The organism is Bradyrhizobium sp. BEA-2-5 (genome assembly GCF_032918025.1).
In the GTDB taxonomy this organism is placed as follows: domain Bacteria; phylum Pseudomonadota; class Alphaproteobacteria; order Rhizobiales; family Xanthobacteraceae; genus Bradyrhizobium; species Bradyrhizobium pachyrhizi.
This window is the reverse complement of record NZ_CP136629.1, coordinates 8154717-8212387: the sequence shown is the minus strand read 5'-3', so window position 1 is coordinate 8212387 and position 57671 is coordinate 8154717. Positions and strand designations below refer to the sequence as shown.

Below are 57671 nucleotides of genomic sequence, written 5' to 3'. Positions count from 1 at the left end.
CGGCCCGGTCGCCGGCGCCGGCGTCATCGGCACGCTTAGCGCCGCTCTGCCGTGGGTGATGGCGCCCGTCGTCGCCGATGTCCTCGTCTTCGTGCTCGCCATTGTCTTCATCAAATTCCGCCCGCAGGGTCTCATCGCTGGAAAAGGGGTTTAATCACATGTTCGATCGTACCAATCTCACGCGCCGCCGCTTCATGAGCAATTTCGCGTTCGCGACCGGCGCGCTCGCGACCGGGGTCGGTAGCTGGGTGGTCAGGCCCGACTGGGCCAATGCGGCGGAAGGCCCGATCAAGGTCGGCATCGCCACCGACCTCACCGGCCCCATCGCCTATGCCGGCAATGCCGACGCCAACGTCGCCAAGATGGTGATCAAGGAGATCAACGCGGCCGGCGGCCTGCTCGGCCGTCCGCTCGAGCTCTACATCGAGGACACCGCGTCCAACGAATCCGTCGCCGTCGGCAACGTGCGAAAGCTGATCCAGCGCGACAAGGTCGACATGGTGCTCGGCGGCATCACCTCGTCGATGCGCAACGCGATCAAGGATCCGATCGTCGCCCGCGGCAAGACGCTCTACATCTATCCGCAGCTCTACGAAGGCAAGGAGTGCACGCCCTACCTGTTCTGCACCGGCCCGACGCCGGCGCAACAGTGCGACGAGTTCATCCCCTGGCTGATCAAGAACGGCGGCAAAAAGTTCGCGCTGCCCAGCGCCAACTATGTCTGGCCGCACACGCTCAACGTCTACGCCCGCAAGGTGATCGAAGCCAACGGCGGCGAGGTCGTGTTCGAGGAATATTACCCGCTCGACCAGGTCGACTTCTCCTCGACGGTCAACCGCATCATCTCCAACAAGGTCGATGTCGTCTTCAACACCGTCATTCCGCCGGGCGTCGGGCCGTTCTTCAAGCAGCTCTATGAAGCGGGCTTCCTCAAGAACGGCGGGCGGCTCGCCTGCGTCTACTATGACGAGAACACGCTCAACATCAACCAGGCCGCGGAGATCGAGGGCCTCGCAAGCTGCCTCGATTATTTCAAGGTGCTGACCAAGGAGAACCCGTTCGACGCCAAGATCCAGGCCGCGTACGAGAAGGATTTCCCCGGCAACTTCCTGTTCGCCGCCGGCAGCGCCGCCACCGGCACCTATCGCGGCCTGAAGCTGTGGGAAGCCGCGGTCAAGGAAGCCGGCAAGATCGATCGCGAGTCGGTTGCCGCCGCGCTCGACCACGCCAAGATCGCCGAAGGTCCGGGCGGGCCCGCCGAGATGGTGCCGGGCAAGCGGCACTGCAAGATGAAGATGTACACCGCGGTCGCCAAGGGTGGGAACTACGAGATCGTCGCCCGCAGCAACGGCCTCGTCGATCCCAAGGAATGCTGAGCGATCAATGGTTGGAGCAAGAGAGGCTGTCGCACGCGTCGGTGAGGAACCAGATGTCGTGACGGGCGAGGGTGCACCGGCCGCAAGCGCGCCGGCGGGACGAGCGTCGGCAGGATGGAAGGTCCTGCCGATCGTGGAGGGGCTGGTGCTGTTGATCGCACTGGTCCTGCCATGGGTGCTGCAGGACTATCTCACGGTGTTCGCGACGCGGGTGCTCATCCTGGCGCTGTTCGCGCTGTCGTTCGACCTGGTCTGGGGCTATGCCGGCATCATGAGCTTCGGCCAGGCCCTGTTCTTCGGCTCGGCCGGCTACGGCGTCGCGCTGCTCGCGCGCGACCTCAACGTCACGTCGATTCTCCTGATCCTGCCTGCCGGCACGTTGATCGGGCTCACCGCGTCGCTCCTGCTCGGCGGCTTCCTGCTGCTGGGACGGCATCCCTCGAGCGTGATCTTCGTGTCGCTCGGCACGCTCACCGGCTCCTATGCCGCCGATCGCCTGGCGCGCGGCTGGTACTATCTCGGCGGCCAGAACGGCATCCCGTCGATCCCGCCGCTCACCCTCGGCGGCTACGAGTTCGTGGAGGGCCCGATCCACTATTACATGGTGCTCGGCATCCTCGTGGTCGTCTATCTGCTCTGCCGCTTCCTGGTACGTTCGCAGTTCGGCCTGGCGCTCGCGGGCCTGCGCGAAAACGAGCAGCGCATCGCTTTCTTCGGCTACAAGGTGCAGCACCTGAAAGCCATCATCTTCACCATCGGCGGCGCCATTGCGGGCCTCGCCGGCAGCCTCTACGCCTTCCACGAGGGCTTCGTCTGGCCCAACATGCTGGGCGTCGTGTTCTCGACCCAGGTCGTGCTCTACGTGCTGTTCGGCGGCTCCGGCACGCTGATCGGCGCCGTGATCGGCACCGTGATCATCGAGGGCGTCAGCTTCTGGCTGTCGGACAATTACCGCGACGTCTGGCCGATCATCCTGGGCCTCTTGCTGCTGCTCGTGATCCTGTTCCGGCCGCTCGGCCTGATCAGCTTCGTGCTCGGCGAGCGCGAGCGGGTCGGCAGCTTCGGTTCGAAGCCAAAGGAGAAGCGCAATGCCGCTCCTTGAGGCCGCCGGCATCAAGAAGGTCTTCGGCAAGCTCACCGCACTCGACGGTGCGGCGCTCACCGTCGGCGAGAACGAGTTCCACGGCCTGATCGGCCCGAACGGCTCGGGCAAGAGCACGCTGATGAAGTGCATCGCCGGCGCCGAAGTGCCGACGCAGGGCAAGGTCTCCTTCGTCAACACCGATATCACCGCGTTCACGCCGACCGAGCGCGCGCGCGCCGGCATGAGCCTGAAGTTCCAGATCACCTCGGTGCTGCCGACGCTGACGCTCTACGACAACATCCTGCTCGCGCTGCAGGCGCACTGCTCGCTGCTCGACCTCGTGTTCTCGCGCACGCGCAACAAGCTGCACGACCAGGTCATGACCATGCTGACGCAGTTCCGCCTCGCCGACCGTGCCTTCGATGCGGCCGCTGCGCTGTCGCACGGCCAGCAGCAATGGCTGGAGATCGCGATGGCGCTCGCCGGCAAGCCGAAACTGTTGCTGCTCGACGAGCCCACCGGCGGCATGAGCCTGGAGGAGCGCCGCGTCACCGGCGAATTGCTGCAGCCGATCAAGCAGCATTGCTCCCTCGTTATCGTCGAGCACGACCTCGATTTCATCCGCGACATCTGCGATCGCCTCACCGTGCTCGACCAGGGCAAGGTGCTGGCCTCGGGAACAGTGTCCGAGATCCAGGCCAACAAGGCCGTCCAGGAGATCTATCTGCGCCGTGCCTGAACAAACCTTCCTCGATATCAAGCATCTCGACGCCGGCTATGGCCGCAGCCAGGTCCTGTTCGACGTCAGCCTCGGCATTCCCTGGCGCGGCGGCGTCGCCGTGCTCGGCCGCAACGGCGCCGGCAAGACCACGCTGATGAAGACCATCGTCGGCGAACTGCCGGCGTGGAAGGGGGAGGTTCTTCGACGGCCGCGACATCAGCCGCCGCGCCACCCAGGAGCGCGTCCGCGCCGGCATCGGCTATGTCCCGCAGGAGCATTCGGTGTTCGCGCGCCTGTCGGTGCGCGACAATCTCGCGGTCGGCTCGCTCGCGAGCAAGAAGGCCGACGCCGTCGATCACGTGCTGACCATCTTCCCCAAGCTCGGCCAGCGGCTCGACCAGCCCGCCGGCACCCTCTCCGGCGGCGAGCGCAAGATGCTCGCCATCGGCCGCGCCATGCTGGGCGATCCCAAGCTATTGCTGCTGGACGAGCCGACCGAAGGCGTCTGGATCGGCGTGATCGAGGAGATCACCGAGCGCCTGATCGATCTCGCCAAGGAGATCGCCGTCATCATCGTCGAGCAGCACCTCGACCTGGCGCTGCGCGTCGCCGACTACGCCTACGTCCTCGACCGCGGCAGGGTTGCGCTGCAAGGCGGCGCGAGTGAGGTGCGGAGCGATCCGGAACTGCTGCGCTATCTGGCGCCGTAGCGCTGCGGAACTTCAATGCGGCAGGCGGTCGGCCTTCCGCCCGATCACGCCGTCTCCCGGCGTCCGCGTCCGCCGCACCGATCGCATCTCGCGACGTACATACCAGGCGGCGACCGAGCAGATCAACCAGGCCAGCGCTGCGGCGATGAAGGCGGCCGGGACGCTGCGGTCCACCGTCAGCGCGAAGACGATGGCAAATGCCAGCATGCCGAACGCGCCGAGCGCCGCGCCTGCGGCATCCAGCGCCGCGGCCTGCTGCCCGCGCCACGTGCCGTCGAGGCCGGCGTTCCGCTTGCGGCGGATTTCATGCTTCTCGATCAGGGTCGCGCTGGCGCAAAGGATGACGGGGAGTGCAAGAAAGGCGCCGCCGACATAGGCGCCGCAAGTGCTGCTGATCAGGCCGGTCAGGACGGTGGCGCCGCCGCCGAGCACGAAGCGGATCAGATATTCGGTCCAGCGGCTTTCCCTGAGCGCGGACAGTGAGACGCGGACCGGTGTCACGCCTGTCCTCCGGCAACGCCCAGCAAGCCGAACACGATCGCCAGCCAGACGATCAGCGCCAGCAACGTGGCGGGGGCGGCGCGCAGCTTCGCGCGAATCAGCAGTTGGCAGACCGCGAAGCTATAGATGGCCAGCGCAACGGCGCCGGCCATCATCGCGCGGCTCTGCAGGCCGGCGTAGTCGGCGCCGTGCTGGTACACGGCGATGCCGAGGGTCGCGAGCGCGACCGACGGCGCCGCGCCGAATAGGCCGGCGAAGCTCTTCGGGCGCAGCAGGTCGCCCAGCATCGCGAAGGCCGACACCACGGCCCCGCCCAGCAGAAATCGGATGACATATTCGGTCATCGCGCCTTGCCCCGCGGCGGATCGTCACCGGGATAACCGGTCCACAATCGCAGCAGCCGCTCGAGAATCGCTCCGAGGCCGAATCCCGCGATCACGTCGCTCGTCCAGTGTGCGAGCACCACAACGCGCGTCAGCGAAAGGCCGACCGCGACTGTCTGGATTGCGCACCGCGCGCCGGCGGGCAATGTCGCGGCCGCCGACGCCAGCGCGCCCATATGCAGCGCGTGCCCTGATGGAAAGGCGTCGTCGCGCTTGCCCGAGATCGGGATGCCGTTGGCATGGCCGGCCACGGTCAGGCGATCCGGGCGGGTCTGATTGAACAGCAATTTCAGGCCATGTGGCAGCAGCGATGCTGCGACCGTCACCAGCAGCGCGTGATTGCCGGCGCGCTCGAGCGAGGCGCCGCGCCCGCGTGAGGTAAGCCAGCCGGCGGCGGCGAGCACAAGCAGGACCTTTTCGTCAGCGCCCCAGGTCAGTGTGCGGGCGATCTCTTCCGGCGCAGGAGCGGTGTTGCGGGCGATCGCACGCGCGATGATGGCGTCCGCCGCGGTCGGGCGAATGGTGATCGGGAAGGGGGCGCCTCGATGGCGGCGTGCTCGAACTCTGGCTGTCGTATCCATGGTCAGGTTCCCATCCAACGCGCCAGCCGCGGCATGGGTCCTAACGGGGCATGCAAGGAACCAAATGCAGATCGATGGTCTTGAACTTCTGCCCGTCTCGACCCGATCCGAAGGTTTCACCCCAAGGCTTCGCGCCAAGGCTTCGCGCGCCAACCGGGATGCACGGCGGGCGATGGATTGTAGTCAGGGAGAGGTGTCGATGACGGAGCCGGACGTTCGCAAGGGGATGCCGCCGGTCAAGCTTTCGCGCGAGGAGTTCGAACGGCGCTACCGCAAGCGGTTTGCCGATCCGGTCTTTCAATCCATGCAGACGGAGCTCGCGACGATCATCGCCGGCGCCTGGGACGCCTATCGTCATTCGCGCAAGGCGCCGGTCACCCGCAAGGCCGGCCCCGGCTTTGCCGATCCCGAATATGATCTCGCGGTCGATTGGCTGTCCGCGCGCGATGCCATCGATGAAGCGCAGCGCAGGCACGACGATCCCAACGAAACGCCGCATATCCTGCTGATCAACGGCTCGGCGCGCAGCGAACACACCTGTCCCGGCGAGATGTCCAAGAGCTGGCGCATGGTCGAGATCGCCGAGCGCGCCTTCCGCGAGATGGGCCTCGCGGTCGATGTGCTCGATCTGTCGCGGCTGACGTCCGAGTTCGGCAGGGAGATTCATCCCTGCAAGGCCTGCGTCGGCACCGCCATGCCGCTCTGCCACTGGCCGTGCAGCTGCTATCCGAACCATTCACTGGGCCAGACCGGCGACTGGATGAACGAGATCTATCCGCTCTGGGTTGCCGCCCACGGCATCCTGATCGTGACGCCGGTGCACTGGTATCACGTGCCAGCCGGGCTCAAGGCGATGATGGACCGCATGGTCTGCGCCGACGGCGGCAATCCCGATCCGACCTCGACCCACGGCAAGAACGCCACCGAAGCCAAGGCGATGGAGCTGAAGGGCTGGCCCTATCCCAGGCATCTGCGCGGCCGGCATTTCGGCATCGTGGTCCACGGCGACAGCGTCGGCGCGGAAACCTGCCGCCGCTTCCTTGCGGACTGGCTCACCGACATGCAGCTGATCTCGGCGGGGCGCTTCGCCGAGCTCGACGGCTATGTCGGCTACATGGAGCCATACGCCACCTCGCATCGCGATCTCGACGAGGACAAGGCCTTCCAGGAACAGGTGCGCAATGTCGCGCTGGCGCTCGGCGCCGCCGTCGACCTCGCGCGCACCGGGCATCTGGAAGATCCCGGCAAGGGGCTTGAGGACCCGCAGCCGAAGTAGGGTGGAATCCGGGTTCCCAAAGGAACGAAGCGCCCCGGCTGCCCGTTAGGCCGCGGGAGGAAGTCACAATGCGCAATATTTCGATTGCAGCTCTTGTTGCGGCTGCCGTGATGAGCAGCGGTGCCGCGTTGGCGCAGCATTCCGGTACGCCATCGGAACAGAGCGCGTGCACGCGCGATGCACAGCGCTTCTGCCGGAAGGACCTCGGCAATGACGGTGCCGTGCAGAACTGTCTTCAGATGAAGCGAGCCAGCCTGAGCCGGAGCTGCAAGAAGGTTTTCGAAAGCCACGGAATGTAACGGTCGCCTGCGAACGGGCATCCGTGATGGAGCGTGGCGGTTAGCTCGGGCAAATCATGTCGCGAGAACGTTGTGGTGTGACTCACAGACCGCGCCACACATTCAGTGTCGTCCTGGCGAAAGCCAGGACCCATTACCCCAAATGAGAGTTATCGCGCGACGCTGGGGCCACGATCCCATTCACGATCAAGTTCTGTGGTTATGGGTCCCCTGAGTTCGCAAACGAAGTGCAACACTTCCTTGAGGAGGTGTTGCCATGGGGCGGACTTACAAGCAGCTCTCTCTGGACGACCGATGCGAGATTGCCTGCCTATCGGCCAATGGCAGCTCGGTCCGGCAAATCGCGGCAGCTCTGGATCGCTCGCCATCAACGGTCTCTCGGGAACTGAGGCGCAATCGGGGGAGCCAGGTCGGCTACAAGCCAAACTATGCCCAGCACCAGATGCGAGCGCGGCGCTGGACGGGCGGACGCCTCGAACGGGAGCCCGGCCTGCGCCGCGCGGTGTTGGAACGCCTTCGCCGGGGCTGGTCGCCCGAGCAGGTCGCCGGCCGGCTGGCCCGCGAGTCCGGGCGCAAGGTGATCTCGCACGAGACCATCTACCGCTTCATCTATGCCCAACTCAGGCGCACCACGGATTTCAACTGGCGGCGCTATCTGCCGCGCGCCAAGAGCAAGCGCGGCCGCCGCGGCAAGAGGGGCGGCAGCCCCGCAAGCTTCATCGAAGGCCGTGTTTCCTTGGCAAATCGGCCGATCGAAGTGGCCGACCGCAGCGTGCCCGGACACTGGGAGGCCGACCTGATGATGTTCTCGAAATACGGTCAGGCCGTGCTGACCGTGCACGAGCGCACCTCGCGTCTGCTGCTCGGCATCCGCCTTGCCAGCAAGGTCGCGCGCGGTGTCGCCCGCCATCTCGTGGGCTTCTTCGCGACCCTGCCACAGGAGCTGCGCCAGACCGTGACCTTCGACAACGGCACCGAGTTCGCCGGTCACCTGGCGCTGCACCGCCTCTCGATCGAGACCTTCTTCTGCGATCCCCACGCCCCCTGGCAGAAGGGCGGCATCGAGAACGCTATCGGCAGGATGCGCCGCTTTATTCCCCGCAAGACCGATCTCGTAACCCTCTCGACCGCCAGATTCCGCCAGTTCATCGCCGCCTACAACAACACCCCGCGCAAATGCCTTGACTACCGCACGCCTGCCGAGGCCTTTGCTCAAGTGTTGCACTTCGAATGTGAATCTACCTCCTGGCTTTCGCCAGGACGACGACAATATTTGCGACGGCGGCGCAATAGACTCACTGTCGTCCCTGCGAAAGCAGGGACCCATAACCACAAATGCTGATTGTTGTGCGACGTCGGAACGACGAATCCGGTTCACACCACAAGCGCGGCGTATGGGCCCCTGCTTTCGCAGGGACGACACCGTGTGCTTCTTGAAATGTCTATCGCAAACGACCGGCGGCGCGTGCGTGCCGCGCTTGCTACTTCACCGCCGAGAAGCGGGTGTCGAACGAATTGGTCTGCACGACGGGCGCGGAGCCGGCGAGTTGGGTCGACGACGACGGGGCCGGTGCGGCGGCCGCTGCGGTGGTCACTGCCGGCTTCGGTGCCGGCTTGGCGGCCTGCTTCGGCTCAGCCTTGGGGGCGACGCGAACCACCGACTGCGGCTTGGCCTCGGCGACCTTCGGCTTGGCCGGGGCAGCAGCGGCCGGAGCCGGCGCGGTCGTCTTGCTGGCGTCGGCGGTGCCGCCGATGCCGACCTTGCGGGCAAAGCTGGAGAAGAAGCCTTCGGACTTGTCAGAGGTGGACTTGTCGGAGGTGGATTTGTCAGAGGCGGATTTGTCGGACGCGTTCGCCGAGGCAACGCGGGTGCTGGCCGACGATGCGGTGGACGACGTCGTCGCCACGACCGGCTCGTCCTGCTGGACCGCAAGATTGGGCTTCGGCGGATTGACCGTACCGGGGATCGTGCCGGGCGCGCGCGCCAGCGACATCGACGCCAGCGCCTGGCTGTCGCCGCCTTCGGAGAGGCCGGTGTTTCCTTCCGGAATCTTCGAGGCGAAGATCGCGTTCATGCCGCCGTCGATGCCGGTGTTGAGGCGCGCAACGGGCGTACCCTTGGATACCAGCTTGGCGGTCTCGGCGGCTTCCTTCTGCTCCTTCTCGTGCACGGCGCTCGCGATCTCCTCGGGGATCACATAGGCCGGGCATTTTGCCGAGGCGTCGAACACCAGGTCGCGCTTGGCGTCCGCCGGCTTCGCCGCGTCGAACACGTATTTCCTTTCGCAGAAATCGACCCTCGGCTCCTGCCGCGTCACCTCGAAATGATCATAGCCTTCCTTGATCATCTTCCAGAACGGCATGTTCGGATTGTTCCGGTGCCTGGCCATGTTCACCGGCGTCATCTTGAACGGATAGGCCTGCAGCTGGAACGCCTTCTGGCCGCCGAAGAAGGATTCGCGCCCCAACGAATAGATCTCCGCGATCTGCTCGTCCGTCATCGCGTAGCAGCCGCGCGACGAGCAGTCGCCATGCACCATCAGCTGCGAGCCGGTGCGCCCCAAGGCCTTGTCGAACGCGTTCGGATAGCCCGTGTTGAAGGAGAGGTAATAGGCCGACTGCGGATTCATCTGGCTCGGATTGATCGAGTAGAATCCCTCCGGCGCCTGGCGGTCGCCTTCGCGCACCTTGGGGCCGAGGTCGCCGGACCAGCGGCAGATCGGATAGGTCTTGAGCAGCGCGAACTTGCCTGAGCGGGTCTGCTTCCAGATCTCGAGCTCGGCCTCCTGCTTGAACAGGCGGACCAGGATCGGCGATTGCAGGTCCATGTCCTTCTCGGCCATCGCGGCGATCAGCTTCGGCGGCACCGGCTGGTTGGCCTTGGCGTTGGTCGCGAGCGAGACCTGGTCGCTGTCACAACCGGCGAGCATGACGCCTGCGGCGAGCACCGCCGAGGTCAGAAGCGCGCGTACGAGCGTGCGATGAGTCAAGTCCGAGCTCCACACCCACCGGGCGATTTTCGCGACCCCAACACGGCGAATATGCCCTGAAGCCATTGTGTAAAATATTAGCCTTCGACGACCCCTGCTCGCAACCTGAACCGGGGCGGACAGCCCTCACGGTAGCAGGCATGGTTCAAGGAATGTTAAAGACCCGGCTCGGGGCCCAATTACGGCAAAATTGCCCGGTTTGGACGAAAAATCGGGCGGTTTGGGCGCCTCAGCCGAGCTTGCGGCCGATATCGAGGAATTTCTGGCGCCGCTGTTTGCGAATCGCGTCCGGATCAAGATTTCGTAGGTCGTTGAGCGCCTGGGCGATGGCCTCGCCCGTCGTGGCGATCATGGCCGCGGGGTCGCGATGGGCGCCGCCGACCGGCTCCTTCAGGATCTGGTCGATCACGCCGAAGCGGAGCATATCCTGGGCGGTGATCTTCATGTTGTTGGCGGCTTCCTGCGCCTTGGTGCCGTCGCGCCAGAGGATGGAGGACGCCGCCTCCGGCGAGATCACGCTGTAGATCGCGTGCTCCAGCATCAGGACCTTGTTGGCGGTGGTGATGGCGATGGCGCCGCCCGACATGCCCTCGCCGGTGATGATGGCGACGTTCGGCACGGTCAGCGCCAGGCAGGCGTCGGTCGAGCGCGCGATCGCCTCGGCCTGGCCGCGCTCCTCGGCGCCGATGCCGGGATAGGCGCCCGCGGAATCGGCGAGCGACAGCACCGGCAAGCCGAACCGCTCGGCCATCTCCATCAGCCGCACGCATTTGCGATAGCCTTCCGGCCGCGCCATGCCGAAATTGTGCCTGATACGGCTCTCGGTGGAATCGCCCTTTTCCTGGCCCATCACGCAGATCGGCTCGCCGCGGAAGCGGCCGAAGCCGGCGACCAGCGCCTCGTCCTCGCCGAACTTGCGGTCGCCGGCGAGCGGGGTGAATTCGGTGATCAGGCCCTTGATGAAGTCGTTGAAATGCGGCCGCTGCGGATGCCGCGCGACCAGCGTCTTCTGCCACGGCGTCAGGTTCTGATAGAGGTCGGCCAGCGCCTGCGCCGCCTTGTCCTCGATCCGCCCGATCTCGTCGCTGATGTCGGTGCCGGACGCTGCGAGCGCCCGCAATTCATCGACCTTGGAGTCGAGCTCGGCGACGGGCTTTTCGAAGTCGAGATAGCTGCGCATCTGGTCTTGCATCAACTCAATATAGGGAGGAACGGTGCGAGGGGCGAAGCGGTTTCGGCGTCGGAAAGAGAAGCTTTGTAACTTCAAACGGTTAACGCGCATCTGGGTGGAATGCACGCTTCGGGATCGCAAGCAGGTGACGCTCTTTCTGCGGAGACGAAGCGGAAGTCAAGGCGGATTGCTCGTAGCCCGGATCGAGCGAAGCGCAATCCGGGGAGCGATATCGGCGGAAATACCATTCCCGGATTTTGCTGCGCTCCATCCGGGCTACGGATCCCTAGCACTTCTCGGCCAGCGGGTGCAGGTCGCGCACCAGGCTCTTCAGCCGCTCCTCGACCACATGGGTGTAGATCTGCGTCGTGGAGATGTCGGTATGGCCGAGCAGGGTCTGCACGATGCGCAGATCGGCGCCGTTGTGCAGGAGGTGGCTGGCGAAGGCGTGGCGCAGCACGTGCGGGGAGACCAGCCGGGCCTGCAGCCCGGAGGCGACCGCGAGCTCCTTGAGGTCGCGGGCGAAATGCTGCCGCGTCAGATGTCCGCTCTCGCCGAAGGAGGGGAATAGCCATTTCGAGGGTGCGGCTTTCTTTGCCTTCGGCTGCATCACCTCCGTCGCGGCAAGGTAATCCGCCATCGCCTGCCGCGAGGCCTCGTTGAGCGGCACCAGCCGTTCCTTGTTGCCCTTGCCGCGCACCACGATCATGCGGGCGTCGCGCTTGGCCGCCGAGCGCGGCAGCGCCACCAGTTCGGAGACGCGCAGGCCCGTGGCGTAGAGCACCTCGAGCAGGCAATAGAGCCTGAGAGCGCGCTGCCGCTTCGCCGGCGAGACGTCGGTCTGGGTCAGCTCCTTGGCCCGGGTCAGCATGCGGTCGACATCCGCGATCGACAGCACCTTCGGCAGGCCGCGGCCGCGCTTGGGGCCGGACAGGATCGCGGCCGGATCGTCGCCGCGGATGCGCTCATTGAGGAGGAAGCGGTAGAGATGCCGCATTGCCGACAGGCGGCGGGCGACGCTGGTGGACTTGAAGCCGCGGATGTCGAGATCGGCGAGATAGTCGCGCAGCGTCTCGGTGTCGGCGCTGGTGAAATCGGCGCCGGCATGGGCGAGGTAGTCGGAGAAGTCGGTGAGGTCGCGGCGATAGGCGTCGAGCGTATTGGGCCCCGCGCCCTGTTCCGCCGCGAGCATGTCGAGGAACAACGCGGTCAGTTTGGCGTCGGAGGGCTTGGTGAGGGTCTTGGCGGGATTTTTGGCAGCAGCGGGCATGCCGGAATCCTAGCGCCTATTTCTTGAGAAATTTATCCGGCGGGATCGTTACCGTCATTTCCCGCGGCTTGGGATTGACGAAGTTGGCCAGAGCGAAGACCACGCCATAGACGATGCCGGCGATCACGGCGACGACCGTCAGGAAGCGGAACAGGCTGGGCATCGAGGCGACTCGGGCGGCAAATTAACCAATGAAATCATCCAACATGTTCGCCGCGCGGTTGCAAGAGTCGCTGGTAAGGGTGTCGCCGGGGGTAGTATAGGTGGCTCGAATTCTGAACAATTCGTCCCAATATCCGAGCTTTTTGATGTCCGACGCAGCCGTACCGGCGCCCACCCATCCGACCCTGGAGGCCGACATCGCGGCTGCGCTGGGGACGCGGTCGATCGTGCTGGTCGGCATGATGGGGGTGGGCAAGTCCACCATCGGCCGGCGGTTGGCGGCGCGACTCAAGCTGCCGTTCACCGATGCCGACACCGAGATCGAGGCGGCGGCGGACATGACGATCCCGGAGATATTCGAGAGCAAGGGCGAGCCGTATTTCCGCGACGGTGAGGCGCGGGTGATCGCCCGCATCCTCGGCAATGGCCCGGTCGTGCTGGCGACCGGCGGCGGCGCCTTCATGCGCGAGGAGACCCGCAACCGGATCCGCGACCGCGCGATCTCCATCTGGCTCAAGGCCGACAGTGATATCATCATGCGCCGGGTGCGCCGCCGCGCCGATCGTCCGCTGTTGCACACCCCCGACCCGGAGGCGACCGTCAACCGCCTGCTCAGCGAGCGCGAGCCGGTCTACCGCACCGCCGATTTGACGATTGCCTCGCGCGACGTGCCGCACGACCGGATCGTCGAGGAGTGCATCGAGGCCCTACATGCGCATCTGTGCGGTGCGCGTCCGGCCGACGAGCCACCATCTGATGGATTGAACGCGACCTCATGACTGCGCCCTTGAAACATTCTGCCTCCGTTACCGTCGACGTCGCGCTCGGCGACCGCGCCTACGACATCGTCATCGGCCGCGGCGTGCTGTCTTCGCTTGGAGAACGGGTCGCAGCCCTGCGGCCGGGCGTGCGCACGGCCATCGTGACCGACCGCACCGTCGCGAAATACTGGCTCGAGCCCACCGAGGCGTCGCTCGCAGCCGCCGGCGTGCCGACGTCGCGGATCGTGGTCGAGGAGGGCGAGGGCTCGAAGAGCTATGCCACGCTGACCGAGGTCAGCGAAGCCCTGATCGCCGCCAGGATCGAGCGCAACGATCTCGTCATCGCGCTCGGCGGCGGCGTCGTCGGCGATCTCGCCGGCTTTGCCGCGGCGATCCTGCGCCGCGGCGTCGATTTCGTGCAGGTGCCGACCTCGCTCCTGGCGCAGGTCGATTCATCCGTCGGCGGCAAGACCGGCATCAACTCGCCGCAGGGCAAGAACCTGTTAGGGGCCTTCCACCAGCCGGTGCTGGTCATCGCCGACACCGCCGTGCTCGACACGCTGTCGCCGCGCCAGTTCCGCGCCGGCTATGCCGAGGTCGCCAAATACGGCGTGCTCGGCGACGAGGCCTTCTTCACCTGGTTGGAAAAGAACCATTCCGACATCTTCAAGGGCGGCTCGGCGCGCGAGCACGCGATCGCGACCTCGTGCCGCGCCAAGGCGGGCGTCGTCTCGCGCGACGAGCGCGAGACCGGCGAGCGCGCGCTGCTCAATCTCGGCCACACCTTCGGTCATGCGCTGGAAGCGGCGACCGGCTTCTCCGACCGTCTGTTCCACGGCGAGGGCGTCGCGATCGGCATGACGCTGGCGGCGCAGTTCTCGGCCGGGCTCGGCATGATTTCGTCCGACGATGCGGGGCGCATCGCGCGTCATCTGTCCGCGGTCGGATTGCCGACCCGCCTGCAGGACATCGCCGGTTTTGCGCAGGAAGGACTTGCCGATGCCGATGCGCTGATGGCGCTGATGGCGCAGGACAAGAAGGTCAAGCGCGGCAAGCTCACTTTCATCCTGCTGGAGGCCGTGGGACGCGCGGTGATCGCCAAGGACGTCGAGCCGCAGCCGGTGCGCGACTTCCTGCAAGCCAAGCTGAAGGCCTAGACCGGGATGCCTCTCCTTCGGATCGTCATCCCGCTCTGTCTTTTTGATTTGAGCATGATCTTTCCGGAAAACCGCTGCACACTTTTCCGGATCATGCTCTAGCCACGGATCAGTTCAGTGGGATGGTTCACCTTCTCGATCGTGCTGCTCTGCCTGTTCATCTCGGCGTTTTTCGCAGCGAGTGAGACAGCGCTGACCGGCGCCTCGCGCGCCAGCATGCTGCGGCTGTCGAAGCAGGGCAACACCGATGCAGGCGTGGTCTCCAAGCTGGTCAACATGCGCGAGCGCATGATCGGCGCGCTGCTGCTCGGCAACAACATCGCCAATATCGGCGCCTCGGCGCTGGCGACCGGCGTGTTCACCGCCTGGTTCGGCGACGTCGGCGTGCTCTATGCCACCGCGGTCATGACCGTGATGGTCGTGGTGTTCGCCGAGGTGCTGCCCAAGACCATCGCGATCAACGCACCCGACCGCATCTCGCTTTTGGTCGCGCGGCCGATGCGGCTGACGATCCTCGTGCTGGGGCCGCTGCTCACCGTGATCGAGACCATCGTGCTGGCGCTGATGAAGCTGCTCGGCATCAAGGTCGGGGCGCACCAGGCGGTGCTGTCGCCGACCGAACGTCTGCGCGGCGCGGTCGATCTGTTGCATCACGAGGGCAAGGTCGAGAAGCAGGACCGCGACATGCTCGGCGGCTTGCTGGATCTCAGCGAGCTGCAGGTCTCCGACGTCATGGTCCATCGCACCGAGATGACCATGGTCAACGCCGACCTGCCGCCCGAGGAACTGGTGCGCGAGGTGCTGGCGAGCGAATACACCCGCATCCCGCTGTGGCGGGAGAAGCCGGAGAACATCGTCGGCGTGCTCCACGCCAAGGACCTGCTGCGCGCGATGCGCGCCAACGAGGGCGACATGTCCGCGATCGATGCCTCGGCGATCGCGCTGCCGCCCTGGTTCGTGCCGGAAATGCGGCCGATATCCCAGCAGCTCAAGGCGTTCCGCCGTCGCAAGACCCATTTCGCGCTCGTCGTCGACGAGTATGGCGAGGTCGAAGGCCTCGTGACGCTGGAAGACATTCTGGAGGAGATCGTCGGCGATATCTCCGACGAGCACGACGTGGTGGTCACCGGCGTGCGCCGTCAGCCCGACGGCTCCGTCGTGGTCGACGGCTCCGTGCCGATCCGCGATCTCAACCGCGCGCTGGACTGGCACCTGCCCGATGAAGAGGCAACGACGGTCGCCGGCCTCGTCATTCACGAAGCGCGCTCGATCCCCGACCGCGGCCAGAGTTTTACCTTCCACGGCTTCCGCTTCCGCGTCCTCCGCCGCGAGCGCAACCGCATCACCGCGCTCCGCATCGTCGCCGTCCCGCGCGAGACCGAGCTGGAGGAGAAGAAGCCGAAGCGGGCGGGGACGGCATTCTAACGCTCTGCGGCAAGCGCAAATCCACCACCGTCACCCTGAGGTGCGAGCGGAGCGAGCCTCGAAGGGTCGACGGCCACCGGCCGGGCCGTGCATCCTTCGAGACGCGCTGCGCGCTCCTCGGAATGACGGATCAGGTGACGTAGGCCTACTCGATATCGATCGAGATACCCGACAGCTTCCAGGCGCCGTCGGAGGGGATGAAGCCGAGCTGATACTTCACCTGCTTGGGCGTGGTGTCGAAATGCCCCTTCAGCCGCAGCACGCCCTTGTCGTCGATCTTGGCGTCCTCGTCGAGAACGATCGGCTTGGCAACCACGGCGTCGAACACCGCATGCTTGTCGACCAGATCCTTGAAGATGGTCTTGAGCTTGTCGGGCGGAAACTGGTCGCGGAACGGCTTTGAGATCTTGGCGTGGAACACGGTGAAATTGTTCGCGGCCACCGCATCGTTGAGCGAGACCAGGATGCTCTTGATCAGCACCTCCTGGACGAACGGGCTCGGCATGTCCAGCGCCAAGGCCGGCCGCATCGCGCAGATCAGGAGCAGGCCGGCGGCGGTGACGATCGACCGGAAACGTGGCCAGCAAGGGATCATCAATGGCCCCATATCATGCGTGGCGGTGCAATCCGTAGTTTCACCTGCTCACGCAGGGAGCAGGAGCAGGTCCATCCTGTTCTCATAACGGAAAACCGCCGCTTCGTCTTGAGGCAAGCGCGAACTAGCGCGGCTTTTCCCCGGGGCCGTGGGCGTGGATCGCCAGCGCGTGCACCGAGCCGGCGAGTTCCTGCGCCAGCGCCGAATTTATCATGCGATGGCGGTCGACCCGGCTCTTCCCTTTGAAGGCGGCAGACACGATATAGACGCGAAAGTGCGTCTCACCGCCCGGCTGATGGCCGGCGTGGCCCTCATGCAAGTGTGACTCGTCGACGACCCGCAGGCTTTCCGGCGTGAAAGCTTCCTGCAACTTGTTGCTGATAGTGTCTTTGGTGCTCATGGCGGCGGAGTTAGGTTCGCGACAGCTTTTCGTCAATGGTGCAAGCGGGAAACGAGGTCCGCGCAATGTCAAGACTTGAAGGTTTTTGCATTGCGTAGTCAAAGTCAGCCATGCCGATCGATTCATCAAAGTTCTTCGACTCCATCCGCGTCAAGCCGACCAAGGTCAGTGCGAAGCGCCAGGCGCAGGCCGGCGAGCAGGCTGTGACCTGCGAGTGGGCGGGTTGCCAGAACAAGGGCGCGCATCGCGCCCCGAAAGGCCGCGAGAATTAGCGCGAATACTGGCACTTCTGCCTGGACCACGTGCGCGAGTACAACCAGAACTACAATTTCTTTTCCGGCATGAACGCCGACGCCGTCGCGCGCTACCAGAAGGATGCGCTGACCGGCCACCGTCCGACCTGGAAGATGGGCGCCAATAACGGCAAGAAGGGCGAGAGCGGTCTCGATGCCGCCTCCGATCCGTTCCACGTGTTCTCCGAGCTCAACGGCCGCGGCCGCTGGCGCCCCGGACCGGGCGGCGCGGAGCCCAAGGCCGAAACGCGCAAGGTGATGAACGCCGAGCGCAAGGCGCTCCAGGTCATGGGCCTCGGCCCCGGTGCGACGCTCGCCGACGTCAAGGCCAAGTACAAGGCGCTGGTGAAGCAGCACCACCCCGACGCCAATGGCGGCGACCGCTCCACCGAGGACCGCCTGATCGAGATCATCAAGGCGTATAATTATCTGAAGACGGTCGTGCGGGAGGCCTGAGCTCTCTAGTCCTCGTCGCCCTTGCGAAAGCAGGGGCCCATAACCACCGGCCGTTATCGTTTGTACAAAATGTCTGCCCGACTGCCCCATAGATGGGCCGCGGCGTATGGGTCCCTGCTCCCGTGCGCAATTGCGCACTAAAGCGCGATGACATTTGGATGAATCGTCATCGCGCTTTAGGTTGTTGTTTACGCATGATCTTTCCGGAAAACCGCTTCGCACTTTTCCGGATCATGCTTTAGGCAGGGACGACGGCAGAGTGTGTGGCTCCGCCGTCGTCCAACGATGCAATTCTGTAGCCCGGATAGAGCGCAGCGCAATCCGGGGCTCTTCCCATCCGCGGCTACACCGTTCCCGGATTTCGCTGCGCTCCATCCGGGCTACGGTTTCATTCACCCCTTCGGCATCGCCCCGACATAGGACGAGCTCGGCCGGATCAAGCGCCCGGTGCGCCGCTGCTCAAGCGCGTGCGCGGTCCAGCCGGCAGCGCGTGCGGTGGCGAAGATCGGCGTGAAGGCCTGGCGCGGAATCGCGAGCGCGTCGAGCAGGATCGCAGTGAAGAACTCCACATTCGTCTCCAGCGGCCGCTCCGGATTCTTCTTGCGCAGCGCGGCGCGGATATAGGCCTCGACCTCGCCGGCGAAGGGCAGGTCGGCGCCGTTGGAAGCCAGCGCCTCGATCGCGGTCTTCAGGACGTCGGCGCGCGGGTCGCGCACGCGATAGACGCGGTGGCCGAAGCCCATCATCCGGTCGCCGCGCGCCAGCGCCGCGTCGACCCACGGCTTGATCCGTTCACGCGAGCCGATCGCATCCAGCATTTCCAGCACCGGCTCCGGTGCGCCGCCATGCAGGGGGCCGGTGAGCGCGCAATAGCCCGCGGTCACGGCGGCGAACAGATCGGCTTGCGTCGAGGCCACCACGCGCGTCGTGAAGGTCGAGGCATTCATGCCGTGGTCGCAGACGGTGACGAGATACGCATCGAGCGCGGTGACCTCGCGCGGCTCGACCTTGCGGCCCAGCAGCATCCGCAGCGTGTCGGCGGCGTGGCCGGCATTCGGGTCCGGCGCGATCGGATCGCTGCCCCTGGCTCGGCGGACCAGTGCGCCTGCGATCACCGGGAATGCGCCGACGATGGTCGCCTCATGCTCCAGCCGGTTCTCGCCGCGGAGGCCCGCGATCGCGGCCCGGAAGCCGTCGACGATCGACATGCCGCGTGTCGCAGGCAGCAGGTCCGGCAGGCGGGCGAACGCGCGTTCGCGGGCGGCGCCGAGGCTGGCGCGGACATTGGCTTCACTCAGCGACTTGCTGGCGCCGTTCCAGAGTCGGGCGGTGACGCCTTCGAAATTCAATTTGGCGGCGAGGTTGCCGACATGCTCGCCGGCGATGATCAGCTCGCCGCGCTCGCCGTCGACATGGCTCAGCACGGTTTCAGCCGCGGGGACGCCGTCCAGCCCGATTTGGCTCTTGGTCAGATGAATGTTCATGGCCTGTCTCCTTTCACGCGAGAAAGGTCAGGCCTCTCGACAGATTGATCAATCTTGATTACGTAAATCAATATGAAAAATTCCGATGGGCTGTACCTTTCTGCCCGGGAGGCCGCCGCCGAGCTCGCGATCTCCCCGGCCACCCTCTACGCTTATGTCAGCCGTGGCCTGATCCGCTCCGAGCCGACGCCGGACTCGCGCAAGAACCGCTACCGCGCTGAGGATGTCCGGGCGCTGAAGGAGCGCCGCGTACCGTCGCCGGAGCCGCGCGGGCTGCGCAGCTTCGATGCCGACCTGCCGGTGATGGACACGGAGATCTCGACCATCACCGAGGAGGGCGCGATCTATCGCGGCGTCAATTGCGTCGATCTTTCCGAAAGCGACACGCTGGAGCACACGGCGACGCTGCTCTGGGACGTCTCCGGCGTCGATCCGTTCGCTCCGGACAATTGTCCGCACCTCTCGGACGAAATGCGCGCCATCGCCGAAGCCGCGCGCCGCGCCCAGCCGATCGATCGGACGGTGGCCGTGCTGGCGCTGGCTGCCAGTGCCGATCCCCGCGCCTTCACCCGAGCGCCCGATGGCCGCGCGCTGGTCGGCGCGCGCATCGTGCGCCTGCTGGTCGCGACCATGCTCAATGCCGAGCCGTCGGCCGAGCCGCTGCACGAGCAGGTGGCGCGGGTTTGGACGCCTGACAACAAGCACGCGCCCGACCTGATCCGCCGCGCGTTGGTGCTGCTCGCCGATCATGAACTGAACGCGTCGACCTTCACCGCACGCTGCGCGGCATCGACCGGGCTCAATCTGTACGACGCCGTGATCGCGGGTCTCGTTGCGCTGAAGGGACCGATGCATGGCGGTGCCGGCGTGCTCGCCTCGCGCCTCGTCAAGACGATGCTCGACAATGACGTTGCGCCAGTGGTGCGCGAGCGCGTCGCGCTCGGCGAGCGTTTCGCCGGCTTCGGCCATGGCGTCTACAAGCGCGGCGATCCGCGGGCGATCTCGCTGCTCGAGGCGCTGACGCGCGCCGGCGCGCCGCGCAAATTCACCCGCGAGGTGCCGGAGCGCATCGCGGAAGCCACCGGCGAGTTCGTCAACATCGACTATGCGCTCGCAGTCCTCGTGCACGCGCTGCGCCTGCCCGCGGGCAGCGAGCTCGCCCTGTTCGCCATGGCGCGCAGCGTCGGCTGGATCGCGCACGCCAGCGAGCAATTGCAGTTCGGCAAGCTGATCAGGCCGCGGGCGCGGTATGTCGGGCCGGCGCCGGGGCGGGCGGGAACGACCAACAGCCTCTAGCTATTTGGCCGGCTTGGCCGGTTCGATCAGGCTGCCGCCGTGCCGGCGGCGGATGGTCCAGACGGCCAGCGCCAGGATTACGGCGCCGCCCGCGACCGCAAACATCCAGAGATGCTTGCCGACATGGCCATGATGCGGCAGGCCGGCATAGTCGTGCAGCGCGGTGACGGCGAGAACGCCCGGCAGCACATGTGCGGGCGCCCAGGCCAGGATGGCCGGGATGTTCACCGCGTAGAATTTGGCCGGCGCCATGCCGAGCGCGCCGGCGGTCACGGGGACGAAGGCCCGAACCGGCGGCACGAAGCGGGCGAAGAACACCGCGAGCACGCCCCAGCGATTGAAGAACGCCTCACTCTGCGCCACTACGCGGGGGTAGTTGGAAAGCGGCCAGGCCGACAGGATCTCGCGCTGGCTGCGGTGGCCGATCAGGTAGGCGGTGCCGTCGCCGAGCATCGCGCCGGCGGCGGCCGCGGCGAGCACCGGCAGCAGCTTCAGTTCCCCGCCCGGCACCAGCGCGCTTAGCGCCAGGATGATGGTCGAACCCGGCACCAGGGAGCCGATCACCGGAACCGCTTCCAGCAGGGCGGCCAGAAACAGCGTCAGATAGGCGAGCCAGGCATGGGCCGAAACGAACGCGATGAACGGGTCAAGGAATGAAGTCACAAAATTCCCATGCGGCGGTGATATGGATTGGAGAGCTAACAACTCCCTGCCGGGGTGGAAAGTGCCTCGCGGGCAGGCAGGGCGTCCGCACGCTGCGGCGAAAGTGCGGCGTGATTCGCAGGGCAGCCTTTCAAAAACCGGCGTCCGGACCTATCTTCATGATAGGACAACGGAACTTTGATTGGCCCGCGGGCTTCTGCCGGCCGTTGCTCTCTGCTAGGCTTGTGCCTAGCACCCCATCCGCAGCCAAACCATCAATCTGGTTTCGGGAATGCCCGGGACCTCGGAGGATGAATGACGACCGCCGTCCAGACCAAAACACAAGAACCCGTCGTCGGCTTGCCCGACATGAAAGTGTCGGTTCGCCAGGTGTTCGGGATCGATAGCGATCTCGAAGTGCCGGCCTATTCCGAAGTCGATCCTCACGTGCCCGAAGTCGACGCCGATTACCGCTTCGACCGTGCCACCACGCTCGCCATTCTCGCGGGCTTTGCCAAGAATCGCCGTGTCATGGTGACCGGCTATCACGGCACCGGCAAATCCACCCATATCGAGCAGGTCGCCGCCCGCCTGAACTGGCCCTGCGTGCGCGTCAACCTCGACAGCCACATCAGCCGTATCGATCTCGTCGGCAAGGATTCGATCGTGGTCCGCGACGGCAAGCAGGTCACCGAATTCCGCGACGGCATCCTGCCCTGGGCACTGCAGCACAACGTCGCGCTGGTGTTCGACGAATACGACGCCGGCCGCCCGGACGTGATGTTCGTGATCCAGCGCGTGCTGGAAGTCTCGGGACGCCTGACGCTGCTCGACCAGAACAAGGTGATCAAGCCGCACCCGGCGTTCCGGCTTTTCGCCACAGCGAATACGGTGGGCCTCGGCGACACCTCGGGCCTCTATCACGGCACCCAGCAGATCAATCAGGGCCAGATGGACCGCTGGTCGATCGTCACCACGCTGAACTATCTCAGCCATGACGAGGAAGTGGAGATCGTGCTGGCCAAGGCCAAGCACTATCGCACCCAGGAAGGCCGCGACATCGTCAACAAGATGGTGCGCCTCGCTGACCTCACCCGCAACGCCTTCGCCAACGGCGACCTGTCGACGGTGATGAGCCCGCGCACGGTGATCACCTGGGCGGAGAACGCCGACATCTTCGGCGATATCGGCTTTTCGTTCCGCGTCACCTTCCTCAACAAGTGCGACGAGCTCGAACGCCCCCTGGTCGCCGAGTTCTACCAGCGCTGCTTCAACGCGGAGCTGCCGGAATCGGCGGTGAACGTGGCGCTGAGCTGGTCCATGCCGAAAATCTCCGTCGAGCGCACAGTCACACAGACGAAGAAGGCGGTGCTCGGCGGATTGCTCCACTACAACAACGAGAAGATGGGGAAGCAGAAGTACAAGCGCTTCGCCATCTCGCTGCGGCAAGATGACAAGATTGTCGGCGGCATCGTCGGCGAGGTCTGGACCGCGGTGTTGTTCATCCAGTTGTTCTGGATGGAGCAGAAGTTTCGCAACAAGGGCTTTGGCGCGAAGCTGATCAAGGCGATCGAGGACGAGGCGCGGCGCTTCGGAGCGATGCGATCCTATCTGGATACGATGAGCTTCCAGGCGCCGGGCTTCTACCGCGCCAATGGATATAAAGAGTTCGGTTCGATTGAGGGGTATCCCGGCGGCGTAACGCGCCATTGGTTTACGAAATCGCTATGACAACCTCCAACATCAAATTCCGTCCCGGATCCAAGGAAGCGCCGACCGAGCCGTTCAAGCGCTCGGTCGCCTCCTGCCTCAAGGCGATCGCCAGGACGCCGGAGCTCGACGTCAGCTTCGCGGCCGAGCGGCCGGGACTTGCGCCGGGCAAGGCGCGGCTGCCCGAGCCCGCGCGGAAGATGACCCGGCGCGATGCCGCGATCGTGCGCGGCCATGCCGATTCCATCGCGCTCAAGCTCGCCTGTCACGATCCCAAAGTTCATCGCAAGCTGATGCCCGGCAATCCGCAGGCGCGCGGCGTGTTCGAGGCGGTCGAGCAGGCTCGCGTCGAGGCGATCGGCGCGCGCCGCATGGCCGGCGTTGCCAAGAACCTCACCGCGATGCTCGACGATCATTTTCATCGCGGCAAGTTCGACGAGATCACCGACCGCGCCGATGCGCCGCTCGCCGACGCGCTGGCGATGCTGGTGCGCGAGCGCCTGACCGGCCTCGCGCCGCCGGCGGCGGCGAAGAAGATGGTCGACCTCTGGCGGCCCATCCTCGAAGACAAGATCGGCAAGCGGCTCGACAAACTCAGCCGTTTCACCGAGGACCAGGCGAGGTTCGGCGACCTCGTCCATGATCTGCTGTCGGCGCTCGATCTCGGCGACGACCGCAACATGGATTCGGACGATGACGACGACCACGACGAGAACCGGGACGGCGACAACGACCAGTCCGGCGCCGAAGGCTCGCCCGATTCCGACGCCGCGCAGGAGATGAGCGCCGACCAGGCGCAGGCGACCTCGGAGGAGATGAGCGAGAGCGCGATGGAAAGCGCGCAGGCCTCGACCTCGGATACGTTCGACGACGGCGAGCTCGGCGACGACGAGACGCCCGGCGAGGCGACGCGTCCGAACGCGCACGGCAAGAACGAGCCGCGCGGGCCGGAATATCACGCCTTCGCGCCCAAGTTCGACGAGGTGATCGCGGCCGAGGATCTCTGCGACCATGACGAGCTGGAGCGGCTGCGCGCCTATCTCGACAAGCAGCTCGCGCATCTGCAGGGCATCGTCGCCCGCCTCGCCAACCGGCTGCAGCGCAAGCTGATGGCGCAGCAGAACCGCGCCTGGGAGTTCGACCTCGAGGAGGGCATCCTCGATCCCGCGCGGCTGTCGCGCGTCGTCACCGATCCCTATCATCCGCTGTCCTTCATGCACGAGAAGGAGGCGACGTTCCGCGACACCGTGGTGACGCTGCTGCTCGACAATTCCGGCTCGATGCGCGGACGCCCGATCACGGTCGCGGCGACCTGCGCCGACATTCTCGCGCGCACGCTGGAGCGTTGCGGCGTCAAGGTCGAGATCCTCGGCTTCACCACGCGCGCCTGGAAGGGCGGGCAATCGCGCGAGGCCTGGCTGGCCGCCGGCAAGCCGGCCAGTCCCGGCCGTCTCAACGATCTCCGCCACATCATCTACAAGTCGGCGGATGCGCCCTGGCGCCGTGCGCGCAAGAATCTCGGCCTGATGATGCGCGAGGGTCTGCTGAAGGAGAACATCGACGGCGAGGCGCTGGACTGGGCGCACAAGCGCCTGCTCGGCCGGCCCGAGCAGCGCAAGATCCTGATGATGATCTCGGACGGCGCGCCGGTCGACGATTCCACGCTGTCGGTCAATCCCGGCAATTATCTCGAGCGGCACCTGCGCCACATCATCGAGGAGATCGAGACCCGCTCGCCGGTCGAGCTGATCGCGATCGGCATCGGTCATGACGTGACGCGCTACTATCGCCGCGCGGTGACGATCGTGGACGCCGAGGAGCTCGGCGGCGCCATCACCGAGAAGCTCGCCGAGCTGTTCAGCGAGACTCACGGCTCGGCGCCCGCGCCGGGCATCCGGCGCCGCCTCCACTCGTGAGACATGCGCTCACCCCCTAGCCGCCGCCGTTTCCTCCAGGGTATGGCGGCGGGGCTGTCGGCCGCCGCCCTGCCGCGTCTTGCGCAGGCGCAGAGCGCGACCCAGCCGCCGGCAACGCCGAGACCGGCTGCGAGGCCGAGCCCCTACCGGGTCAACGAACCGGTTTCGATCGACGTCAACGCGCGGCTGCTGCCGTCGTTCGACATCCGCGATCGCGCGCGCACGCGGTTCGGCGCGCTGGAATATCGCAGCGGTCTGATCCTGACCTCGTCGTTCTCCGGCTTCGGCGGCCTCTCCGCGCTACGGCTCGATGCCAAGGGCGAACGCTTCATCGCGGTCAGCGACCAGGGCAGCTGGTTCACCGGTCGCATCGTCTATCGCGGCCGGGAGATGGTCAGGCTCGACGATGTCGAGGCGGCACCGCTGCTCGGCGCCGACGGCAGGCCGATCACCGCGACCCGCGGCTGGTATGATTCGGAATCGCTCGCGCTCGACGGCTCGTTCGCCTATGTCGGGCTCGAGCGGGTCAACCAGGTGCTGCGCTTCGATTTCGCCAAGGGCTTTACCCGCTCGCGCGGCGAGGTGATTGCGCTGCCGCCGGCGGCACGCAAGCTTCCCAACAACAAGGGGCTGGAGGGGCTCGTCTTCGTGCCGAAAGGCCAGCCGCTTGCGGGTACGCTGATCGCATTCTCGGAACGCGGGCTCGATGCGAGCGGCAATCTGGTCGCCTTCCTGGTCGGCGGCAAGACGCCGGGCCAGTTCAGCGTCCGCCGCAGCGAGAATTTCGACATCAGCGACGCGGTCCTGCTGCCGTCGGGCGGTCTGTTGATTCTGGAGCGGAAATTCTCCTGGTTCGGCGGCGTCGGCATCCGCATCCGCCGTCTCGCGCTGTCCGAGATCGCGCCCGGCGCCGTGGTCGACGGCCCTGCGATCTTCAATGCCGATCTCGGCCACGAGATCGACAACATGGAAGCCATCGACGCCCACGTCACCGCCGACGGCGAAACGGTGCTGACCCTGATCTCCGACGACAATTTCTCCCTGATCCAGCGCAACCTGCTGCTGCAGTTCACGCTGGTGGACTGAGGCGCCGGCCCGAGGGACGCCGTCAGGGCATTGCTGATCTGCGCCCCGGCCTGCGCGGCCTTCCGGACAGTTGGTGATCGGCCGTGGTGCCTCTATCTTAACCGGGCCCTTTCCCCGATCCCGGATATCCGCCGCATGAGCTCCCTGTTCTCCCCGATCGAACTGCGCGACCTGAAACTCTCCAACCGCATCGTGGTGTCGCCGATGTGCCAGTATTCGGCCGATGACGGCGTCGCCACCGATTGGCACTTCACCCACATCAACAATCTCAGCCTGTCGGGCGCGGCGATGTTCTGCATCGAGGCGACGCATGTGGAGGCGATCGGCCGCATCACGCCGGGCTGCCTCGGGCTCTACAGCGATGCCTGCGAGGCCGCCTTGAAGCCGATCCTGGCCTCGGTGCGCAAGCATTCGAAAGCGGCGATCGCGATGCAGCTCGCCCATGCCGGCCGCAAGGCGTCGAGCCAGCGCCCCTGGGAGGGCGGGCAGTTGATCCCGATTGCCGAAGGCGGCTGGCAGACGGTCGGACCATCTGACGTCCCGCACAAGGAAGGCGAGGCCGCGCCGGTGGCACTCAACGACGCCGGCCTGAAGCGCATCCGCGAGGCTTTTGTCGCGTCGGCAAAGCGCGCCGCGCGGCTCGGCATCGACGCGATCGAGGTGCACGGCGCGCACGGCTATCTCCTGCATCAATTCCTGTCGCCGATCTCCAACAAGCGGACCGATCGCTATGGCGGTTCGCTGGAAAACCGCATGCGCTATCCGCTGGAAGTGTTCGACGCGGTCCGTGCGGCATTCCCCGCCGACAAGCCGGTCGGCATGCGGGTGTCGTCGACCGACTGGGTCGAGGGCGGCTGGGATCTGGCGCAGACCATCGAGTTCGCGAGAGCGCTGAAGACGCGCGGCGTCGACTGGATCGATGCCTCCTCCGGCGGCGTCTCGCCGCTGCAGAAGATCGCGCTCGGCCCCGGCTACCAGGTGCCCGCGGCGCTGGCGGTCAAGGAGGCGACCGGCGTTACCACCATCGCCGTCGGTCTGATCACGGAGGCAAAGCAGGCGGAAGAGATCGTCGCATCCGGCAAGGCCGACATGGTCGCGCTCGCCCGCGGCATGCTCTACGACCCGCGCTGGCCCTGGCACGCCGCCGCCGAGCTCGGCGGCGAGGTCGAAGCGGCCCCGCAATATTGGCGCTCGCAGCCCTCGACGCAGAAGGCGCTGTTCGGCAAGACCACGTTCGGGACGCGCTGACAGCGCACCTCGCTTGCGAGGTCACTGCATGGCGGGCCCGAACCAGCGCGTCAGCGCGGCGTGGAGGCCCGTCGTGTCGGCGTCGTCGGCCGCCCAGGCGATGCAGGCATCCGGACGGATCAGCAGCGAAGCGCCGCCGCGTCCTGGCACGCATCGCACGAAGATGTCCCAGCGTGCCGCGATCGCTGACGCAGCTCCATCAGTCGCATCGACCAGCACGGCCCTGCCGTCCTCCATCTGATCGAACAAGGTTGTTTCCGCGCCGTCGTCGCCGAGAGCAAAATTGCCGGAGAGCCGGCCGACCGAGGGATGGTCACTGCCGAGATCGTAACGGATCCGGATGCCGCTGATCATTTCGCCGAAATAGCGGGTGCCCTCGTCGAGGCTCATCAGGTCAGCGACGATCTCGCGCAAGGCGTCCGTCATGACATCAGGCCGCATCAAGGCGACCTGGGCGCGGGTGTTGGCGATCACCCTTGCCGCGATCGGATGCCGCTCCTCCGTGTAGCTGTCGAGCAGGCTTTCGGGCATGCGATCGCAGACGACCGCCGCAAGTTTCCAGCCGAGATTGACCGCATCGAGCAGGCCGAGATTGAGGCCTTGTCCGCCGAATGGCGAGTGCACATGCGCCGCATCGCCCGCCAAAAGGACGCGGCCCCTGCGATAGCTGTCGGCCTGTCGCGCATTGTCGGTGAAGCGCGTGGCGGTCTTGACCGCGGTGACGCGAACGTCGACGCCGCTGATCCGGCGCAGGGTGGTCTCGATCTCCTCGCGCGTGACCGGTGCGCTGCGATCGGCCGGCGGTCCGTCGAACTCGGCCAGGAACACCCGGCCAGGAATCGGTCCATAGGCCATCATGCCGACCGGCGTCCGCCGCCAGCCGACCGGCAGAAGTCGATCCGGATGATCGAGATCGACGATGGCCTGGTGTCCCGTGAGGGTCGGTTCGGTGCCGGGGAATACGAAGCCCGCGCGCTTGCGCACGGCGCTGCGTCCGCCGTCGCAGCCGACCAGATAGGCCGCGCGCAGCGTGGCATCGCCGGACGCGTCGCTGGTCCGCGCCACGACGCCGTCGCCGCTATCCTCGAAATCGATCAACTCGCAGCCGCGCCTGATCTCGATGCCGAGCGCGTGGGCGCGCTCGGCGAGCATCGTTTCCAGGGCTTGCTGGTTCACCCCGCGCAACCGCCGGTCCGGCTCGCGCTGACGCGTCTGGTCGATCAGGAAAATGCCCGAGAAGTGACCGCCGAATTTCTTGAACGGCAGGTCGCTCGCATCGCCCGCGCCCTTCATGAGCCTGGACATGCTGTCCGCCATGCTGCGTTCGACCGCATTCATCGCGTCGCCGAGGCCGCGGCGCTCCAGGGCCTCGCCTGCCAGCGCGCCGATCGCGCCGGCCTTGATGGTCTGGTCGGGCTCGGTCAGCCGCTCGATGACGATCACGTCGGCGCCGCCCAGGGTCAGTTCGATCGCCAGCAGCAGTCCGGTCGGCCCGGCACCGACCACAACCACATCTGTTCGTTCACGCGTCACGCCGTCACCATAAAATTGTACTCAGTATAATATTTACTATGGTACAAATTCCCGCATGTCAAATCAGGGCGGATTGCGCGAGCGGAAGAAGGAGGCGACGCGCCAGGCGATCTCGGATGTCGCCACCGAGCTGTTCCTGGAACGCGGCTTCGACAATGTTTCGGTGGCCGAAGTCGCCGAGGCCGCCGAGGTCTCCCGGATGACGGTGTTCAATTACTTTCCACGCAAGGAAGACCTGTTCTTCGACCGTGAAGAGGAAAGCCGTCAGTTGCTGCGGACTGCCTTTGCCGAACGTCCGGCCGGCGAGGCGCCGATCGCGACTCTCCGCAAGCTGGTGCACAGCCTGGCGGATCGCGTGCATCCGTTCGCGAAATTCACCGACGCAACGGCGAAATTCTGGCGCACCGTTGCCGAAAGCCCGGCGCTCTCGGCGCGGGCGCGCGAGATGCGTGACGAACTGATCAATGATCTCGCGAGCGTGCTGGCGGGAGCCATCAACCGCCCGCTCGCCGATGCCGATGCCCGGCTCGCCGCGTCGATGGTGGTCACGGCGCTGACCGTCGCCTATGCGGAAGGGCTTCGCGAGCACAAGGCCCGCAGGTCGGCTGCGTCGTCACGCGAGACTTTCCTGCGGATCATGGAGCGAAGCTTTTCCGGTATCGCGATCATGCTGAAGGATACGCCCTACGCATAGATCCTGGCCGAGCCGGATGCGACAAGGCCATTGTTCTGCCGTAGCCGGGGCAGCTACTCTCGAAGCGCGTGCGAAAGACACGCATCGAACAAAGAGAGGAAACCCATGGAGATCGGCTATTTCACGATGCCTTCGCATCCGCCGGAGTGCGGGTTGAAGGAAGGACACGATTGGGATCTGCAGGTCCTGCGCTGGCTCGACGAGCTCGGCTATCAGGAAGCCTGGATCGGCGAGCATCACACCGCGCCCTGGGAACCCAATCCCACGCCGGACCTGCTGATCGCGCAGGCGCTGATGCAGACCAAAAAACTTCGCATCGGACCGGGCGGCTTCCTGCTGCCCTATCACCACCCGGCCGAGCTCGCCAACCGCGTCGCCATGCTCGACCATCTCTCCGAGGGCCGGCTCAATTTCGGCGTCGCCGCATCCGGCCTGCCGAGCGACTGGGCGATGTTCAACGTCGACGGCATGAGCGGGCAGAACCGCGACATGACCCGCGAGGCGCTGGAGATCATCCTGAAGATGTGGAGCGATCCCGCGCCCTGGACCTACAAAGGCAAGTTCTGGACGGTCTCCAAGCCGGACACGATGTTCGATTTCCTCAAGCCGCACATCAAGCCTCAGCAAGCGCCGCATCCGCCGATCGGCGTCGCGGGACTCTCCAAGAATTCGGACACGCTGAAGCTCGCCGGCGAGCGCGGCTTCATTCCGATGAGCCTCAACCTCAACCCCGCCTATGTCGGCAGCCACTGGGACTCGGTCGAGGCGGGCGCGGCCAAGACCGGCCGCACGCCGAGCCGCAAGGATTGGCGAATGGTGCGCGAGGTATTCGTCGCCGACACCGATCAAGAAGCATGGAAGCTGTCGACCGGCGACATGATGGGCCGGATGATGGGCGAGTACTTCCTGCCGCTGCTCGGCCACTTTGGTTTCAAGGATTATCTGAAGGCCTCGCCCGACGTGCCGGACAGCGACGTCACGGTCGAATATTGCGCGCGCAACAACTGGATCGTCGGCTCGCCCGCGACGGTCACCGAGAAGATCGAGAAGATTTACCAAGAGGTTGGCGGCTTCGGCGTGCTCCTGGTGTTCGGCTTCGACTACAAGCACAAGCCGGAAGCCTGGCACAATTCTCTGCGGCTCCTGAAGCAGGAGGTGCTGCCGCGGCTGAAGCATCTCGACGCCTCGGTCGGCCGCGCAGCGTAGGTTTGACGGTGAGGATAATACGGGGCAGCGGTAACGCTGCCCCGTAGTCATGACGGATCGCCGGCGTCAGGCGGTGCCGAGCCAGAACCGCGTTTCGGTTTGCGCCCAGCCCTTGCCGATGCGGTTGCTCAGCCAGGTGTCGCTGCGCTTCAGACCCTTGTCCTTCTGGCCCTCCGGCGTGTTGCGCCAGGCCTGCCAGCGATACTGGCCGTAGATACTGACGATGCGCGCCGCATAGGTCAGCGCCAGCTGCGAATCGCCTCTGATGATGACGAGGTTGTCGTCGTTCTTGGTGCTGGCGCGGTCGGAGAAATTGTGCGAGCCGGTCATGACCACCGGGTTCTTGCCGGCCGGGTCCAGCACGATCACCTTGCTGTGTACGGCGATCATGAATTTGCCGGTGTTCTTGATCTCGTGCTCCCACCAGTCCGCGGTCTTGTCGATGCCGGCGGGCCGGATCACGTCGGCGATCTGCTTGCCCTTGAAGACCTGCTGCTGCCCGTCGCCGGCCAGGAGCTGCAGCTGATCCTTCGGACTGTCCTTGCCCTGCGCCGGGAAATTGTTGAGCACCCCGCGCACATAGAGCTTCTTGTCCTGCGCCTTCTCCAGAATCGGGCCGAGCAGGCCCTTGTTGCCGGGATTGAGCATCAGGCACACCGCGCCATGCTCGGTGTCCTCGATCATCTTGGTGGCTTCCTTGAGGTCGCCGCTCCTGGTGGTCGGCGTGAACCAGACGCTGAGCCTCGACTTGCCGATGGTGAAAGGCCATTCGTGATCGCCGGCCACGGCTAGCGCCTTCGGCGACTTGCTGCCGTCGGCGTAGATCGCTTTCCAATGGTCGTGATAGGCCGCCGCGACCTTGTCGTCGGTGATCTCGAGCCCGTTGTTGTTCTGGGTGCACAGTCCGGTCCGGGTCCAGTTGGTGCTGCCGGTCCAGACCACCTTCGGCTTCTGCGCACCGTCGCAGAACACCGCGAACTTGTTGTGAGCGTAACGGCTCGGCGCGATCTTGCGGCGGACGATGTCGACGCCGGCCTTCTTCAGCACGCCGGCGTTCTTCTCGGTGTCCTTGGCGGTGGCGTCGGACTTGCCGGTGCTGTTGCCGAGCACGACGTGTGCCTTGCCCTTCATCGCGGTCAGCGCGGCGATCAGCTCGGGGTCGTTGAGCTCGTAGAGCGCGAGATAGACGTCGCGCTTGCTCTTCTTGGCTTCAGCCACCAGCGCCAGCAGGCGGGCGCCGAGCTGGCCCTTGAGGAAGTCGCGGATCTTGTTGCCCTTGGTCGAGATCGCCTTCTCCAGGGTTTGCGCCGGCTTCTTGTCCTTGCCGATGGCGCGCGACAGCCATTGCGCCGAGATCGTGCCGCGGTTGAACCACGGCTTGAGCGGGCCCGACGGCATGGCGGAGACGTATTCGGTCCATGTCGCTGGCGCGCTGTAGGCGGGCTTTACCTTGGCGGGGCCGTCCTTGAGAACCGGAACGACGCCATAGCGGACCGGCGCGTCAGTCGGCGCCAGGAAATCGGTCCAGTTCGTCTTCTGCACCGGCCATTCGGTGCTCGGCCGATGTTCGCCCGGCTTGTGATCCTGCGCCTGGTCCTCGAACCCGACCCAGGTGTCGACCACGGTTGCACTTTTGCCCTGCTGCTGACGATACAGCGCAAAGCCGAGGCAGTCCGGGATCATTGCCGCGACCTCCCAGACCACGAGGATGCCGTCGGTGGTCGGGAACGCCTGAATTGTGGACATCATGGTGATGCTCCAAATCCCTGATGAGAAATATCCGGTCGACATGAACCTGGCGCGTCAACGTCGCCCGGCGATCCCTGAAGTCGCGTCGGATCGTTCCGGGCGTCGGGGCAGCTGATCTAGCAAGGAGAGTATGCCAGACAATCTACAACCGGGTCTGTCGGCAGGATCACAGATCGGTCACGCCATGCGCACCCGTTGGGCCGCGATGCTGTGGACCCGATCGCGGCTCCCTACAGCAGCCGCACCGTGACCTTCGCCTTGCCTTTATGGTCGCCGTAGAACCATCCGCAGGCCCAGGGCAGGCCGATGACGGCCTGGTTGACGTAGAGGAAGATCTCGCCGCTGCGATCGGCGGTGAAACGCGCCTTGTAGACCTGCGGGTCGGTGTTCGACACCGGCAGGGGGTCGAGGAAATACTCGTCGACCCCAGTTTCGCCGACCCGTGCGATCAGCCTGAACCATGGCCGGAACAGGATCCGCCGCAGGAAGATCGCGAAGTAGCCGCGCAACTGCTTTGTGCCTTCGATGGTCGAGGTCCGGTATCCGATCGGCGTCACCGCGCGTCCGGCGTCCTCCCAGGGCTCCGACATCGTGATCGCGATCTCGTACTTGAACCCGGTGCGGACCTTGAGACCGGTCGGCGCACAGATCGCGCCGGTGTCGAAGTCGGCGGCATCCTGCGGGATGCCCTTGTCGACGGCGACAAGCTTGTCCGTTGCAGTGCCCCTGCAGAATGCCCCCGTCGAATCGGCGAGATTGAACAGGAAGTGGCTGACCAGCGTCGCGCTGAACCAGACCAGCAGGGCTGTCAGTGCAAACGGCACGACATGCCGCTTTCCGACATTGAGGATCCACTGATAGATCGCGCAGGTGCGGAATCGATAGATCGCGTTGTGCACGAAGCCGGAGAGCGGCACAGGGCTCGCGCGGTTACGCCAGATGATCCGCATCCTGTCCCGGATCGTCGCGCTGAGCGAACTGCCTACACCCATCAGCACGATGACAGCGAGGATGCCGCCCGCGAACCATTCCGGGTTGCCGGCGTACCAATCGGTCCACCAATGAAAGGAATCGGGCAGGAACGATTGAACGAAGCGCACCAGCTCCGAGATCATCCTGACATAGGAGCTGAATTCGTGCTCCTTGTGCTGGTTATGGAACAGCCAGAACGCGGCCAGATGCAGCGACGCCGCCAGCGTGGCGAAGTAGGCGATCCGGCGCATCCAGACGTAGTTCCACAGCTTCTCCTGCGCGGCATAGCGCGCCGGGTGCGCCCGCGGGCGTCTCAAACGTATTGGCGCCGAGCGGGGTGACCTGGCCGCTGCGCGAGACGACCACGTAGTTCGGCGGAAGTCCGATCGGGGCATAGGCATTGGCGCCGCTGTCGATCCGCTCGAACACGCTCTCGTGGATCTTCGGCATCGGCACGCTGACGCCGGCATAGGGATCGTTGCAGAGGTCGGCGACCTTGCGTGGACCGTACCGGTAGTACGCGCCGAGGCCCGCCCGCGAATCGTAGAGCCGGCCATCCTTGTCTTCGGAGGACTTGATTGACTTGATCGCGTCAGGGTCGGCGATCGGTGCGCTCTTGAATGCGAGGCCGCGCTTGACGGCTTCGTCGACCAGCCAGGCCAGCGGCACGAAGGCGACGGCGTCGTCCGGATAGCCGCCGCCGACATTGGCGTGCATTCCGACGAACCAGACCTGGACGAGGCGCTCGCCATCGATGCTGGTCGGCACCGCGGGTGGAGGCTGTTCCGGCTCTTGCTCGGTCCAGAGCACCGGATGAAAGGTCGTGCGCTCGTCGTCGAGCGCAAGCGCGTGTCGCGCGCATTTCACCTTCGGGCTGAGAATCCGGTTCGGCAGTTCGAGCGGCCACACCCAGTTGGAGATGCCGCGCGTCATCTCGTCGATCGGCAGGCCATAGGCCGCGACGGTGTCCCAGATGCCGATGAACTCGATCGCCGGCACCGGCTTCCGCGCGATCCTTGCATACGGCTTGTTGCCTCGAAGCCGATCCCACAGCGGCACAAGAACATAGTCGCGCAGCGCGCGGAACAGCACCTCGATGCGCCAGATCGAGTGGTAGCCCTCGGCCCGGTATGCGCGATAGGCCTTCACCGCGCCGTCGTGCAGCTCGGATTCGGTGTCCGCGACGATCAGGCCCTGATCGAGGATGAGTGCGGCGAGCGTGCGCACGGTGAATGCGCCGCGGCTGAATCCGAACAGGTAGACCTTCGAATCGTTCTCGTGGTCGTAGTTCCGGCAGATGAACTTGTAGGCGTCGAGGATGTTGCGCTTGAGGCCGTAGCCGAAGGCGCCGCCGAGGATGGCCAGCGGAATGAATTTCGACGTGCCGACGCCGTCATCATACTTGGCGGCCTGCGTATTGCCCTGCAAATCCAGCGACTGAAATATCCGCCAGACGTTGGTGCGCCAGACGCTGGAAGCGGCGTTGCCGGTGCCATCGGACAGAATAATGATCTTCGGACTCGGCATTGAAAGACGCTCGCTGAAACGAATGAAGCGGGTGGCGCAGCGTAGCAGGGACGGGATCGTTTGCTACCTTTGATCGCTCTTTAAACATTCCATGCCGCGATAGGTGTGAACTGGCGCACAAAGCGTCACGTGGTCGCGGCCATGTGAGAGGCGACGGCTTTCGCGTTGCTGCGAAAAGGCCTAGCCTGATAGCGGCGCAATTCATTGATGAGGCACAGCGATGCGCAGCCACGTCAGAAAATTTGCCCATGTCCTTGAGCGCTTCGGTCTTGCTTTGGCGGGAGCTGCAAGCGGTCTGTTTGTCGCCATCCATGTCGGCTCGAGCGTCTCGGCGCTGACCTCGCAGGCGTTCCTGCTCGTCATGATGCTGGGCGGCGCGATCGGCTTCTATCTCGGCATCGATACGCCGCCCAAGCTGTTCCACCCGAAGGATTCGGCGTCGATGCGCAAGATCGACGCGGCGGAGCTGCTCGGCGCGATCGGGACCTTCCTCGCGACGATGGTTGCGTTCTTCTCGGTTGGCGTCGTCGTGCTGCGCAGCGAGCCGGACATCGGCTGGACCGCGGCCATCATGGCGGGCTGGGTGCTCGGCGTTGCCATGCAGATCGTCGGCGGTACGATCGCGCGGGCGCGCGCTTGAAGCGTCGGAGTGGCGTTGGACGAGCTGGTTTGCTGGCTCGGGATCGGTCGTGTTGCAGGGGGGATGGTCTGAACGCAAGTCCTGTGTCGGCCGTCACCCGCTATGCCGGGACACCGCAAAGGCCTACGCCAAGCCGGATCAGCCGCTACTCCGTCTCCCTCATCGGTTCGCGACCTTGGCGGGGTCCTTGACCGTCTTGAACGTCTCCTGCTCGACGCTGTAGAGCTCGCCGCCGACCTTCTCGACCTTGCGAATGTAGATGTCGTGGACGACCTCGCGCGTCTTCGGGTCGATCGACATCGGGCCGCGCGGGCTTTCCCAGGCCATGCCCTTCATGGCTTCGACCAACGCATCGCCGTTGGTCTTGCCGGCGGTCACCTTCAGCGCCTCGTATATCAGATGCATGCCGTCATAGGCGCTGACGCTGATGAAGTTCGGTCGAACATTCGCGTTGGCCTTGCGGAATGCCGCGACATAGTCGCGGTTCAGGTCGGATGGATGCGCGGCGGAATAGAACCCCGCCGTGATCATGCCGATCATCGCATCGCTCATGCCCGGCAGGTCCTCATCGTCGGCGATGTCGCCGGGGCCGATCAGCTTGATCCCGCTCTTGTCGAGCCCGCGCTCGACAAACTGCTTGGCCAGGATACCGGCCTGGCTTGTCGGGACAAAAATGAACAGGGTGTCGGGATTGCCATCCCGCGCGCGCTGCAGGAACGGCGCGAAATCGGGGTTGGCCAGCGGCACTTTCAGCGCTTCGACGATCGTTCCACCGGCCGCGGTGAAGCTCGCCGAAAATACGCCGGCGGCTTCGCGCCCGGGTGCCCAGTCGGACGCGATGATGGTGGCCCGCCTCGATCCGTTCCTCGCCGCCCAATCCGCCAGCACGCTGGCCTGCTGCGCGTGCGTCCAACTGGAGCGCACGAAGTAAGGCGACCGTTCGGTCACGATCGAGGTGCCCGACACCATGACGACGGTTGCCGTCTTGCTCTCATTGGCCAGCGGCGCGAGCGCCAGCACGCTCGGCGTCAGCCCGCCGCCGAGGATCGCGACCTCGTCGTTGACGATCAGCTCCTGCGCAATGCGCTTGGCGTTGTCGGGCACGCTGGCATCGTCCCGGACGATCAATTCGACCTTGCGGCCGGCGACCATGTCGCCGTGCTGTGCCATGTAGAGCCGCGCCCCGGCGACCGCCTGTTTGCCGACCGGCCCCAGGACGCCGGTCAACGGCATCACCAGCCCGACCCTTACGACGTCCTGCGCCTGGGCGTGTCCCGGTCGCACCGCCGCAAGCGCCAGAACAGCCCCGACCAACACGGCAAACCGGGTGCTCGACATGGCCAACCTCCCGCGAGCCCGGAGATGATGCCGGGCCGGTTCGCGACTATCGGCTTCGCGCCAGGGAAGTCCTGATGAAGAAGTGACAGAACGGCGAATTTCCTGCTAAATTTTCCCGATTGGTGCCGTCTGTGGGCATGGAGTGACCTCTATGGACCCGGCGACTGATTCCATTTTGATATTTGATTCCTTTGAGCTTGATCTCGCCCGCGGCGTAGCCCGCGTGGATGGCGTCGATCTCGATCTCAGGCCGAAATCATTCGCGGTGCTTGGCTATCTTGCCGGCAATGCCGGGCGGCTGGCATCCAAGCAGGACCTGCACGAGGCCGTCTGGGGTAACGTCGCGGTTTCCGACGACTCGCTCGTCCAGTGCATCCGCGAGCTGCGCCTGAAGCTGCGCGATGATGACCACAGTATCATCAAGACGGTGTCTCGCCGCGGCTATCGCCTCGATGCCAGGCCGGTGCCGCCGCCGCACGATCATGGATCGCAGAACGCCTCGCGCCAAATGTCCGCTCCACGCGGCATCGCAGCACGCTTGGCCGCGCTTCCCCGAAGGTCGCTGGTCGCCGGCCTGTCGGTGATGGCCTTCGCATCACTCGCATCCGCGCCGCCGATTGCCGCCGGGATGAGGCATCCTCTGGCCGAATTGGCGCACTGGTTTGTGCCGGAGGACCACGGCATCGTGCCGGAGCAGGATGTCGAGCGGATCACCGCGCTGGCCGCCGAGAAGCAGCTGCCGCTTCCCGCCTATCGCGTTCGCGCGCCGGCAAGTGACGTGCCGGACAATGTCCGCCGCTTTCTCGGCGTGTGGGTGAGCGACCAGGGATGGATCAATTCGCACCGCCAATTCATGATGATCGTCACCAATGTCGATCGGGACGGTGTCGCGACCGGCTATCTCGTGAACGGCCCGGCGATGCCGCACAGCCGGGTACCCGGGCCCGGCTTTTCCGGCGGCTTCACCGGTTATGTCCTCGACGACGTCTTGCGCTATGACGGCAATACCGGACTGCATTCCGCCTCCATCACCGCGGATGGACGGATCGAGTTCAAGCTCGTCTTCCGCGAGGGAGGTACCAGTGTCGTGTTCCTCGAACCGCTCTGGACCCTTGCTCACCCAGGCCGCGTTGCCCGCAGTCAAACCTGATCGAGGCGCACCCGGTGTGATTACGTGCGCCGCGAAACACCGAGCCCCGCCAGATGCGTGTCGACGAACTGCGCAAGCCGCTGGCGCAGCATCTGCGGCGGCACGGCCACCATGCGCTCCTCGAGGCCGAGCGAGATGATGCCATGCACCGCGGAAAACAGCGTGCGCGACAGCAGCGCGACGTCGCCGGGATCACGATCGGGCAGCAGGCGGAGCAGCGGCGTCTGCATCAGCGCAAAGGCATCCATCACCATCTGAAGGATGTCGTCCGGGTAAGGTCGGTCGTCCTCCATCCGATGCTCGAACAAGGAGCGCAGCAGATTGGCGTGCTCGGTGGCGAAGCCGAGATAGGCGTCGGCAAGTCCGTGCAGCTGGCGCAGGGGATCGTCGGCCGGGACCGCCTTGAGCCGCGTGGTCAGGGCCTGAACCGTCTCCCGATTGACGGTCAGGATGACCCCGTCGAAGTCGCCGAACTCGTTATAGACGCTGCCGATGGAGCACCCGGCGGCCTCGGCGACATCGCGAACCTTGAGTGATTTCAATCCCTTAGTTGAGATTGACCGGCGCGCGATCTCGATCAGCAGGGCTCGCCGCTGAAGTTTTTTTTGGTCTCGTCGCGATTCTTCTTGAACAATGTTCATTTTCATACTACTAATTTGAGCGTTGCTCAAGTTGACATAGGAGGCCACTCAGATGCAGACCCTAGCACTTCAATTGACCACCACCCTTGTCGATGACGCGATCGAGCTCGTGAAGGGCTTCGGCCGCGCCGTCCTCACTCTGGCGACCGCGCCGATCGAGCGGATCGCCCGCGCCTGCGACGTCGCAGGCGTCCTGGAGCAGCGGCGCGCGGATCGGCGCGCGCCGCGCCAGGCGGCTGCGAGCGGAGGCCGCTGCAAGCCGCGCAACTGTCGATGGTCGCCGTTCGGCGGCTTGAGTGAACTGACCTGAAGCACGCGGGCCGCAATTGTCGGCGAAACCTCAACAAAGCGCTCACCATGTCCCCTGCGAGCCGGTCCGGCGTCGATCAACCCCAGGTCCGGATAAGGTCTCGTACATCTCTGGCGGGCAATGTCGTGACCTCCCGGTGCGCCGGATTTTGCGCGCCTTCGAACCGATACGTTGCGGAAAAGACTAAAGGCTGCGGCATCCCCGTCATTTTCTCCACGCTCACCATTCTCCGCCACCCGAACTCGCAGACCTGCCAGCGCCGTGCGCGCTAACCCAAGGAACTGGTCATGATCAGGGAATTGATGTCGTCACGCCGCTTCGCGCCGCTGTTCTGGGCGCAGTTCTTCTCGGCGCTCAATGACAATGTGCTCAAGAACGCACTCGTCATCATCCTGCTCTATGGCGTCGCCAACGAGCAGGGGCCGGCGCTGGTTCAGCTCGCGGGGGCGGTGTTCATCGCTCCGTTCTTCGTGCTCTCGGCGCTCGGCGGCGAGCTCGCCGACCGCTACATCAAGTCCGTCGTCGCCCGCCGGCTGAAGTTCTTCGAGATCTTCGCCGCGGCCTTTGCCGCCGCCGGTTTCTTCACCCATTCGATCCCGCTGCTGTTCATCGCGCTGGCGCTGTTCGGCATCGTCGCCGCGCTGTTCGGCCCGGTGAAATATGCCGTTCTGCCCGACCAGCTGTCGGTGTCCGAACTCGCGACCGGCAATGCGCTGGTCGAGGGCGCAACCTTCATGGCGATCCTGATCGGCACCATCGCGGGCGGCATGTTCGTCGCCGGCGCCAGCCACATGGGCTGGATCTGCGCTGCCGTGGTCGGTCTGTCGGTGCTGTCCTGGGCATTTGCGTCGCGCATCCCGGTGACCCAGCCGTCCGCGCCCGATCTGCCGATCACCAAAAATCCCTGGACCTCGACCGTGCGCCTGTTGAAGTCGCTCTATGCCGAGCCGCGGCTGTGGGACGGTACCGTGATCGTCTCCTGGTTCTGGCTGGTCGGCGCCATCGTGCTGTCGCTGCTGCCGGCGCTGATCAAGGAGGTCGTCGGCGGCACCGAGGGCGTGGTGACGCTGTGCCTTGCGATCTTCGCGATCGGCATCGCCATCGGCTCGCTGTTCGCCGCAAGCCTCAGCCACGTTCGTCCCAATCTCGCGCTGGTGCCGATCGGCGCCATCGTGATGGGCGTGATCGGGCTCGACCTCGCCTGGGCGATCGCCACCACCTCGCTCGGCAAGGACCTCACCGCGGCCGGTTTCGCGACCTCGTTCGCGGGCCTGCGCATGCTGGCCGACTTCGTCGCCTTCGCCTTCGGCGGCGGCCTGTTCGTCGTGCCGTCCTTCGCCGCGGTCCAGGCCTGGTCGGCGCCGTCCGAGCGCGCCCGGATCATCGCCGCCGGCAACGTGCTGCAGGCTGCCTTCATGGTGATCGGCTCGCTGTTCGTCGCACTGCTGCAGGCGGCCGGCCTCCATATCGGCTGGATCTTCTTCGGCCTCGGCGTCGCCAGCTTCGGCGCGATGTGGTTCGTCCTGACCAAGTGGGGCAAGGAAGGCGTGCGCGACTTCGGCGGGCTGCTTTTCCGCGCGCTGTTCCGCACCGAGGTGCGCGGGCTCGAAAACCTGCCGCCTCCGGGCACGCGCATGCTGATCGCGCCCAACCATGTCAGCCTGATCGACGGCCCGCTGCTGCACGCCGTGCTGCCGATCGACGCCAGCTTCGCGGTGGATACCGGCATCGCCAGGGCCTGGTGGGCCAAGCCGTTCCTGCGCGTCGTCAAGCACTACACCATGGATCCGACCAAGCCGCTGGCCGCACGCGACCTGATCAAGCTCGTCGCCGCCGGCGAGCCGGTGGTGATCTTCCCGGAAGGACGCATCACCGTCTCCGGCTCGCTGATGAAGGTCTATGACGGCACCGCGATGATCGCGGACAAGGCCGACGCCGTGGTCGTGCCGGTTCGCATCGAAGGCGCGCAGCGCTCCTATCTCAGCTATCTCAACAATGGCGAGATCAAGCGCTCCTGGTTCCCCAAGGTGACGATCTCGATCCTGCCGCCGGTGAAGCTGCCGGTCGACGAATCGCTGCGAGGCAAGGCGCGCCGCAATGCCGCCGGCGCCGCGCTCCAGGACGTGATGATCGACGCCCTCGTGAAGAACGCCATGCTCGATCACACCCTGTTCGAAGCGCTCGGACACGCCTATCGCGATCGCGACACCGGCAAGGTCATCATCGAGGACGCGCTCGGCACCAAGCTGACCTATCGCAAGCTGATCCTGGGTGCGCAGGTCCTGAGCCGCAAGCTGGAGAGCGGCACCAGCGTCGGCGAGAATGTCGGCGTGCTGCTGCCGAATTCGGCGGGCGTCGCCGTCGTGTTCATGGCGCTGCAGAACAACGGCCGGGTGCCGGCGATGCTCAACTTCTCGGCCGGCCCGGTCAACGTGCTCGCCGCCATGAAGGCCGCGCAGGTCCAGACCGTGCTGACGTCGAAGGCCTTCATCGAGAAGGGCAAGCTCGACAAGCTTATCGCGGCGCTCGCCGGCCAGGCGCGCGTCGTCTATCTCGAGGATGTCAGGGCCGGCATCGGCCTTGCCGACAAGATCGCGGGCTTCCTCGCCGGCACCGCGCCGCGCGTGTCCCGCCAGGCCAACGATCCGGCCGTCGTGCTGTTCACGTCGGGCTCGGAAGGCACGCCCAAGGGCGTGGTGCTGTCCCACCGCAACATCCTGGCCAATGCGGCGCAGGCGCTGGCGCGCGTCGACGCCAACGCTAATGACAAGGTGTTCAACGTGCTGCCGGTGTTCCACTCCTTCGGATTGACCGGCGGAATGATGATGCCGATGCTGGCGGGCATCCCGATCTACATGTATCCGTCGCCGCTGCATTACCGCATCGTGCCGGAGCTGATCTATCAGACCGGCGCCACGATCCTGTTCGGCACCGACACGTTTCTCACCGGCTATGCGCGCTCGGCGCACCCTTACGACTTCCGGACCCTGCGCCTCGTCATCGCCGGCGCCGAGGCGGTCAAGGACCGCACGCGGCAGGTGTTCATGGAGCGCTACGGCATCCGCATCCTCGAAGGCTATGGCGTCACCGAGACCGCGCCGGTGCTGGCGATGAACACGCCAATGGCCAACCGTCCCGGCACCGTCGGCCGCCTGTCGCCGCTGATGGAAAGCCGCCTCGATCCGGTCCCCGGCATCGAGGAAGGCGGCCGCCTCTCCGTGCGCGGGCCGAACGTGATGCTCGGCTACTTGCGGGCGGAAAATCCCGGCGTGCTCGAAAAGCTCCCCGAGGGCTGGCACGACACTGGCGACATCGTGGCGATCGACGCCGCCGGCTTCATCACCATCAAGGGCCGTGCCAAGCGCTTTGCCAAGATCGCGGGCGAAATGGTCTCGCTGTCGGCGGTGGAGGCGATCGCGGCTGCGATCTGGCCGCAGGCCATGTCGGTTGCGGTCACGCTACCCGATCAGCGCAAGGGCGAACGCATCGTGCTGCTCACCACGCAGAAGGACGCCGACCGCGGCGCGATGCAGCGCCAGGCCAAGAGCGTCGGCGCTTCCGAGCTCGCAGTGCCGGCCGATATCCGCGTCGTCGACAAGGTGCCGCTGCTCGGCACCGGCAAGACCGACTATGTCACGGCGCCACTGCATTGGCCAAGGAAATAGCAGCGGAACTCGCTGCGGCGCCCGCACCGCAGGCCGAGCCCGCCGGCGATGAGGGCGAGGCCGAGTCGGCGCAGCTGGCGCAACACGTCGCATGAGTCTTGGCATGATGGTTGTGCTTTTCGGGAGCATGTTGTCAGATAGACGACAACTGCTCCCGAGAAAGCACGATCATGCTGGACAAACTGAACCCGGCTACGGAGGACGCGCCTGAACTTGCCGCCGAGCGATGGATCGGCGCGCTGGATGCGGCGCTCGCGAGCCGTTCCACCGAGGCTCTATCCGCATTGTTTGCGCCGGAGAGCCACTGGCGCAATATCTTCGGCATCTCCTGGCAGTTTGCGACCTTCAGCGGGCGGCAGCGCGTCGTCGCCGAGCTGCTGGCGCGCGCTGAAGCGGTCGGCGCGCGCGGATTTCGTCTCGATGACCGTGCCTTGATACCGCGGCGGGCCGTGGTGGCCGGACGCGAGACGATCGAGGCGGTCTTCACCTTCGACACGTCGAATGGTCCCGGCACCGGCGCGGTCCGCCTGCTGCATGAGAGGAGCGGAAATTCCGTGGCGTGGACGTTCTCCACGATGCTCGACTTCAACCGCATCTGCGAGGCGCGCGCCGACGGCGCCGCCGAGCAATCCCATGCGCGCGATTTCGCCGCACCGGACTGGCTGGAGCAGCGGCAGGCCTCGCGCGCCTATGCCGACCGCGAGCCTGACGTGCTTGTTGTCGGCGGCGGCCATGCCGGCATCGCGGCCGCGGTCGAGTGCAAGCGGATCGGGCTCGATGCCCTGATCGTCGATCGCGAGCGGCGCATCGGCGACAATTGGCGGCTGCGCTATCGCGGCCTCAAGCTGCACAACAAGACGCCGGTCAATCTGTTCCGCTACCTGCCGTTCCCGCCGAGCTTCCCGGACTACATCCCGAAGGACAAGATCGCGAACTGGCTGGAAAGCTATGTCGACATCATGGAGCTCGACTTCTGGACCGAGACCTCGTTCGAAGGCGCGCGCTATGACGACACGACGCAGCGCTGGACGGTGGCATTGCAGCGGAGCGATGGCTCGCGCACGCTCCATCCGAAGCACATCGTGCTCGCGACCAGCGTCAGCGGCACGCCGAACATTCCCCGGATCGACGGCATCGGGAATTTCGACGGGAAGGTGCTGCACTCCAGCGCGTTCGCGGCCGGGCGCGAATGGGCCGGGCGCTCGGTCGTCGTGTTCGGCACCGGCACCAGCGCGCATGACATCTGCCAGGAGCTGCACGCCGCCGGCGCCGACGTCACCATGGTCCAGCGCAGCCCGACCATGGTGGTCAATGTCGAGCCGGCGCAGCTCTACGACAAGACCTATCTCGGCGACGGCCCGCCGATCGAGGTGCGCGATATCCTCAATTCCGGCGTGCCGCTGCCGGTGATGAAGATCGCGCACAGGATCATCACCGACGAGGTGAAGCGGCTCGATGCGCCCTTGCTGTCGCGGCTGGAGCGCGCCGGCTTCCGGCTCGAGTTCGGCGAGGACGGCACCGGCTGGCCGCTGAAATTCCGCTCCCGCGGCGGCGGCTACTACTTCAACGTCGGCTGCTCCGAGCTGATCGCCGACGGCAGGATACGCCTGATTCAGGCTGCCGACATCGCCGATATCACCGCTACCGGCCTTGCGCTGAAGGACGGCACCTCGCTCGCCGCCGAGCTGTTCGTGCTCGCCACCGGCTACAAGGGCCCGGACCATCTGGTCGGCAGGCTGTTCGGCGAGGACGTCGCCGAACGCGTCGGCCGGGTCTGGGGCTTTGACGATGCGAGCCAGGAGCTGCGCAACATGTGGATGCGCACGCCGCAGCCCGGCCTCTGGTTCGCCGGCGGCGCGTTCTCGCAGGCCCGCATCTACAGCCGCTTCATCGCGCTGCAGATATCCGCGATCGAGGCCGGCGCGCTTTCCAAACAACTCACCTGAACTCTACGCACTCACACTGAAGGACTCCCATGCCGCTTCCGCTCGATCCCGTCATTGAGAAGATCATTCCGCTGCTGCCGCTGCGCGATCCCGAAACCATGACGCCGCAGAGCTGCCGCGATTCGCTGCGCGCGCTGGCGGAGGCGCGCAAGGCGGTGCCGCCGCCGCCGGTCGACGTGGCACGCGACATCGAGGTCGCGGGCGCCGCCGGCAAGCTCGGCGCGCGGCTTTATCGGAGCGGCCGTGGCACGGCACCGACCGTGGTGTTCTTCCACGGCGGCGGCTGGGTCGCGGGCGACCTCGAGACCCACGACCGGCAGGCGCGCAACCTTGCGATCGAGACCGGTGCGGTCGTGGTGTCCGTCGACTATCGCCGCCCGCCCGAGACGCGCTTTCCCGGCGCCTTCGAGGACGCCTTCGCCGCGATCCGCGACGTGGTCGCGCGCATCGACGAATTCGGCGGCGATCTTTCCCGCGTCGGCGTCGCCGGCGATTCCGCAGGCGGCAATCTCGCCGCCACCACCGCGCTGGCCTGCCGCGACGCAGGCATCAGGCTCGCCGGTCAGCTGCTGGTCTATCCCGTCACCGATGTGGTCGGCAATTTCGCCGATCCGGGCGAGAACGCCAAATTTCCGTCGCGCGCCGAGAATGCGGACGGCTACTTCCTGACGCGGGCGACGATGCAGTGGTTCTGCGGGCACTATCTCGCCGACAAGGCCGAGGGCGCCGACTGGCGCGTCTCGCCGCTACGCGCCAAGAGCCTTGCCGGTGTCGCGCCGGCGGTCGTCACCACAGCCTGGTTCGACCCGCTGCGCGACGAGGGCCATGCTTACGCCAAGGCGTTGCAGGCGGCCGGCGTGCAGGTCGCGTATCATTCCGGCGAGGGGCTGATTCACGGCTATTTCGGCCTCGGTGATGCGTCGGAGGCCGCACGCGCCGAGGCGCAGCGCGCGCGGGCGGATTTTCGGGTGTTGCTGGAGCGGGGAGTCTGATTCCTCCCCGTCGTCCCGGCCTTTGTTGGCAAAGGGACTCTAACTTCCCCGTCGTCCCGGCGAAGGCCGGCAACTGTTATGTCGGCTTGGTCTGCAGGTAGGGCTTTCTGTCGCGCATCATGGCGTTGAGGACCGTTAGGAGCTTCCTGGCGACGGCAATGAGAGCGAGCTTGGCTGGTTTGCCGACCTGTCGCAGCCGCGCGTAGAAGGCCTTGAATGGATCGGCCCGACGAACCGCGTTCAGAGCCGCCATATAGAGGGCGTCACGAACGCGCTTTCGGCCGCCGGCGATCTTGCGTTTTCCACGGAAGGCGCCGCTGTCGACGTTGAAGGGGGCAAGGCCCGCGAGCGCGGCGATCTGCTTCGCTCCAACATGTCCAAGTTCCGGCATCTTCGCGATCAGCTGCATGCAAGCCACGGGACCCACGCCCGGCAGTGAGCGCATCAACCGCGCATCGTCCGCGATCTCCGGCTCGGCCTTGGTCAATGCGTTGATATCGGCCTCGATCTCGGCGATCTCGCCGTCGAGAACCTCAATGAGCCGACTGATCCGTTCGGCCATGGCGCAGTCGTCGGCCTCGCTGCGCCGGTTCTTCTCCTGCGCGCGCATGAGAACCAGTTGGTCCCGCCGTTTTGCAAGCCCTGCCAAAGCGTTGCGGGCGGGATTGGCGGCCCGCTCGGCTGCCGGCTGCATGACCCGGCCAAAGGCCGCCAGCATCCGTGCATCGATCGGATCGGTTTTGGCAAGTTGGCCGCTGGCCCGCGCAAAATCGCGAGCTCGAGCCGGATTGATCCGAGCGAAGCGGACACCGGCCTGGCTTAGGGCCTCGCGAAGCGCGAGGTCATAGGCGCCCGTGGCCTCGAAGACGACCAGCGCATCGCATCGCCAACGCGCCACCTGCTGTGTGATGGCCTGTGCCGCGTTGGCGATGCGCCTGGACACGCCGTCAGCTTCATCAAAGATATCGAGATGCTTCTTGGAGACGTCGATTCCGACATAACGAGGGGGTATGATCACGGTGCCTGTCCCTGTGATGCGAGGTCTGTTGGCGCAGCCTCGTGCAACTGTTCAGGTTGGTAATGGAACGGGCGGGAGGCCGAGCCGGCTCACGGCGTCAAGCGCCAAGGACCCAACGGCTTCCCGCCCAACCCATCATGACAGACTTCCAAGACACAGGGACCCATAACCACAAATGTACAAGTGGTGGGACGCTGGGGCCGCAGCTCGCTGCTACAACGGGCTGCAGTGGTAATGGGTCCCGGCCTGCGCCGGGACGACGGAGTGGATGGCTTTGCGTTTACCCCCTCAATCATTCCCGATCGTGTCGCCGAACAGCTGCCAGGTCTCGCCGTTGAACTTCTGCAGCCGCATCGCTTCGACCGGGAAGTAGTCGGTCGGCGAGGTCTTCACCTTGATGCCGGGCAGGAACATCGGCAGCGCGATATCGAGGTTGGCGACCTGCTTCATGATGTTCTCACGCGTCAGGTCGTTGCCGCATTGCTTCAGCACCTGCACCGTCGCCTCCGCCACCACATAGCCGTAGACGATCAGCTGGTCCTGCAGATTGCCGTCCGGAAAATACTTCTTCATGAAGTCCTGCCAGGCGATCACGTCCGGGTCCGCCTTCCATTGCGGATCGTTCGGATCCTTCAGCGAGTAGGACGAGATGATGTCCCTGGAGTATTCGAAGCCGGCGGGCTTCAGCACCGAGGACACCGAGGTCGAGGTCGCCGCGAGGAAGAACAGGTCCGGCTTCCAGCCGATCTCGCCGATCTTCTTGATCGCCTGCGCCGCCTGCTTGGGGATCGCGTGCATGAACAGCACGTTGGCGCCGGATGATTTCAGCTTCACGATCTGGCTGTCGACGGTCGGGTCAGTCGATTCATAGGTGGTCTCGGCCACCACCATCTTCGCGGTGTTCTCCGGCCCCAGCCCCTTCTTGAAGCCGTTGCCATAATCCTTGCCGGCGTCGTCGTTCTGGTAGAACAGCGCGATCTTCGCGTCCGGCTTGTTGGTCAGCACATACTTGGCGTAGACCGCGGTCTCGGCCTGGTAGGACGGCTGGAAGCCGATCGTCCACGGATAATGCGCGTAATCGCCCCACAGCGTGGCGCCGGCGCCGACGAACAGCTGCGGCACCTTCTTGTCGTTGAGATATTTGCGCACGGCCAGGCCCGTCGGCGTGCCCAGCGGATTGAGGATCGCGGCGACCTCCTCCTGCTCCACCAGCTTGCGGGTCTGCTCCACGGTCTTCGGCGGCGAGTAGCCGTCGTCGAGCGTGATCAGGTTGATCTTGCGCCCGTTCACGCCGCCCTGGTCGTTGATCATCCTGAAGTAGGCGGCCTGCGTCTTCGCGATCACGCTGTAGGCTGACGCCGCGCCGGAGAATGGCGAGGTCTGTCCGAGCTTGATCTCGGTGTCGCTGGCGCCCGTGCCATACTTCTTCTCTGCGGCGTGAACCTGCGTCGCGAGCGCAAGCGCGACGGCTGCCGTGACGGCCTTCCAGATCATCGTGAGCCTCCCTGTGGCTTTTTTGTTTTGTTCGCGAGGGAGAGCTTACGCAGGTCGAGGGAGGTGGGCTTGCGACGAGACGCCGGGGCAGGGATGCGAAAATGCGGCGGGGGTGATTATTACCGTCGTCCCGGCGAAGGCCGGGACCCATTACTACGAGTATTTGCCGTTAAGCGGAATGTCGCCCCAGCGCTCTAACCAATAAACAGCTGGGGTAATGGGTCCCGGCTTTCGCCGGGACGACGATAACGAGAAAGCGGAGTCCTTAGCGCACCCGCACGCTGCCGGTGGTCACCGGATCAGTCGGCAGCACGGTAGCGCCGGCTCTGCTGGCGGCGGCGGAGGTGATCATGCCGGGCTCGGCCGCGGCCTGCACATTGCGGGGCGGGTTGAATTCGAGGATGACGAGGGCGGCTGTCGCGAGCACCGCCACGGCGGCGGTTGCAATCGCAGGCACCAGTCTTCCGCGCGGATCGGCTGCGCGAACTTGCATCGAGCAATTCCTTTATCGGGGTCGTTCTTTGGACGTGACATAGGAACGGCCAGGCTTCTTCCCAAGAGTGCGGCGCACATGCCTCACAATCAGTTGTGCTGGCCGTGATGTCCCTCACGGTCTTCGAGACGATGCGGCGTACCGCGTCGAATCGCATTCGTGTCGGAGGGCTTGTTTGCACACTAACATCTGGAAGAGATCGTGGCGTTTTGCATGCGCCTCATGCGCTCGTGATGATGTGCAGTGATGTTGTGATTAACGGCGGAGCGAGCGGCCCGCTTTGCCTTTATTTATAGGGTTTCTTTGCTGGTCGGGGCGCGGGCGTTAAGCGTTTCTTCACGCACTCTCGATGCATCAAGCAGAAGATTCGTGTGATGTGCACGTGATGGAAGAGATGACATCGCTGTCATTGGCGGCAGCTGTCAGCGGAGTGTCGTAATCATCAGCGACGCCTGTCATTGCGAGTCGCGAAGCGACGAAGCAATCCATCTCTCCTCACGCGACGCGATGGACGATTTTACTTCACGCATCATTGCGCAAAGAAGATTTCATTCGCTACTCACCCGCGCGCACGCGCGTCGGTCGGATCGATACACCTGCCGGACATCAGGAGAGGGTGTGTGCTCGCATTCTCGCGTCGCGATCGGTCTGAGTTTTGCGGCAGCTTGATCCCCGCTTGTCGGCAGAGGGCGCAGGGAACGCCGGGTGCCAGCACGCTCCCATGGGTCCCGAGCTCAGGGTGAACTCAGACGCGATTGCTGCGATGTATCGGCTCCCTGCGATTGCCTCGACAACCTCTCCAAGCACTGCACCATCGCAAATTGAAATGTTCGCGCTCTCGGATGATTCCACGAGGGACGCCCTGAAAGAGACGATCTTCACAAAACAAAAACGGCCGGGTCATCTGACCCGGCCGTTCAAAACTCTCTCCGCGAATTCGCGTGTGCAGCGAGAACTCAGCTCGCCTGCTTCACCGGCGCCGGTTTGCCGACCTTCTTCTGGATGGCGCGCTTCAGCTCGAGGGCGCGCGGCGACAGATTGTCGGCGTTGGCCTTGAGCAGGAAGGGGTCGAGGCCGCCATTGTGGTCGACGCTCTTGACCGCGTTGGTGGAGACGCGCAGGCGCACGTTGCGGCCCAGTGCTTCCGAGATGAACGTCACGTTGACGAGGTTCGGCAGGAAGCGGCGCTTGGTCTTGATGTTGGAGTGGCTGACCTTGTGGCCGACGAGGGGGCCCTTGGCCGTCAGTTCGCAGCGGCGGGACATCTTACAAAATCCTTATTGCATCCCCGCCGCTCGAAGGGCGTGCAATCACACGGCCCGCGCGGGGGTTTTGAATTCGCGTCCATTTTCCAGGAACCGCGGGTGTATAGGGGGAGAATACCCGAGCGTCAAGATTATATCGCCGCATGCGGGGCGCCGGAAATGCCGGTTCATAAGGTCTTCCAGCCACTTAACGGCGGATATGGCAACCATATAAAGGGCGTATTCGGCTGCAAGTCTAGGTTCCATACAAGATGCGCCTTGTTGTCCGGCCGAATTGAACGCCGAAATGGACAACGGATAGAGCGCCGATAGCAGGACCGTCAGGTAGGTTAAGTGACCACCGCCATTGCCATTTTGCCCCCGCTCGGCCGGCTGCTCGGCCTGTGCGCGGGCGCATTGCTGCTGTTCTGCGCCGAGCGTGCCAGCGCGCAGGGGCGGCTCGACGCCCAGTATGAGGCGACCCTGGCCGGTATCCCGGTCGGCAAGGGCTCCTGGACCATCGAAATCGGCGACGACAGCTTCTCGGCCTCGGCCCAGGGCGGCACCGCGGGCCTCCTGAAGGCGTTTTCCGGCGGCTCCGGCGCGGGCGCCTCGCAGGGCCGCGTCGTCAATGGCACGCTGGCCGCTACCTCCTACACCGCGACCACCACCACCTCGAAGAAGTCGGAGACGATCCGGATGGTGTTGGCCAATGGCGGCATCAAGGAATCCGCGATCGAGCCGGAGCCGCCGGTCGATCCCGACCGCCTGCCGGTGACCGACGCGCAGAAGAAGAACGTGTTCGATCCGATGACCGGCTCGTTCCTGCGCGCGCCCGGCAATGCCGAATTGATGAGCCCGGATATCTGCCGCAGCGGCGCCGGCATATTCGACGGCCGCATGCGCTACGACCTCAAGCTCGATTTCAAGCGCATGGAGACCGTGAAGGCGGAGAAGGGCTACAAGGGCCCGGTCGTGGTCTGCTCGCTCTATTTCGTGCCCGTCGCCGGCTACATCCCCGATCGTCCCGTGATCAAATACCTCGCCGCCCAGCGCAACATCGAGATCGCCTTCGTGCCGATCGCCGGCACCCGCCTGCTGGTGCCGTTCCGCATGACGATCCCGACCCCGCTCGGCCAGGCCATGCTGGAAGCCACCTCGTTCGTCACGACCGCCGCGCCGCCGCGCGTGGCGAAGACGCAGTAAATCGCGCCGTCATTCCGGGGCGATGCGCAAGCATCGAACCCGGAATCTCGAGATTCCGGGTTCGCGCTAACGCGCGCCCCGGAATGACGGAGCACTCAGCGCGCGGGGGCAAGCAACGAACGTCACCCGAATCCAGTTGACTCTTGCCGGCTTCTGATTCGACTCGGACGCCCCTGGAACTTAAGGAATTCAGTCCGCATATCCTGTGCTTGTGGAGCCCTCTCAAACTTGATCTAGTGCCGCCGCCGTCAGCCTACCCGAGATATTGCGGTGAACGTTTCAGGTCCCAAATGGAGTCAGCGATTCGGCCGCGATTCGTTCTAGAGTCGTTCCAGTGCTTAAGGTCGGCGCGGAAAGCGTCGCATTGTGAGACAGGTTTTGTGAAACACGCTGCCAATGCGAAACACACTGCCAAACCGTCACCCCCGCGCAACGGCTCTGCCGTTGTCGCTGGAGGAGGCCGCGCAGCGGCCGTCTCGAAGGGCGACAGCCCCGCTCGGTCCGCGAGAGGAAAGTCAGATCAACACGCGCGAATAAATCTCGGCCGTGCATCCTTCGAGACGCGCTGCGCGCTCCTCCAGTACAACGGCTAAGCGGCCGTTGTACTGGGGATGACGGGTTGAGCGTTTCGCCAACAAATTCAAGAAACACCTGCAAAATATGGCTTTCTCAACTTCGTTCGGAAATGACCGCGTGCCGGGTGCGGGCGTCACTGCGGTGCTCGGGCCGACCAACACCGGCAAGACCCATCTCGCCATCGAGCGGATGCTCGCGCATCCCTCGGGCATGATCGGCCTGCCGCTGCGCCTGCTCGCGCGCGAGGTCTACAACAAGATCGCCGACAGGGCCGGCGCCGCCAGCGTCGCGCTCGTCACCGGCGAGGAGAAGATCAAGCCGAAGAACCCGCGCTATTGGGTCTCCACCGTCGAGGCGATGCCCAGGGATCTCGACGTCTCCTTCCTCGCCGTCGACGAGGTGCAGATCGCCGCCGATCTCGAACGCGGCCACGTCTTCACCGATCGGCTGCTCAACCGCCGCGGCCGCGACGAGACGCTGCTGCTGGGCGCCGCCACCATGCGCCCGATCATCGAGCGGCTGCTGCCGGGCGTGTCGATGATCACGCGGCCGCGCCTGTCGCAGCTCGAATTCGCCGGCGACCGCAAGATCACGCGCCAGCCGCGCCGCACCGCCATCGTCGCGTTCTCGGCGGATGAAGTCTACGCCATCGCCGAGCTGATCCGCCGCCAGCATGGCGGCGCCGCGGTGGTGCTGGGATCGCTGTCGCCCCGCACACGCAACGCGCAGGTGGCGATGTTCCAGAACGGCGACGTCGATTACCTCGTCGCCACCGACGCCGTCGGCATGGGCCTCAATCTCGACGTCGACCACGTCGCCTTCGCCTCCGACCGCAAGTTCGACGGCTACCAGTTCCGCCGCCTGACACCGTCCGAATTTGCGCAGATCGCCGGCCGCGCCGGCCGCGCCACCCGCAACGGCACCTTCGGCACCACGGGCCGCTGCGCGCCGTTCGAGCCCGAACTCGTCAACGCGCTGCAGAACCACACCTTCGATGCCGTGAAGGTGCTGCAATGGCGCAATTCGAAGCTGGACTTCTCCTCGCTCGGCGCGCTCCAGGTGTCGCTGGCGCTGTCGCCCAATCATGAGGCACTGACGCGGGCCCCGGTGGCCGAGGATCTGCGCGTGCTCGAGCATGTCGCGCGCGACGCCGAGGTGCGCGATATGGCGCACGGGGCCAAGGCGGTCGAGCGGCTGTGGGAGGCCTGCCAGGTTCCGGACTACCGAAAGCTGTCGCCGGCCGCCCATGCCGAACTCGTGACCACGCTGTATGGCTTCCTGATGCAAAAGGGGCGTATCCCTGACGCATGGTTTGCCGCCCAGGTCACCCAGGCCGACCGCATCGACGGCGATATCGACACGCTGTCGGCCCGAATCGCCCAGATCCGCACCTGGACCTTCGTCGCCAACCGCCCGGACTGGCTGAGAGACCCGGAACGCTGGCAGGGGATCGCGCGGGAGGTCGAAAATAAATTATCGGATGCGCTCCATGAACGCTTGACTGAGCGTTTCGTTGATCGCCGGACCAGTGTATTGATGCGCCGCCTGCGGGAGAACACGAGCTTGAATACTGAAATCGGCAAGACCGGCGAAGTCATCGTCGAAGGCCATGTCATCGGCCGCCTCGACGGCTTCACCTTTGCACCGGATGCTGCCGAGGCCGGCAGCGACGCCAAGGCGCTGCAAGCCGCCGCCCAGCAGGTGCTGGCGCGCGAGATCAACGCGCGCGCCGAGAAGCTCGGCAACGCGCCGGACGAGCAGTTCGTGCTGACGTCCGAAGGCATCATCCGCTGGACCGGCGATGCCGTGGCGCGGCTGTCTGCCGCAGACGACGCGCTGCATCCGCGCATCCGCATCATCTCCGACGAGCGCCTGACCGGCGGCCCGCGCGACAAGGTGCAGGCGCGGCTCGAACTCTGGCTCAAGACGCACATCGAGAAACTGCTCGGGCCGATGTTCGAGCTGTCGAAGGCCGAGGACGTCACCGGCATTGCCCGCGGCATCGCCTATCAGCTGGTCGAGGCGCTCGGCGTGCTCGAGCGCCCCAGAATCGCGAACGAGCTGAAGGATCTCGACCAGTCTTCGCGCGCCGTGCTGCGGAAATACGGCGTCCGCTTCGGCGCCTACCACATCTATTTCCCGCAGCTGTTGAAGCCCGCGGCGCGCTCGCTGGCCTCGCTGCTGTGGGCCGAGAAGCAGAGCAATGCCGACATGGCGGCATTGTCGAATGTGCAGCATCTCGCCTCGAGCGGCCGCACCTCGTTCCCGGTCGACAAGCAGCTGCCGCGCGATGCCTATCGCGTGCTCGGCTACAAGCAGGCCGGCGAGCGCGCCGTGCGCGTCGACATCCTGGAGCGGCTGGCCGATCTGATCCGCCCGGCGCTGGCGTGGCGCGAGAACTCGCCCGGCGAAAAGCCCGCCGGCGCATTCGACGGCCGCAGCTTCGTGGTCACGCAGGCGATGACCTCGCTGACGGGATCGGCCGGCGAGGATTTTGCCTCGATCCTGCGCGCGCTCGGCTACCGCATGGACCGCCGTCCGCCGCTGCCGCCGAAGCCTGTCGAGGCCGCGCCGGCCGAGGCCACGGAGGCCGTCGCCGAGACCACGGAGGCGGTGGCCGAGACCACCGAGACGGTCGCCGCGGAGACGCTGCCGGTCGAGGCGACCTCTGACGCCGCCGTGGATGCGCCGGTCGGTTCCACTGCCGAGGTTGTGGCCGAAGCGCCGGAGGCTGCCACGGATCAGCCGGTGTCCGGCGATCCCGCACCATCGGCCGCGCTGCTGCCCGATGTCGGCTTTGCCGAGGTGGTGCCTAGCGAGGCGACGCCGGTCGTCGTCGAGACCAAGCCTGAGCCGGTGGCCGAAGTTGCCGCGGCGCCCGCCGCTGTCGCTGAAGAGCCCGCTGCCGAGGCGCCCGCTTCGGACGCGGTATCCGAGCCCGCGCCTGCCGTGGAAGCCACTGCAGGGACGCCCTCGGAGACCGCCGCTGAGGCGGCCGCGGAGACCGCGAGTGCTGAAGCAGCACCGGCTGAAGCCGCTGTCGCCGCCGCGGAGACGCCGGCCGAACCGCAGCTGGTCGAAGTCTGGCGTCCCGGTGGCCGTTCCGACGAGCGCCGTCCGCATCATCGCGGCCATGATCGCAACCGCGGCCGTCACCAGGGCAAGCCCGCCGAGGGCGCACAGGCCGCTGAAGGCGGCCGTGAGGGCGACAGCAAGCGCGAACAGCATCGCCGTCCGCGCCGTCACCAGGATTTCCGCGCGCCGCGTCCGGGCGCGCCCGCGGATCCGGCTGCGGCGCCCGCCGAGGGCGGCGCGCAGGCCCGCGACAACAGGGACGACAAGGGCCAGCGCCGCGAGCGCTTCGAAGGCAAGGGTCGCGATCGCGACAATGAGCGTCGCCGCGACAACAAGTTCGGCGGCGACCGCAAGGGCGAGCGCGGCGATCGTGATCGCGGCGGCCGCGATTTCGGCAAGGGCGGCCGCGACAAGCGCGAGGGCGGCCCGTCGCATCGGCCCTACGCCTCGAGCGCGCCGCGCGAACGCGACCGGCCGATCGATCCGAATTCGCCATTCGCCAAGCTCGCTGCCCTGAAAGAGCAACTCGCCGGCCGGAAGGAATAGTCCAACCCTTGGTTCAACGCTTGGTCTAGTTTGGATCGGCAGCGCCTCGACAAATGGCTGTGGCATGCGCGGGTGGTGAAGGCGCGCACCTCCGCCGCCGAGCTCGTCGTCACCGGCCATGTCCGCATCAACGGCGCGCGCGAGACCTCGCCGGGGCATGCCGTCAAGGCGGGCGACGTCGTTACCGTCGCGCTCGACAACAGCGTCCGCGTGCTCAAGGTGATCGGCTTTGCCGAGCGGCGCGGCGATGCCAGCTCGGTGCGGGTGCTGTACGAGGATTTGCAGGCCGGCAATTTGCAAGCCGATAAGGAGTAGTTATCTAGCGTCTGTTACTTCGACCGCGGAATGGGGCCGGGTTTCGCTCGCGACAAACGCATTGCGCTTGCGCGCGGATCATGCTCCCAACAAACCGGCGGGCAGGGGCGTGAGAATACTGGCGTTTTTCGGAGCCGGCTTCCCTTGCAGGGCCGGTATTCCTGCGCTACGCAACCCCAGAAAAACTGGATCGTTTCGGAGCGTTGGATGACTTACGTCGTCACTGAAAACTGCATCAAGTGCAAGTACACCGACTGCGTCGAGGTCTGCCCGGTCGACTGCTTCTACGAAGGCGACAACATGCTCGTCATCCACCCCGACGAGTGCATCGATTGCGGCGTGTGCGAGCCGGAATGCCCCGCCGACGCCATCAAGCCGGACACGGAACCGGGCCTGGAAAAGTGGCTCCAGGTCAATGCCGACTACGCCAAGAGCTGGCCCAACATCACCCAGAAGAAAGAATCACCCGCCGACGCCAAGGAATTCGACGGCATGGAAGGCAAGTTCGAGAAATATTTTTCTCCGAACCCGGCAGCGGCGACTGATTCGCCAGGGAATACCACGGTAAGGGCGGGCTTCGGTCCGCTGTGGCCCTCCGTTCGGCCGCCGATTTAACCCTAATGACGGACATATGACCTGAGCGGCCCCTGTTATGCCCGGAATCGGGCGTAAACCATTGATTTTTGCGGAAAATGTGCTATATCTGACACATTACAGGCCAAGAACCCCCTGCCATGCGTACCTTGTGGCTTCGAGGTTCCCGCAAACTCGAACAGGGGCGTGGCAGTTTCCGCGCGCAGGCTGTGTCACAGAAAACGCGTAAAAAGAGTACTTCAGAGACGACGAAAAAAGCCGCTGTCGTTGCTCGCAGCGCAACCAAGGGCCGTGCCAAGGCGTCCGTGAAGGGGGCCAAGAAGGCGGCGGCTGCAAAGTCCTCAAAGAACAAAAGAAGCGTGATGCCAGAAAAGACTGCCAAGACTGCCGCGAAAGCGGCAGCTGCGAAGCCCGCTGCTGCCAAGGTCGCCCCCAAGCCTGCCGCGACCAAGACGGCTGCTGCGCCGAAGCCGGCCGCCCCGAAGGCTGCCGTCCCCGCCGCTGCTCCGAAGGCCGCCGCCAAGCCGGCCGCCCCGTCGCGTCCGGAAGAAAAGAAGGTCGTGACCCAGCGTCAGGGCTTCAAGGCCAACGAGTTCGTCGTCTATCCCGCTCACGGCGTCGGCCAGATCCTGGCCATCGAGGAGCAGGAGATCGCCGGTGCGAAGCTCGAGCTGTTCGTCATCAACTTCATCAAGGACAAGATGACGCTGCGCGTGCCCACCGCCAAGGTCGCCAATGTCGGCATGCGCAAGCTGTCCGATCCGGCGCTGGTCAAGAAGGCGCTGGAGACGCTCAAGGGCCGCGCCCGCGTCAAGCGTACCATGTGGTCGCGCCGCGCCCAGGAATACGAAGCGAAGATCAATTCGGGCGACATCGTCGCGATCGCGGAAGTCGTGCGCGATCTCTATCGCTCGGAGTCGCAGCCGGAGCAGTCCTACAGCGAACGCCAGCTCTATGAAGCGGCGCTCGACCGCCTCTCCCGCGAGATCGCGGTGGTGCAGCACTCGACCGAGACCGAAGCGGTCAAGGAGATCGAAGCCCAGCTCGCCAAGAGCCCGCGCCGCAACGCCAAGGCGGAGTCCGCTGAAGGCGACGCCGAGGGCGATGCCGACGGCGAGGATCTCGACAATGATGGCGACGATACCGCCGTCGAGGACGAGGCCGCCTGAAAGGGTTCGACGGATTGAAAACAAAAGCCCGGTCGCAAGACCGGGCTTTTTGTTTTGGCGGTGCGTCCGTGGGGCACGCTTGGCTCTTTCCTTGTGGGAGGGCCCGGATTGCATTGCAAGATGCAATCCGGGTGAGGGTGCCGCTCCGCGAACTGCAGTCCGTCGCCCGGGGCAGATCGATGTTCCAAACTGTCCGCACCGCCAGCCGCTTGGACAAACGATACTCATTGCCGAGTTATCCCGAAACGGAACGCCGGTAACTCTCGCGCGTTCGCTCGCCAATGCAGGAGAGCGGACATGACATCAAAGGCAGGCATTTTTTTCGCAGGCGTTGGAACAACTTTTTTCATCCTCGGTGCCGGGTTCGGTGGTGGACTGTTCATCGCAAATTCGGCGCTTCAGGATTCTGCCGGCGCCTCCACGCGCGTCTCGTCGCCAGTGCCTGTGGAACCGGCCCGCGTTGTCCTGCCATCCACGGCTGAAGCCGCGCAGCCACAGCAGCCCGCGACCCAACGCGAGCCCGCCTCGCCGGAAGCAGCCTCACCGCCGCAGTCGCCACCGGAGCCGGTCAAGGACGTACAAGCG

General features: G+C 65.4%; 48 protein-coding genes and 5 pseudogenes (2 of these 53 cut by a window edge). 32 read left to right on the top strand and 21 right to left on the bottom strand.

All coding sequences use genetic code 11. The features are described 5' to 3' along the window. The 5 genes and pseudogenes from RX327_RS38315 to RX327_RS38295 all read left to right on the top strand — a co-directional run. Positions 1-154, top strand: partial view of a branched-chain amino acid ABC transporter permease gene (locus tag RX327_RS38315; protein WP_317248977.1) — the end only. 704 nt of this gene lie to the left of the window's left edge; the window shows 154 of its 858 coding nt (coding positions 705-858); its start codon lies off the left edge, out of view; its stop codon occupies positions 152-154. A gap of 4 nt (positions 155-158) precedes the next feature. Further along, positions 159-1376: a substrate-binding protein gene (locus RX327_RS38310; protein WP_317248976.1), complete on the top strand. Its 1218-nt coding sequence runs from the start codon at positions 159-161 to the stop codon at positions 1374-1376. A gap of 7 nt (positions 1377-1383) precedes the next feature. Then, a complete protein-coding gene (locus RX327_RS38305; RefSeq protein WP_317248975.1) occupies positions 1384-2478 on the top strand; it encodes a branched-chain amino acid ABC transporter permease in 1095 nt (364 codons plus the stop codon). Next, a complete protein-coding gene (locus tag RX327_RS38300) occupies positions 2465-3199 on the top strand; it encodes an ABC transporter ATP-binding protein (protein WP_317248974.1) in 735 nt (244 codons plus the stop codon). The genes RX327_RS38305 and RX327_RS38300 overlap by 14 nt, the downstream gene beginning before the upstream one ends. Next, positions 3192-3891: pseudogene (locus RX327_RS38295) on the top strand (ABC transporter ATP-binding protein). The gene RX327_RS38300 and the pseudogene RX327_RS38295 overlap by 8 nt, the downstream one beginning before the upstream one ends. Before the next feature lie 12 nt (positions 3892-3903). Here the strand turns inward: RX327_RS38295 and RX327_RS38290 are convergent. From RX327_RS38290 to RX327_RS38280, 3 genes are read right to left on the bottom strand one after another with little or no spacing between them, the layout of a single operon-like run. Then, a complete protein-coding gene (locus RX327_RS38290; protein WP_050385020.1) occupies positions 3904-4392 on the bottom strand; it encodes a hypothetical protein in 489 nt (162 codons plus the stop codon). Further along, the gene (locus RX327_RS38285) at positions 4389-4736 is read right to left on the bottom strand and encodes a DUF3147 family protein (protein WP_028337300.1); all 348 of its coding nucleotides are present in this window, start codon (positions 4734-4736) and stop codon (positions 4389-4391) included. The genes RX327_RS38290 and RX327_RS38285 overlap by 4 nt, the downstream gene beginning before the upstream one ends. After that, complete coding sequence (locus RX327_RS38280) at positions 4733-5356, bottom strand: phosphatase PAP2 family protein (protein WP_050385019.1); 624 nt, start codon at positions 5354-5356, stop codon at positions 4733-4735. The genes RX327_RS38285 and RX327_RS38280 overlap by 4 nt, the downstream gene beginning before the upstream one ends. Before the next feature lie 199 nt (positions 5357-5555). Here RX327_RS38280 and RX327_RS38275 point away from each other — a divergent pair, with 199 nt between their 5' ends. From RX327_RS38275 to RX327_RS38265, 3 genes are all read left to right on the top strand, one after another. Then, on the top strand, positions 5556-6632 hold the full coding sequence (locus RX327_RS38275) for a flavodoxin family protein (protein WP_317248973.1): 1077 nt from the start codon (positions 5556-5558) through the stop codon (positions 6630-6632). A gap of 68 nt (positions 6633-6700) precedes the next feature. After that, the gene (locus RX327_RS38270; RefSeq protein ID WP_082190618.1) at positions 6701-6931 is read left to right on the top strand and encodes a hypothetical protein; all 231 of its coding nucleotides are present in this window, start codon (positions 6701-6703) and stop codon (positions 6929-6931) included. Positions 6932-7187: 256 nt separating this feature from the next. Next, positions 7188-8273: an IS30 family transposase gene (locus tag RX327_RS38265; RefSeq protein ID WP_317248972.1), complete on the top strand. Its 1086-nt coding sequence runs from the start codon at positions 7188-7190 to the stop codon at positions 8271-8273. 139 nt (positions 8274-8412) lie between these two features. Here the strand turns inward: RX327_RS38265 and RX327_RS38260 are convergent, their stop codons facing one another. The 4 genes from RX327_RS38260 to RX327_RS38245 all read right to left on the bottom strand — a co-directional run bounded on the left by RX327_RS38260 (position 8413) and on the right by RX327_RS38245 (position 12525). Beyond that, positions 8413-9921, bottom strand: coding sequence for a murein L,D-transpeptidase family protein (locus tag RX327_RS38260; protein WP_317248971.1), 1509 nt, complete (start codon positions 9919-9921; stop codon positions 8413-8415). A gap of 229 nt (positions 9922-10150) precedes the next feature. Then, positions 10151-11113 carry an acetyl-CoA carboxylase carboxyltransferase subunit alpha gene (locus RX327_RS38255; RefSeq protein ID WP_317248970.1) on the bottom strand — a complete coding sequence of 321 codons (963 nt, stop codon included), beginning with the start codon at positions 11111-11113 and terminating at the stop codon, positions 10151-10153. 265 nt (positions 11114-11378) lie between these two features. Then, positions 11379-12362, bottom strand: a complete 984-nt coding sequence (xerD, locus tag RX327_RS38250) for a site-specific tyrosine recombinase XerD (RefSeq protein ID WP_317248969.1) — start codon at positions 12360-12362, stop codon at positions 11379-11381. 16 nt (positions 12363-12378) lie between these two features. Continuing rightward, entirely contained in the window at positions 12379-12525 is a 147-nt protein-coding gene (locus RX327_RS38245; protein WP_035669499.1) for a hypothetical protein, read from the bottom strand. A gap of 145 nt (positions 12526-12670) precedes the next feature. Between RX327_RS38245 and RX327_RS38240 the strand changes: the two genes are divergently transcribed. The 3 genes from RX327_RS38240 (at position 12671) to RX327_RS38230 (ending at position 15867) form a co-directional block, all read left to right on the top strand. Further along, positions 12671-13303, top strand: a complete 633-nt coding sequence (locus RX327_RS38240; protein WP_317248968.1) for a shikimate kinase — start codon at positions 12671-12673, stop codon at positions 13301-13303. Beyond that, positions 13300-14442: a 3-dehydroquinate synthase gene (gene aroB, locus RX327_RS38235; protein ID WP_317248967.1), complete on the top strand. Its 1143-nt coding sequence runs from the start codon at positions 13300-13302 to the stop codon at positions 14440-14442. Before RX327_RS38240 ends, aroB begins: the two co-directional genes overlap by 4 nt. A 117-nt stretch (positions 14443-14559) precedes the next feature. Then, positions 14560-15867, top strand: coding sequence for an HlyC/CorC family transporter (locus RX327_RS38230; RefSeq protein ID WP_317248966.1), 1308 nt, complete (start codon positions 14560-14562; stop codon positions 15865-15867). Positions 15868-16012: 145 nt separating this feature from the next. Here RX327_RS38230 and RX327_RS38225 read toward each other — a convergent pair whose 3' ends face one another. Further along, entirely contained in the window at positions 16013-16462 is a 450-nt protein-coding gene (locus RX327_RS38225) for a hypothetical protein (RefSeq protein ID WP_050383205.1), read from the bottom strand. A gap of 124 nt (positions 16463-16586) precedes the next feature. Then, positions 16587-16862, bottom strand: a complete 276-nt coding sequence (locus RX327_RS38220; RefSeq protein ID WP_317251417.1) for a BolA family protein — start codon at positions 16860-16862, stop codon at positions 16587-16589. A 110-nt stretch (positions 16863-16972) separates the two neighbouring features. On the opposite strand from RX327_RS38220, the pseudogene RX327_RS38215 reads away from it, so the two are divergent. Next, positions 16973-17611: pseudogene (locus RX327_RS38215) on the top strand (J domain-containing protein). 392 nt (positions 17612-18003) lie between these two features. On the opposite strand, the gene RX327_RS38210 reads toward RX327_RS38215, so the two are convergent. Continuing rightward, the gene (locus RX327_RS38210) at positions 18004-19095 is read right to left on the bottom strand and encodes a citrate synthase/methylcitrate synthase (RefSeq protein ID WP_317248965.1); all 1092 of its coding nucleotides are present in this window, start codon (positions 19093-19095) and stop codon (positions 18004-18006) included. A 72-nt stretch (positions 19096-19167) separates the two neighbouring features. Here RX327_RS38210 and RX327_RS38205 point away from each other — a divergent pair, with 72 nt between their 5' ends. Beyond that, positions 19168-20391, top strand: a complete 1224-nt coding sequence (locus RX327_RS38205) for a citrate synthase family protein (protein ID WP_317248964.1) — start codon at positions 19168-19170, stop codon at positions 20389-20391. Here RX327_RS38205 and RX327_RS38200 read toward each other — a convergent pair whose 3' ends face one another. After that, complete coding sequence (locus RX327_RS38200; protein ID WP_317248963.1) at positions 20392-21054, bottom strand: DedA family protein; 663 nt, start codon at positions 21052-21054, stop codon at positions 20392-20394. 294 nt (positions 21055-21348) lie between these two features. Between RX327_RS38200 and cobS the strand changes: the two are divergent. The 5 genes and pseudogenes from cobS to RX327_RS38175 form a co-directional block, all read left to right on the top strand. Then, positions 21349-22347, top strand: a pseudogene (gene cobS, locus RX327_RS38195) (cobaltochelatase subunit CobS); the annotation flags it as partial. Between the two features lie 6 nt (positions 22348-22353). Further along, on the top strand, positions 22354-22764 hold the full coding sequence (locus tag RX327_RS38190; RefSeq protein WP_050383207.1) for a GNAT family N-acetyltransferase: 411 nt from the start codon (positions 22354-22356) through the stop codon (positions 22762-22764). Further along, positions 22761-24659, top strand: coding sequence for a cobaltochelatase subunit CobT (cobT, locus tag RX327_RS38185; protein WP_317248962.1), 1899 nt, complete (start codon positions 22761-22763; stop codon positions 24657-24659). The genes RX327_RS38190 and cobT overlap by 4 nt, the downstream gene beginning before the upstream one ends. 3 nt (positions 24660-24662) lie before the next feature. Further along, entirely contained in the window at positions 24663-25745 is a 1083-nt protein-coding gene (locus RX327_RS38180) for an esterase-like activity of phytase family protein (protein ID WP_317248961.1), read from the top strand. Positions 25746-25880: 135 nt separating this feature from the next. Then, positions 25881-26993, top strand: a complete 1113-nt coding sequence (locus RX327_RS38175; RefSeq protein WP_317248960.1) for an NADH:flavin oxidoreductase/NADH oxidase — start codon at positions 25881-25883, stop codon at positions 26991-26993. 21 nt (positions 26994-27014) lie between these two features. Here the strand turns inward: RX327_RS38175 and RX327_RS38170 are convergent, their stop codons facing one another. Continuing rightward, positions 27015-28526 carry an FAD-dependent oxidoreductase gene (locus RX327_RS38170; RefSeq protein ID WP_202814534.1) on the bottom strand — a complete coding sequence of 504 codons (1512 nt, stop codon included), beginning with the start codon at positions 28524-28526 and terminating at the stop codon, positions 27015-27017. Between the two features lie 55 nt (positions 28527-28581). Between RX327_RS38170 and RX327_RS38165 the strand changes: the two genes are divergently transcribed. Both RX327_RS38165 and RX327_RS38160 read left to right on the top strand, forming a co-directional pair. Next, entirely contained in the window at positions 28582-29220 is a 639-nt protein-coding gene (locus tag RX327_RS38165; RefSeq protein ID WP_050383211.1) for a TetR/AcrR family transcriptional regulator, read from the top strand. A 105-nt stretch (positions 29221-29325) separates the two neighbouring features. Continuing rightward, complete coding sequence (locus RX327_RS38160) at positions 29326-30426, top strand: LLM class flavin-dependent oxidoreductase (RefSeq protein ID WP_317248959.1); 1101 nt, start codon at positions 29326-29328, stop codon at positions 30424-30426. Positions 30427-30492: 66 nt separating this feature from the next. On the opposite strand, the gene RX327_RS38155 is transcribed toward RX327_RS38160, so the two are convergent. The 3 genes from RX327_RS38155 to RX327_RS38145 all read right to left on the bottom strand — a co-directional run bounded on the left by RX327_RS38155 (position 30493) and on the right by RX327_RS38145 (position 34674). Then, complete coding sequence (locus RX327_RS38155; protein WP_160321709.1) at positions 30493-32175, bottom strand: phospholipase D-like domain-containing protein; 1683 nt, start codon at positions 32173-32175, stop codon at positions 30493-30495. Between the two features lie 230 nt (positions 32176-32405). Next, a complete protein-coding gene (locus RX327_RS38150) occupies positions 32406-33398 on the bottom strand; it encodes a hypothetical protein (RefSeq protein ID WP_317248958.1) in 993 nt (330 codons plus the stop codon). Continuing rightward, positions 33328-34674: a DUF2235 domain-containing protein gene (locus tag RX327_RS38145; RefSeq protein ID WP_317248957.1), complete on the bottom strand. Its 1347-nt coding sequence runs from the start codon at positions 34672-34674 to the stop codon at positions 33328-33330. The genes RX327_RS38150 and RX327_RS38145 overlap by 71 nt, the downstream gene beginning before the upstream one ends. 220 nt (positions 34675-34894) lie before the next feature. Between RX327_RS38145 and RX327_RS38140 the strand changes: the two genes are divergently transcribed. Then, positions 34895-35314 (top strand): hypothetical protein, encoded by a 420-nt coding sequence (locus tag RX327_RS38140; protein WP_028336188.1) that lies wholly within the window; start codon positions 34895-34897, stop codon positions 35312-35314. Between the two features lie 159 nt (positions 35315-35473). Here RX327_RS38140 and RX327_RS38135 read toward each other — a convergent pair whose 3' ends face one another. Next, positions 35474-36652 (bottom strand): ABC transporter substrate-binding protein, encoded by a 1179-nt coding sequence (locus RX327_RS38135; protein WP_050383215.1) that lies wholly within the window; start codon positions 36650-36652, stop codon positions 35474-35476. Positions 36653-36803: 151 nt separating this feature from the next. Between RX327_RS38135 and RX327_RS38130 the strand changes: the two genes are divergently transcribed. Next, complete coding sequence (locus RX327_RS38130) at positions 36804-37802, top strand: transcriptional regulator (RefSeq protein ID WP_050383217.1); 999 nt, start codon at positions 36804-36806, stop codon at positions 37800-37802. Positions 37803-37822: 20 nt separating this feature from the next. On the opposite strand, the gene RX327_RS38125 is transcribed toward RX327_RS38130, so the two are convergent. Beyond that, the gene (locus RX327_RS38125; RefSeq protein ID WP_317251416.1) at positions 37823-38443 is read right to left on the bottom strand and encodes a TetR/AcrR family transcriptional regulator; all 621 of its coding nucleotides are present in this window, start codon (positions 38441-38443) and stop codon (positions 37823-37825) included. 52 nt (positions 38444-38495) lie between these two features. Here RX327_RS38125 and RX327_RS38120 point away from each other — a divergent pair, with 52 nt between their 5' ends. The 4 genes and pseudogenes from RX327_RS38120 to RX327_RS38105 all read left to right on the top strand — a co-directional run bounded on the left by RX327_RS38120 (position 38496) and on the right by RX327_RS38105 (position 45356). Then, positions 38496-38753: a hypothetical protein gene (locus tag RX327_RS38120; RefSeq protein ID WP_028336191.1), complete on the top strand. Its 258-nt coding sequence runs from the start codon at positions 38496-38498 to the stop codon at positions 38751-38753. A 287-nt stretch (positions 38754-39040) separates the two neighbouring features. After that, positions 39041-42513, top strand: a pseudogene (locus RX327_RS38115) (acyl-[ACP]--phospholipid O-acyltransferase). Positions 42514-42588: 75 nt separating this feature from the next. Next, complete coding sequence (locus tag RX327_RS38110; protein ID WP_050383220.1) at positions 42589-44364, top strand: NAD(P)-binding domain-containing protein; 1776 nt, start codon at positions 42589-42591, stop codon at positions 44362-44364. Between the two features lie 29 nt (positions 44365-44393). After that, positions 44394-45356: an alpha/beta hydrolase gene (locus RX327_RS38105; RefSeq protein WP_317248956.1), complete on the top strand. Its 963-nt coding sequence runs from the start codon at positions 44394-44396 to the stop codon at positions 45354-45356. 76 nt (positions 45357-45432) lie between these two features. Here the strand turns inward: RX327_RS38105 and RX327_RS38100 are convergent, their stop codons facing one another. From RX327_RS38100 to rpmB, 4 genes are all read right to left on the bottom strand, one after another. After that, on the bottom strand, positions 45433-46374 hold the full coding sequence (locus tag RX327_RS38100; protein WP_317247665.1) for an IS110 family transposase: 942 nt from the start codon (positions 46372-46374) through the stop codon (positions 45433-45435). Positions 46375-46662: 288 nt separating this feature from the next. Next, positions 46663-47868, bottom strand: a complete 1206-nt coding sequence (locus tag RX327_RS38095) for an ABC transporter substrate-binding protein (RefSeq protein ID WP_317248955.1) — start codon at positions 47866-47868, stop codon at positions 46663-46665. A 265-nt stretch (positions 47869-48133) separates the two neighbouring features. Then, a complete protein-coding gene (locus tag RX327_RS38090) occupies positions 48134-48361 on the bottom strand; it encodes a hypothetical protein (RefSeq protein ID WP_028336196.1) in 228 nt (75 codons plus the stop codon). A gap of 956 nt (positions 48362-49317) precedes the next feature. Further along, a complete protein-coding gene (gene rpmB, locus RX327_RS38085) occupies positions 49318-49626 on the bottom strand; it encodes a 50S ribosomal protein L28 (protein ID WP_317248954.1) in 309 nt (102 codons plus the stop codon). 354 nt (positions 49627-49980) lie between these two features. Here rpmB and RX327_RS38080 point away from each other — a divergent pair, with 354 nt between their 5' ends. The 6 genes and pseudogenes from RX327_RS38080 to RX327_RS38055 form a co-directional block, all read left to right on the top strand. Then, complete coding sequence (locus RX327_RS38080) at positions 49981-50811, top strand: DUF3108 domain-containing protein (protein ID WP_410712226.1); 831 nt, start codon at positions 49981-49983, stop codon at positions 50809-50811. Positions 50812-51471: 660 nt separating this feature from the next. Beyond that, the gene (locus RX327_RS38075) at positions 51472-55008 is read left to right on the top strand and encodes a helicase-related protein (protein ID WP_317248953.1); all 3537 of its coding nucleotides are present in this window, start codon (positions 51472-51474) and stop codon (positions 55006-55008) included. A gap of 30 nt (positions 55009-55038) precedes the next feature. Further along, entirely contained in the window at positions 55039-55323 is a 285-nt protein-coding gene (locus RX327_RS38070) for an RNA-binding S4 domain-containing protein (protein ID WP_317248952.1), read from the top strand. Positions 55324-55530: 207 nt separating this feature from the next. Then, positions 55531-55860: pseudogene (gene fdxA / locus RX327_RS38065) on the top strand (ferredoxin FdxA); the annotation flags it as partial. A 419-nt stretch (positions 55861-56279) separates the two neighbouring features. Next, on the top strand, positions 56280-57086 hold the full coding sequence (locus RX327_RS38060; RefSeq protein WP_317248951.1) for a CarD family transcriptional regulator: 807 nt from the start codon (positions 56280-56282) through the stop codon (positions 57084-57086). 297 nt (positions 57087-57383) lie between these two features. Further along, positions 57384-57671, top strand: the 5' portion of a protein-coding gene (locus tag RX327_RS38055; protein ID WP_152977942.1) for a hypothetical protein. Its footprint extends 279 nt past the window's final position; only the first 288 of its 567 coding nucleotides appear in the window; it begins with the start codon at positions 57384-57386; its stop codon lies beyond the right edge, outside the window.

Coding starts and splice junctions, on each gene's coding strand:
- RX327_RS38285 (WP_028337300.1), bottom strand. CDS start 4,736: ATGACCGAATATGTCATCCGATTTCTGCTGGGCGGGGCCGTGGTGTCG.
- RX327_RS38305 (WP_317248975.1), top strand. CDS start 1,384: ATGGTTGGAGCAAGAGAGGCTGTCGCACGCGTCGGTGAGGAACCAGAT.
- RX327_RS38150 (WP_317248958.1), bottom strand. CDS start 33,398: ATGCGCCGGATCGCCTACTTCGCCACGCTGGCGGCGTCGCTGCATCTG.
- RX327_RS38165 (WP_050383211.1), top strand. CDS start 28,582: ATGTCAAATCAGGGCGGATTGCGCGAGCGGAAGAAGGAGGCGACGCGC.
- RX327_RS38125 (WP_317251416.1), bottom strand. CDS start 38,443: ATGAACATTGTTCAAGAAGAATCGCGACGAGACCAAAAAAAACTTCAG.
- RX327_RS38095 (WP_317248955.1), bottom strand. CDS start 47,868: ATGATCTGGAAGGCCGTCACGGCAGCCGTCGCGCTTGCGCTCGCGACG.
- RX327_RS38160 (WP_317248959.1), top strand. CDS start 29,326: ATGGAGATCGGCTATTTCACGATGCCTTCGCATCCGCCGGAGTGCGGG.
- RX327_RS38310 (WP_317248976.1), top strand. CDS start 159: ATGTTCGATCGTACCAATCTCACGCGCCGCCGCTTCATGAGCAATTTC.
- RX327_RS38240 (WP_317248968.1), top strand. CDS start 12,671: ATGTCCGACGCAGCCGTACCGGCGCCCACCCATCCGACCCTGGAGGCC.
- RX327_RS38265 (WP_317248972.1), top strand. CDS start 7,188: ATGGGGCGGACTTACAAGCAGCTCTCTCTGGACGACCGATGCGAGATT.
- RX327_RS38145 (WP_317248957.1), bottom strand. CDS start 34,674: ATGCCGAGTCCGAAGATCATTATTCTGTCCGATGGCACCGGCAACGCC.
- RX327_RS38130 (WP_050383217.1), top strand. CDS start 36,804: ATGGACCCGGCGACTGATTCCATTTTGATATTTGATTCCTTTGAGCTT.
- RX327_RS38220 (WP_317251417.1), bottom strand. CDS start 16,862: ATGAGCACCAAAGACACTATCAGCAACAAGTTGCAGGAAGCTTTCACG.
- RX327_RS38275 (WP_317248973.1), top strand. CDS start 5,556: ATGACGGAGCCGGACGTTCGCAAGGGGATGCCGCCGGTCAAGCTTTCG.
- RX327_RS38110 (WP_050383220.1), top strand. CDS start 42,589: ATGCTGGACAAACTGAACCCGGCTACGGAGGACGCGCCTGAACTTGCC.
- RX327_RS38105 (WP_317248956.1), top strand. CDS start 44,394: ATGCCGCTTCCGCTCGATCCCGTCATTGAGAAGATCATTCCGCTGCTG.
- RX327_RS38140 (WP_028336188.1), top strand. CDS start 34,895: ATGCGCAGCCACGTCAGAAAATTTGCCCATGTCCTTGAGCGCTTCGGT.
- RX327_RS38245 (WP_035669499.1), bottom strand. CDS start 12,525: ATGCCCAGCCTGTTCCGCTTCCTGACGGTCGTCGCCGTGATCGCCGGC.
- aroB (WP_317248967.1), top strand. CDS start 13,300: ATGACTGCGCCCTTGAAACATTCTGCCTCCGTTACCGTCGACGTCGCG.
- RX327_RS38190 (WP_050383207.1), top strand. CDS start 22,354: ATGCCGAAAATCTCCGTCGAGCGCACAGTCACACAGACGAAGAAGGCG.
- RX327_RS38135 (WP_050383215.1), bottom strand. CDS start 36,652: ATGTCGAGCACCCGGTTTGCCGTGTTGGTCGGGGCTGTTCTGGCGCTT.
- RX327_RS38280 (WP_050385019.1), bottom strand. CDS start 5,356: ATGGATACGACAGCCAGAGTTCGAGCACGCCGCCATCGAGGCGCCCCC.
- RX327_RS38270 (WP_082190618.1), top strand. CDS start 6,701: ATGCGCAATATTTCGATTGCAGCTCTTGTTGCGGCTGCCGTGATGAGC.
- xerD (WP_317248969.1), bottom strand. CDS start 12,362: ATGCCCGCTGCTGCCAAAAATCCCGCCAAGACCCTCACCAAGCCCTCC.
- RX327_RS38175 (WP_317248960.1), top strand. CDS start 25,881: ATGAGCTCCCTGTTCTCCCCGATCGAACTGCGCGACCTGAAACTCTCC.
- RX327_RS38225 (WP_050383205.1), bottom strand. CDS start 16,462: ATGATCCCTTGCTGGCCACGTTTCCGGTCGATCGTCACCGCCGCCGGC.
- RX327_RS38120 (WP_028336191.1), top strand. CDS start 38,496: ATGCAGACCCTAGCACTTCAATTGACCACCACCCTTGTCGATGACGCG.
- RX327_RS38205 (WP_317248964.1), top strand. CDS start 19,168: ATGAAAAATTCCGATGGGCTGTACCTTTCTGCCCGGGAGGCCGCCGCC.
- RX327_RS38300 (WP_317248974.1), top strand. CDS start 2,465: ATGCCGCTCCTTGAGGCCGCCGGCATCAAGAAGGTCTTCGGCAAGCTC.
- RX327_RS38060 (WP_317248951.1), top strand. CDS start 56,280: ATGCCAGAAAAGACTGCCAAGACTGCCGCGAAAGCGGCAGCTGCGAAG.
- RX327_RS38210 (WP_317248965.1), bottom strand. CDS start 19,095: ATGAACATTCATCTGACCAAGAGCCAAATCGGGCTGGACGGCGTCCCC.
- RX327_RS38255 (WP_317248970.1), bottom strand. CDS start 11,113: ATGCAAGACCAGATGCGCAGCTATCTCGACTTCGAAAAGCCCGTCGCC.
- rpmB (WP_317248954.1), bottom strand. CDS start 49,626: ATGTCCCGCCGCTGCGAACTGACGGCCAAGGGCCCCCTCGTCGGCCAC.
- RX327_RS38090 (WP_028336196.1), bottom strand. CDS start 48,361: ATGCAAGTTCGCGCAGCCGATCCGCGCGGAAGACTGGTGCCTGCGATT.
- RX327_RS38155 (WP_160321709.1), bottom strand. CDS start 32,175: ATGATGTCCACAATTCAGGCGTTCCCGACCACCGACGGCATCCTCGTG.
- RX327_RS38180 (WP_317248961.1), top strand. CDS start 24,663: ATGCGCTCACCCCCTAGCCGCCGCCGTTTCCTCCAGGGTATGGCGGCG.
- RX327_RS38075 (WP_317248953.1), top strand. CDS start 51,472: ATGGCTTTCTCAACTTCGTTCGGAAATGACCGCGTGCCGGGTGCGGGC.
- cobT (WP_317248962.1), top strand. CDS start 22,761: ATGACAACCTCCAACATCAAATTCCGTCCCGGATCCAAGGAAGCGCCG.